The 57,671-nt window shown below is 53.9% G+C and carries 51 protein-coding genes and 7 tRNA genes (1 of these 58 running past the window's edge); 16 read left to right on the forward strand and 42 right to left on the reverse strand.

The window, feature by feature from the left end; genetic code table 11:
• Nucleotides 1–58: 58 nt before the first annotated feature.
• The 3 genes from rnk to dcuC all read right to left on the reverse strand — a co-directional run bounded on the left by rnk (nt 59) and on the right by dcuC (nt 2,898).
• Nucleotides 59–469: a nucleoside diphosphate kinase regulator gene (gene rnk / locus C0557_RS06590; RefSeq protein WP_208657924.1), complete on the reverse strand. Its 411-nt coding sequence runs from the start codon at nt 467–469 to the stop codon at nt 59–61.
• A 151-nt stretch (nt 470–620) separates the two neighbouring features.
• Entirely contained in the window at nt 621–1,424 is an 804-nt protein-coding gene (gene rna / locus C0557_RS06595; RefSeq protein ID WP_208657925.1) for a ribonuclease I, read from the reverse strand.
• A 100-nt stretch (nt 1,425–1,524) separates the two neighbouring features.
• Nucleotides 1,525–2,898: an anaerobic C4-dicarboxylate transporter DcuC gene (gene dcuC / locus C0557_RS06600; protein WP_208662823.1), complete on the reverse strand. Its 1,374-nt coding sequence runs from the start codon at nt 2,896–2,898 to the stop codon at nt 1,525–1,527.
• A gap of 347 nt (nt 2,899–3,245) precedes the next feature.
• Between dcuC and C0557_RS06605 the strand changes: the two genes are divergently transcribed.
• The 7 genes from C0557_RS06605 to cspE all read left to right on the forward strand — a co-directional run bounded on the left by C0557_RS06605 (nt 3,246) and on the right by cspE (nt 11,034).
• The gene (locus C0557_RS06605) at nt 3,246–3,653 is read left to right on the forward strand and encodes a DUF2946 domain-containing protein (RefSeq protein WP_208657926.1); all 408 of its coding nucleotides are present in this window, start codon (nt 3,246–3,248) and stop codon (nt 3,651–3,653) included.
• A 54-nt stretch (nt 3,654–3,707) separates the two neighbouring features.
• A complete protein-coding gene (locus C0557_RS06610; protein ID WP_253073791.1) occupies nt 3,708–4,061 on the forward strand; it encodes a copper-binding protein in 354 nt (117 codons plus the stop codon).
• Nucleotides 4,062–4,073: 12 nt separating this feature from the next.
• A complete protein-coding gene (locus C0557_RS06615; RefSeq protein ID WP_208657927.1) occupies nt 4,074–5,327 on the forward strand; it encodes a TolC family protein in 1,254 nt (417 codons plus the stop codon).
• Nucleotides 5,327–6,784, forward strand: a complete 1,458-nt coding sequence (locus C0557_RS06620; protein WP_208657928.1) for an efflux RND transporter periplasmic adaptor subunit — start codon at nt 5,327–5,329, stop codon at nt 6,782–6,784. The genes C0557_RS06615 and C0557_RS06620 overlap by 1 nt, the downstream gene beginning before the upstream one ends.
• On the forward strand, nt 6,781–9,900 hold the full coding sequence (locus tag C0557_RS06625; protein ID WP_208657929.1) for an efflux RND transporter permease subunit: 3,120 nt from the start codon (nt 6,781–6,783) through the stop codon (nt 9,898–9,900). Before C0557_RS06620 ends, C0557_RS06625 begins: the two co-directional genes overlap by 4 nt.
• Before the next feature lie 208 nt (nt 9,901–10,108).
• Nucleotides 10,109–10,633, forward strand: coding sequence for a lipid IV(A) palmitoyltransferase PagP (gene pagP / locus C0557_RS06630; protein ID WP_253073827.1), 525 nt, complete (start codon nt 10,109–10,111; stop codon nt 10,631–10,633).
• A gap of 191 nt (nt 10,634–10,824) precedes the next feature.
• A complete protein-coding gene (cspE, locus tag C0557_RS06635) occupies nt 10,825–11,034 on the forward strand; it encodes a transcription antiterminator/RNA stability regulator CspE (protein WP_007373839.1) in 210 nt (69 codons plus the stop codon).
• A 57-nt stretch (nt 11,035–11,091) separates the two neighbouring features.
• Here cspE and crcB read toward each other — a convergent pair whose 3' ends face one another.
• Entirely contained in the window at nt 11,092–11,475 is a 384-nt protein-coding gene (gene crcB / locus C0557_RS06640; protein WP_208657931.1) for a fluoride efflux transporter CrcB, read from the reverse strand.
• 88 nt (nt 11,476–11,563) lie between these two features.
• On the opposite strand from crcB, the gene C0557_RS06645 reads away from it, so the two are divergent.
• Entirely contained in the window at nt 11,564–12,352 is a 789-nt protein-coding gene (locus C0557_RS06645) for a deaminated glutathione amidase (protein WP_208657932.1), read from the forward strand.
• A 127-nt stretch (nt 12,353–12,479) separates the two neighbouring features.
• Complete coding sequence (gene tatE / locus C0557_RS06650) at nt 12,480–12,677, forward strand: twin-arginine translocase subunit TatE (protein ID WP_043954308.1); 198 nt, start codon at nt 12,480–12,482, stop codon at nt 12,675–12,677.
• Nucleotides 12,678–12,744: 67 nt separating this feature from the next.
• Here the strand turns inward: tatE and lipA are convergent, their stop codons facing one another.
• The 11 genes from lipA to C0557_RS06705 form a co-directional block, all read right to left on the reverse strand.
• Nucleotides 12,745–13,710 (reverse strand): lipoyl synthase, encoded by a 966-nt coding sequence (lipA, locus tag C0557_RS06655; RefSeq protein ID WP_035885995.1) that lies wholly within the window; start codon nt 13,708–13,710, stop codon nt 12,745–12,747.
• Between the two features lie 210 nt (nt 13,711–13,920).
• On the reverse strand, nt 13,921–14,874 hold the full coding sequence (locus tag C0557_RS06660; RefSeq protein ID WP_208657933.1) for a YbeF family transcriptional regulator: 954 nt from the start codon (nt 14,872–14,874) through the stop codon (nt 13,921–13,923).
• A 302-nt stretch (nt 14,875–15,176) separates the two neighbouring features.
• Nucleotides 15,177–15,818 carry a lipoyl(octanoyl) transferase LipB gene (gene lipB / locus C0557_RS06665; protein ID WP_208657934.1) on the reverse strand — a complete coding sequence of 214 codons (642 nt, stop codon included), beginning with the start codon at nt 15,816–15,818 and terminating at the stop codon, nt 15,177–15,179.
• An 85-nt stretch (nt 15,819–15,903) separates the two neighbouring features.
• Nucleotides 15,904–16,167, reverse strand: coding sequence for a DUF493 family protein YbeD (gene ybeD / locus C0557_RS06670; protein WP_007373847.1), 264 nt, complete (start codon nt 16,165–16,167; stop codon nt 15,904–15,906).
• 104 nt (nt 16,168–16,271) lie between these two features.
• A complete protein-coding gene (gene dacA / locus C0557_RS06675) occupies nt 16,272–17,483 on the reverse strand; it encodes a D-alanyl-D-alanine carboxypeptidase DacA (RefSeq protein WP_074775217.1) in 1,212 nt (403 codons plus the stop codon).
• 138 nt (nt 17,484–17,621) lie between these two features.
• A complete protein-coding gene (gene rlpA, locus C0557_RS06680; RefSeq protein ID WP_208657935.1) occupies nt 17,622–18,794 on the reverse strand; it encodes an endolytic peptidoglycan transglycosylase RlpA in 1,173 nt (390 codons plus the stop codon).
• Nucleotides 18,795–18,804: 10 nt separating this feature from the next.
• Nucleotides 18,805–19,917 (reverse strand): peptidoglycan glycosyltransferase MrdB, encoded by a 1,113-nt coding sequence (gene mrdB, locus C0557_RS06685; RefSeq protein ID WP_043954299.1) that lies wholly within the window; start codon nt 19,915–19,917, stop codon nt 18,805–18,807.
• A 2-nt stretch (nt 19,918–19,919) separates the two neighbouring features.
• Nucleotides 19,920–21,821 carry a peptidoglycan DD-transpeptidase MrdA gene (gene mrdA / locus C0557_RS06690; protein ID WP_074775220.1) on the reverse strand — a complete coding sequence of 634 codons (1,902 nt, stop codon included), beginning with the start codon at nt 21,819–21,821 and terminating at the stop codon, nt 19,920–19,922.
• A gap of 29 nt (nt 21,822–21,850) precedes the next feature.
• Complete coding sequence (gene rlmH, locus C0557_RS06695; RefSeq protein WP_000776107.1) at nt 21,851–22,318, reverse strand: 23S rRNA (pseudouridine(1915)-N(3))-methyltransferase RlmH; 468 nt, start codon at nt 22,316–22,318, stop codon at nt 21,851–21,853.
• Nucleotides 22,319–22,321: 3 nt separating this feature from the next.
• Nucleotides 22,322–22,639: a ribosome silencing factor gene (gene rsfS / locus C0557_RS06700; RefSeq protein ID WP_007373852.1), complete on the reverse strand. Its 318-nt coding sequence runs from the start codon at nt 22,637–22,639 to the stop codon at nt 22,322–22,324.
• Between the two features lie 246 nt (nt 22,640–22,885).
• Entirely contained in the window at nt 22,886–23,497 is a 612-nt protein-coding gene (locus C0557_RS06705) for an adenosylcobalamin/alpha-ribazole phosphatase (protein ID WP_208657936.1), read from the reverse strand.
• Between the two features lie 102 nt (nt 23,498–23,599).
• Between C0557_RS06705 and cobD the strand changes: the two genes are divergently transcribed.
• The gene (gene cobD / locus C0557_RS06710) at nt 23,600–24,688 is read left to right on the forward strand and encodes a threonine-phosphate decarboxylase CobD (RefSeq protein ID WP_208657937.1); all 1,089 of its coding nucleotides are present in this window, start codon (nt 23,600–23,602) and stop codon (nt 24,686–24,688) included.
• Here cobD and nadD read toward each other — a convergent pair.
• From nadD to leuS, 4 genes are read right to left on the reverse strand one after another with little or no spacing between them, the layout of a single operon-like run.
• A complete protein-coding gene (gene nadD / locus C0557_RS06715; protein ID WP_208657938.1) occupies nt 24,663–25,313 on the reverse strand; it encodes a nicotinate-nucleotide adenylyltransferase in 651 nt (216 codons plus the stop codon). The genes cobD and nadD overlap by 26 nt on opposite strands.
• Nucleotides 25,306–26,337 carry a DNA polymerase III subunit delta gene (gene holA, locus C0557_RS06720; RefSeq protein WP_074775224.1) on the reverse strand — a complete coding sequence of 344 codons (1,032 nt, stop codon included), beginning with the start codon at nt 26,335–26,337 and terminating at the stop codon, nt 25,306–25,308. Before holA ends, nadD begins: the two co-directional genes overlap by 8 nt.
• The gene (gene lptE / locus C0557_RS06725; protein WP_208657939.1) at nt 26,337–26,900 is read right to left on the reverse strand and encodes an LPS assembly lipoprotein LptE; all 564 of its coding nucleotides are present in this window, start codon (nt 26,898–26,900) and stop codon (nt 26,337–26,339) included. Before lptE ends, holA begins: the two co-directional genes overlap by 1 nt.
• Nucleotides 26,901–26,914: 14 nt before the next feature.
• A complete protein-coding gene (gene leuS / locus C0557_RS06730) occupies nt 26,915–29,497 on the reverse strand; it encodes a leucine--tRNA ligase (protein WP_208657940.1) in 2,583 nt (860 codons plus the stop codon).
• Between the two features lie 236 nt (nt 29,498–29,733).
• Between leuS and C0557_RS06735 the strand changes: the two genes are divergently transcribed.
• Nucleotides 29,734–30,216, forward strand: a complete 483-nt coding sequence (locus C0557_RS06735) for a zinc ribbon-containing protein (RefSeq protein WP_074775226.1) — start codon at nt 29,734–29,736, stop codon at nt 30,214–30,216.
• 38 nt (nt 30,217–30,254) lie between these two features.
• Here C0557_RS06735 and C0557_RS06740 read toward each other — a convergent pair whose 3' ends face one another.
• The 9 genes from C0557_RS06740 to miaB all read right to left on the reverse strand — a co-directional run bounded on the left by C0557_RS06740 (nt 30,255) and on the right by miaB (nt 39,493).
• Nucleotides 30,255–30,980 carry an amino acid ABC transporter ATP-binding protein gene (locus C0557_RS06740; protein ID WP_043954290.1) on the reverse strand — a complete coding sequence of 242 codons (726 nt, stop codon included), beginning with the start codon at nt 30,978–30,980 and terminating at the stop codon, nt 30,255–30,257.
• A complete protein-coding gene (gene gltK, locus C0557_RS06745) occupies nt 30,980–31,654 on the reverse strand; it encodes a glutamate/aspartate ABC transporter permease GltK (protein ID WP_074775227.1) in 675 nt (224 codons plus the stop codon). The genes C0557_RS06740 and gltK overlap by 1 nt, the downstream gene beginning before the upstream one ends.
• A 2-nt stretch (nt 31,655–31,656) precedes the next feature.
• Nucleotides 31,657–32,397: an amino acid ABC transporter permease gene (locus C0557_RS06750; RefSeq protein ID WP_074775229.1), complete on the reverse strand. Its 741-nt coding sequence runs from the start codon at nt 32,395–32,397 to the stop codon at nt 31,657–31,659.
• Nucleotides 32,398–32,555: 158 nt separating this feature from the next.
• Nucleotides 32,556–33,479, reverse strand: a complete 924-nt coding sequence (locus tag C0557_RS06755) for an amino acid ABC transporter substrate-binding protein (RefSeq protein ID WP_208657941.1) — start codon at nt 33,477–33,479, stop codon at nt 32,556–32,558.
• Between the two features lie 418 nt (nt 33,480–33,897).
• Entirely contained in the window at nt 33,898–35,436 is a 1,539-nt protein-coding gene (gene lnt / locus C0557_RS06760; protein ID WP_208657942.1) for an apolipoprotein N-acyltransferase, read from the reverse strand.
• A 5-nt stretch (nt 35,437–35,441) separates the two neighbouring features.
• Nucleotides 35,442–36,320, reverse strand: coding sequence for a CNNM family magnesium/cobalt transport protein CorC (gene corC, locus C0557_RS06765; protein ID WP_007373865.1), 879 nt, complete (start codon nt 36,318–36,320; stop codon nt 35,442–35,444).
• A gap of 96 nt (nt 36,321–36,416) precedes the next feature.
• Nucleotides 36,417–36,884 carry an rRNA maturation RNase YbeY gene (gene ybeY, locus C0557_RS06770; RefSeq protein ID WP_090118909.1) on the reverse strand — a complete coding sequence of 156 codons (468 nt, stop codon included), beginning with the start codon at nt 36,882–36,884 and terminating at the stop codon, nt 36,417–36,419.
• Nucleotides 36,881–37,927 (reverse strand): PhoH family protein, encoded by a 1,047-nt coding sequence (locus C0557_RS06775; RefSeq protein ID WP_208657943.1) that lies wholly within the window; start codon nt 37,925–37,927, stop codon nt 36,881–36,883. Before C0557_RS06775 ends, ybeY begins: the two co-directional genes overlap by 4 nt.
• Nucleotides 37,928–38,068: 141 nt before the next feature.
• The gene (gene miaB / locus C0557_RS06780; RefSeq protein WP_208657944.1) at nt 38,069–39,493 is read right to left on the reverse strand and encodes a tRNA (N6-isopentenyl adenosine(37)-C2)-methylthiotransferase MiaB; all 1,425 of its coding nucleotides are present in this window, start codon (nt 39,491–39,493) and stop codon (nt 38,069–38,071) included.
• A 171-nt stretch (nt 39,494–39,664) separates the two neighbouring features.
• Between miaB and ubiF the strand changes: the two genes are divergently transcribed.
• Entirely contained in the window at nt 39,665–40,837 is a 1,173-nt protein-coding gene (ubiF, locus tag C0557_RS06785) for a 3-demethoxyubiquinol 3-hydroxylase (RefSeq protein ID WP_208657945.1), read from the forward strand.
• 49 nt (nt 40,838–40,886) lie between these two features.
• Here ubiF and C0557_RS06790 read toward each other — a convergent pair whose 3' ends face one another.
• From C0557_RS06790 to nagB, 13 genes are all read right to left on the reverse strand, one after another.
• Nucleotides 40,887–41,471: a hypothetical protein gene (locus C0557_RS06790; protein ID WP_208657946.1), complete on the reverse strand. Its 585-nt coding sequence runs from the start codon at nt 41,469–41,471 to the stop codon at nt 40,887–40,889.
• A gap of 117 nt (nt 41,472–41,588) precedes the next feature.
• Nucleotides 41,589–41,663: transfer RNA gene (locus C0557_RS06795), tRNA-Gln, on the reverse strand.
• Between the two features lie 33 nt (nt 41,664–41,696).
• A tRNA-Gln gene (locus C0557_RS06800) sits at nt 41,697–41,771 on the reverse strand.
• Nucleotides 41,772–41,816: 45 nt separating this feature from the next.
• A tRNA-Met gene (locus tag C0557_RS06805) sits at nt 41,817–41,893 on the reverse strand.
• A gap of 28 nt (nt 41,894–41,921) precedes the next feature.
• A tRNA-Gln gene (locus C0557_RS06810) sits at nt 41,922–41,996 on the reverse strand.
• Between the two features lie 38 nt (nt 41,997–42,034).
• Nucleotides 42,035–42,109, reverse strand: a tRNA-Gln gene (locus tag C0557_RS06815).
• A gap of 22 nt (nt 42,110–42,131) precedes the next feature.
• Nucleotides 42,132–42,216, reverse strand: a tRNA-Leu gene (locus tag C0557_RS06820).
• A 10-nt stretch (nt 42,217–42,226) separates the two neighbouring features.
• A tRNA-Met gene (locus C0557_RS06825) sits at nt 42,227–42,303 on the reverse strand.
• A 222-nt stretch (nt 42,304–42,525) separates the two neighbouring features.
• Nucleotides 42,526–44,190, reverse strand: a complete 1,665-nt coding sequence (asnB, locus tag C0557_RS06830; RefSeq protein ID WP_208657947.1) for an asparagine synthase B — start codon at nt 44,188–44,190, stop codon at nt 42,526–42,528.
• A gap of 256 nt (nt 44,191–44,446) precedes the next feature.
• Nucleotides 44,447–45,199: an HAD-IIA family hydrolase gene (locus tag C0557_RS06835; protein WP_007373873.1), complete on the reverse strand. Its 753-nt coding sequence runs from the start codon at nt 45,197–45,199 to the stop codon at nt 44,447–44,449.
• Between the two features lie 41 nt (nt 45,200–45,240).
• Entirely contained in the window at nt 45,241–46,461 is a 1,221-nt protein-coding gene (locus C0557_RS06840) for an N-acetylglucosamine repressor (protein ID WP_208657948.1), read from the reverse strand.
• 9 nt (nt 46,462–46,470) lie between these two features.
• A complete protein-coding gene (gene nagA, locus C0557_RS06845; RefSeq protein WP_208657949.1) occupies nt 46,471–47,619 on the reverse strand; it encodes an N-acetylglucosamine-6-phosphate deacetylase in 1,149 nt (382 codons plus the stop codon).
• Nucleotides 47,620–47,681: 62 nt separating this feature from the next.
• Complete coding sequence (gene nagB, locus C0557_RS06850) at nt 47,682–48,482, reverse strand: glucosamine-6-phosphate deaminase (protein WP_043954270.1); 801 nt, start codon at nt 48,480–48,482, stop codon at nt 47,682–47,684.
• Nucleotides 48,483–48,832: 350 nt separating this feature from the next.
• Between nagB and nagE the strand changes: the two genes are divergently transcribed.
• The 4 genes from nagE (at nt 48,833) to C0557_RS06870 (ending at nt 57,355) form a co-directional block, all read left to right on the forward strand.
• The gene (gene nagE / locus C0557_RS06855; RefSeq protein ID WP_208657950.1) at nt 48,833–50,854 is read left to right on the forward strand and encodes an N-acetylglucosamine-specific PTS transporter subunit IIBC; all 2,022 of its coding nucleotides are present in this window, start codon (nt 48,833–48,835) and stop codon (nt 50,852–50,854) included.
• 294 nt (nt 50,855–51,148) lie between these two features.
• Nucleotides 51,149–52,816: a glutamine--tRNA ligase gene (gene glnS / locus C0557_RS06860; RefSeq protein ID WP_208657951.1), complete on the forward strand. Its 1,668-nt coding sequence runs from the start codon at nt 51,149–51,151 to the stop codon at nt 52,814–52,816.
• A 445-nt stretch (nt 52,817–53,261) separates the two neighbouring features.
• Complete coding sequence (gene chiP, locus C0557_RS06865; RefSeq protein WP_074775252.1) at nt 53,262–54,659, forward strand: chitoporin; 1,398 nt, start codon at nt 53,262–53,264, stop codon at nt 54,657–54,659.
• 44 nt (nt 54,660–54,703) lie between these two features.
• Entirely contained in the window at nt 54,704–57,355 is a 2,652-nt protein-coding gene (locus C0557_RS06870) for a beta-N-acetylhexosaminidase (RefSeq protein WP_208657952.1), read from the forward strand.
• Nucleotides 57,356–57,461: 106 nt separating this feature from the next.
• Here C0557_RS06870 and fur read toward each other — a convergent pair whose 3' ends face one another.
• Nucleotides 57,462–57,671, reverse strand: the final stretch of a protein-coding gene (gene fur / locus C0557_RS06875) for a ferric iron uptake transcriptional regulator (RefSeq protein ID WP_007373881.1). 237 nt of this gene lie beyond the right edge of the window; 210 of the gene's 447 nt are visible here — the last part of the coding sequence; its start codon lies off the right edge, out of view — the gene reads right to left on this strand; its stop codon occupies nt 57,462–57,464.

Genomic DNA, 57,671 nt, shown 5'->3' on the forward strand with positions numbered 1-57,671 from the left:
GGATGGCGGGAACGGAAAGAGGATGCGGGCGCATCCTCTGCGGAAAAAGCAGCGGGAATTAAAGCCGGAAATCGCCTGCCGCTTCGGGCTGATAAAGCAGCTCAAGCACTTCAAGATCGGTGGTGGTGCCGCCCGGCAACTGCCAGTGAATGCTGTCACCCACCCGTAAACCGAGCAGCGCAGCGCCAACCGGGGCCAGCACGGAAAGCTGCGTGGCGCTGTCGGTCATCTGCGCCGGATACACGAGTGTGCGCACCCGCACTTCACCGCTTTTCAGCTCGCGGAATTTCACCGTGCTGTTCATTGTTACCACGTTGTTCGGCATCGCTTCTGGCGCGCACATCTGAGCGCGATCCAGCTCATCATTCAACGCATCCGCGACCGGCAGGCTGGCATAATCAGGTTGCTCCAGCAACCGGTCAAGACGCTCGGCGTCTCGCTCATTAATCATAATGGCAGGTCTGGACATCAGTTACTCCATGTCGTTTGATTGATCCAAAGAAAAACCCTCGCCGACGGGCAGCGAGGGTTTGTCTACAACGGATAATACTGAGAGCGCGGCCTGGTGTGAAGTGATGCGGCGCACATTTGCCGGAATTATGAATGTTCCGATCGCTGGCTCAGTAACCCGCTTTATCAATCACAAAACTGTTCCCGCAATTACCGGGATGCGGTTGCGGCAAAAGGGAACCGCTAACCAGCGGGGCATTGATGGCATCGGCTTTGATGGCAATTTGCATCTCCGTCAGCCACGCCGGGTTGCCGCTACAGGTCAGCTTCACCGCTTTCACGCTTTGTTCGCCGTAGGCTTTGGCGACGGCCGCGTTGAATGCATCGCGGGTCACGGTTTTTCCGTAATTTTCTGCGAGGAAAACGCCGAGCGGACTGGCTTTGATTTCGGTATTCAGGCGCACCATCGCACCGAAATAGTCATCCGGATCGAATCCGAAACAGACGCCGTGTTTGGCATATTCATAGCGCTCAAGGCAGGTATTACTGCCAGCGCCGGGCATGACGGCATTCAGTTTATTTGCCACTTCCAGCGATAAACCGGTTTCCGCTGCGGCGCATTTCTGGCTGGATCTGGCTTCCGGCATATTGGGAACCGGGCGGGTGGCGCAGCCGTAACGCATCCAGCGACGATCGTCTACGCCGCGCACGGCGATGGATTTCGGCAAACCTGGCCACAGACCATGTACCGTCAGGTAATCTGCTTTATTGGCGGGCTCTTTTTGCAGACGGCATTCATCGGGTTCGCTACGCCCGCTGTCATGCAGGCTCTGGCAAAATCCGGTCTGCCACGATAGTGCCAGCACATAGCGATCGAAATCACCATATTGTTTGGGCTGTAGCGGTGCGGCGTGCGCAGAAGAGAGCTGAATGGCGGCAACGCACAGGCCGATGGAGAGTCCCTTTTTAATCATTTCATTTCCTGATGGGTGAGTCCGGGTAATTACTATGAGTTATTAAAGCATAAAAAAAGCGCCGGGCAGGCGCTTTTTCATAAGCGGTGTTTATTGTTGATTAATGAACCGCAACCCCCGGAACCAGAAATTCAGTAGCAATAATCACCACAATCAGGCCAACCATCACCGGAACTGACGTGCGTTTTACCACTTCAAACGGCGAAATATTCGCCATCCCGGCCACCGCAACTACCACGCCGGAAACCGGAGAGATGGTGCGACCGAGGTTGGATGCCTGCAACATTGGGATCGACAGATACGCCGGGTTGATGCCGGATTCATGGGCCAGTTTCGGGATCATCTCGACAAAGGCGTAAAACGGCGCATTACCGGAACCGGTGGTCATTGCTGCCAGCATGGTGAGGATCACCAGTACCAGCATCAGAATAATGCTTGCCGAACCGAAAGAGGTGGCGATGGAGATTAGACTCTGGATAAAGCCGATGGTGCTCAAGCCCTGGGCGAAAACCCCGGCGGCGACCAGCAGCATCACCACGCCCGCGAAGGCGTCGGCCATACCGCGATACGCGACTTCCAGCCCGGAAAAGACTTTTTGTGTATTAAAGCTGCGTAAAAATTCCAGCGCTGCCGCCAGCAACATGCAGATCACCAGAATGGTGATGATGTGCAGCTCCGGGCCCCATTTGCCGTCGAAAATCAGCACGCCAATAATTGGCGTAAACGGCAGAATGGCGTAAAACGTCGGCGCCGTGGTGGTGATGTCTTTCACATCCAGCATTTCGCTGACAATGTGCTCTTTTTTATCGAGGAAGCGCTGCCAGAAGTAGTGCGCGATTGCCATGGCGATAATCGCCGCAATTGAGATTGGCAGCGTGGTTTTGAAGGCGAAATCGATAAGCGGCATGTCGGCGGCTTTCGCGGCCAGCACCACATCGCCGGAGGTGGGCGAGAGAATAATTGCCGCTGGAGAGGCGCAAATCGCCGCTGCCGCGCCGCGACTGATACCAACGTTGACCATCACCGGGAACAGCGTTGCCATCAGCAGCACGCCGAGGCCCGTGGCGGACGACACCGCCAATGACATCAGGCAGGCAACGAAGTACGCGGCAATCATCAGCAAATAAGGCGAGTTGATAAAACGCAGCGGGCGCGAAGCCAGCTTGACCACCATATCGTTCGCGCCAATGTGCGTCATATAGGCGGCAAAGCCGCACAGCATCATGATCATCATGCCGAGATCGCCGCCGCGGCTCATCAGCAGGATTTTTATGTATTCGACAATATCCGTGGCGCTGTAGCCAGTACTGGTGGCGCTACCAGGCAATATTTTGTGCCCCATCAGCGCACTGACAATTAATAACGCCAGACCGCCGACAAACAGCACGCCGGTGGCGGAATAGCCTTTGATGATATAGCGCGCAACGCCGACAATCACCACCACGCCGATCAGCAGTTCGATCAATGTTAAAATCATGTTATTGGTCCCGGAGGTTGACCTGAAAGATAAGTAAGTAAAAAAATCAGCAACGCAATGTGCCGAATAACGTGCGGTTCTTAGATGATTAAAATCAATGAAGCATAATGTTGAGGGAAATATCGCGGGGATTTGCTATCAATCTACAAAATAAATAACGACTGGTTGATAAATTGAGCGAATGCATTACGGTAATTTTGTATTTCAAATGATAAAAACTGGTTAATTATTTTGGTTATTTAGGTTTCAATGCAGCACCAGACGTAAATTTGCTAAAAATATCTTTAAAAATAAAAATAGTGCTGCTTATACTCGCCGTTACTTTCCCACGGACCTGGTGTTTTATGCACGCTGAATGGCTATACCGAATTCGCTTTATAAAGCGGCATCTGTTGATGCTGCTGATGGCGTTCGGCTGGCTATTAATCCAGAGTCAGGTGGCGATTGCTTCTCATCACTGCGACTTGCAGGTTGACGAGTCGCGAGCAGTAACCCAGCACATAAGCCATATGATGATGCCGGATACGACACCGCGTATGGACATGATGAAATCCCCGCTGTGCGAAAAGCACTGCGTGCCGGATGCCGCGCAGAAGGATAGCGGTCACCCGCCTCTGGTGGCGCTGCCGGTTTCACTGGCGCTGGCTGAAGTGACGCCGGTTTGTTCCCCCGTCGTTGATGAGGGATGGTCATTAACTCCGCCCGCCGCAGGCCCGCCGGCAACGATCCGTTTTTGCCGGTTCAGGGAGTAGATAACTGTTAATTCATTGAATTTTATTTAATTTATGATTAACAGGAGTCTTATTATGCGTTCTTATGCACTGTGCATGCTGTCTGGCGTGCTGTTGTTCTCCGTTTCCGCTGTTCAGGCGGAAGATATGCATGCGATGCACGGCATGCACGATATGTCGCAACATGCGGCAATGCAGGCTCAGGCTCAGGAATACCAGAGCCAGGGCACCATCAAAAAACTCACCGCCGATTCTGTTTCCATCGCTCACGCTGCTATTCCAGCGCTGAACTGGCCGCCAATGACCATGCAATTTGCACTGGCGCAGGGCAGCGCGTTGCCTGCGGTAAAAGTGGGCGACAAGGTGAGTTTCACCTTTGTTCAGAGTGAAAGCGGTTACCAGCTCGTTTCATTGACGCCACAAAAATAACCGGGAGCGACAATGAAACGATACTCACTGAGCCTGCGGCTCGGTGGGGTATTGCTCGGACTGATGTGCTCCGCCGTGCAGGCGGAGCCATTGACGCTGACGCAATCCCTGGCCGCCGCGGAACGCTACTCCGCCGAACTTTCCGCCAACCGTAATGAAGCGCAGGCACTGGATGCGATGGCGGATTCCGCCCGCCAGTTGCCGGATCCAAAACTGAAATTTGGTACCGAAAACGTGCCGGTGCAGGGCAACAATGACCGCCGCTTAACCCGTGAGGGAATGACTATGCAGCGGATCGGCATCATGCAGCAGTACGTCAGCGCAGAAAAACGCGACCGCAAAGCCGAAACCCTGCTGGCCGAAGCGCAGAGCGTCAGTGCCAAATCCGCCGTGGTGCGCGCTAATTTACAGCGTGATACCGCGCAGGCGTGGCTCGATTTGGCGTTGTCAGAACAGGCGCTGCAAACCGCGCGCAAGCTGTTGGCAGAAACTGAACGTCAGCAGGGCGCACAGCGCGCCAGCGTCGGCGCAGGGAATGCCGCGCCGGACAGCGTGCTGGCATTTCGCGTGGGCTTAAGCGCGATGCGCGACAAAGTCACCCTTGCCGAACGTGATGTGCAACTGGCGCAAACCCGCCTGATGCAGCTTACCGGCGAGACGGTGACTGCCGTTTCTGGCGATCTTCCGCGTTATCAACGCTTGCCTGCCGATGAAAAAACGCTGGAGCAGGGCATTGCTCAGCATCCTGACATTGTCGCTGCCGCCAGCTCCGCCAACAGTGCGAAAGCGCGCTCGGCGGAGTCAGCAATTGCCGCCATTCCGGATGTGGAAGTTGAAGTGTGGTACGGACGTCGCGCCGAAGGTTACGAGGATATGGCCGGAGTGATGTTCACCGTCGATCTGCCGCTGTTCCAGTCCCATCGTCAGGATAAAGATCACGCCGCAGACGTTTCGCGCACCATGCAGGCCAACGATCAACTGGCGCTGGCCGAACGGGATCATATGGCGCAACTGCATTCCCTGATTGCCGAGTATAACGCCGCGCAAACGCTGTGGATGCGCCAGCGCGATGAGGTGCTGCCGATGGTGCGTCAGCGCGCCACCTTGCTGGCAGCCCAGTATCGTTCCGGGCAGTCGGATTTGTCGGCGCTGCTGGAAGCGCGCCGTAACGTCCTCGACAGCGAGCTGGCCGTTAATCAGGCCGAGAAAGAAATGGCGCAGAAATGGGCCGCGATCCGTTGGTTGATTCCGCAGGAGTTGATGTGATGAAGAAGACCCTCTTGGCTGTCGCGATCGCCGCATGTGTCGCAGCGGGCGCAGGCTATTTTATCGGGCGGCAACATACCGCGCCTGCCTCATCCGGCGAGCAAACGCAGGAACGCAAAGTGCTCTACTGGTACGACCCAATGGTACCGGATCAGCGTTTTGACAAACCCGGAAAATCACCGTTTATGGATATGCCGCTCAAACCGCGTTATGCCGATGAAGCCCCGGCCGGTGGCGGTGTGAGCGTCAGCGCGCAGCAGCAGCAGAATCTTGGCATGACCACGGCAAAAGTGGAAAAACGCGTTCTCGGCAGTGCCTTCTCTGCGTTCGCCACCGTAACCACCGATGAGCGCAGCATCCAGAGCGTGCCTTCTCCGGCGGCGGGCGTGGTGGAAAAACTGTTTGTCCGTGCCCCGCAACAGTGGGTGAAAAAGGGCGAAGCGCTGGCGCAGTTGTGGATCCCGCAGTGGACGACTTCGCAGCAGGAGTATCTGGCGGTACGCCAACTGGGCGATGGCGAACTGACGCGCGCTGCCCGCGAACGTCTGGCGTTGCAGTTTATGCCGGAAGCGATTATTCGCGCTGTCGAGCGCAGTGGGAAACCGCAAACCCGGCTGACTCTGCGTGCCGATCGTGACGGTTACGTGGTCAAGCTGGATTCCCGTGAAGGTGCACAAGTGGCCGCCACGCAAACTCTGTTTGAGCTCGCCAGTCTCGATCCGGTGTGGCTGGTGGTCGATTATCCGCAAAGCCAGGCGCAGGCGCTCAATGCTGGTAGCGAAGTGATAGCCACTTCCGCAAGCTGGCCGGGCGAGCAGTTTCATGGACGCGTCAGTGAATTGCTGCCGCAACTGGAGGCTGCCACCCGTACGCTGAAAGCGCGCATTGTGCTCGATAATCCGCAGCAAAAACTCAAACCCGGTATGTTTCTCACCGTAACGCAGCCGGAATCTGCACGGCAACCCGCAGTGCTGGCGATCCCGGAAGAGGCGCTGATTGCAACGGGGGCTGCCAGCCGTGTGCTGCTGGCCACGGGTGATGGTCACTTCCAGGCGGCAAACGTGACGACCGGGAGTACGGCGCAAGGCTGGACTGAAGTGCTGTCCGGGGTCAAGGAAGGTGACCGCGTGGTCACTTCCGGCCAGTTCCTGATTGATTCGGAAGCCAGTTTGCGCAGTGCATTGCCGGAACAGCAGGCACAGCAACAGCCAGCGGCGAAAAAAGTCGAGACCTACGAGGGAACCGGCGTGGTGAAAGCCATCGAAGCGGGCAGTATTACCCTGTCGCATCAACCCATTCCGGCACTGAACTGGGGAGCGATGACGATGGATTTCGTGCTCAAACAACCTGATCCGAATATTAAGCCGGGCGATACGGTGATGTTCAGCTTTGTGCTGGATGATGAAGAGGGCGCAGTCATTACTCACCTGATGCCGATGCAGGAGGAGATGAAATGATTGCCGCCGTTATTCGTGCCTCGCTGCGCAATCGCTTATTGATCCTGCTGGCAGCGCTGGTGCTGACCGGCTGGGGGATCTGGGCGGTTCAGCGCGCACCGCTCGATGCGCTACCGGATTTGTCAGATGTGCAGGTGATTATTCGCGCCAGCTATCCGGGCAAAGCGCCGCAAATTATTGAAGACCAGGTTACCTATCCGCTCACCACGGCCATGCTTTCCGTGCCGGGTGCGAAAACGGTGCGCGGCTATTCGATGTTTGGTGATTCCTATGTGTATGTTTTATTTGAAGACGATACCGATCTTTACTGGGCGCGATCGCGGGTGCTGGAGAATCTAAGCCAGATCCAATCCTCGCTGCCTGCCGGGGTTACCGTTGGGCTGGGGCCGGATGCTACCGGCGTTGGCTGGATTTATGAGTACGCGCTGGTCGATCGCAGCGGTAAGCACAATCTGGCGGATCTGCGCGCGTTACAGGACTGGACGCTGAAGTTCGAGCTGAAAACGGTGCCGAACGTGGCGGAAGTTGCCAGCGTTGGCGGGATGGTACGTCAGTATCAGATAGTGCCGGATCCGGCGCGGATGCGGGCGCTGAATATTACCCATGAACAGATTGTCAATGCGGTGCAGTCGGCGAACCAGGAGAGCGGCGGCGCGCTGCTGGAGATGGGCGAAGCCGAGTTTATGGTGCGTACAACCGGCTACTTGCGGCAGTTGTCGGATTTTCGTCAGATAGTGATCGCCAGCCGTGAGGGCGTGCCGGTGATGCTTTCAGATGTTGCGACGGTGCGGCTGGGGCCGGAACTGCGGCGCGGCGTGGCGGAGTACAACGGCGAAGGGGAAGTGGCTGGCGGTATTATCGTCATGCGTTACGGCAAAAATGCGCTGGATACTATCCACGCCGTTAAAGCCAAATTGGGTGAAATACAGAAAACGCTGCCCGCTGGCGTGGAGATCGTGCCGGTTTATGACCGTTCAACGCTGATTGAGCATGCGGTTGAGACGCTCACCCATAAGCTGATTGAAGAATTTATCGTTGTTGCACTGGTTTGCACGCTGTTCTTGTTCCATTTCCGCTCTGCGCTGGTGGCCATCGTCTCGTTGCCGCTGGGGATTCTTGGCGCGTTTATTGTCATGCACTACCAGGGCATCAACGCCAACATTATGTCGCTTGGCGGGATTGCCATCGCCATTGGCGCCATGGTGGATGCCGCGATTGTGATGATCGAGAACATGCATAAGGTGATGGAGCAGTGGCGACATGATAACCCCGATCGCCAACCGACGAGTGCTGATTACTGGCGCTGTTCAGAGCGGGCGGCGGTAGAAGTTGGGCCTGCGCTGTTTTGCAGCCTGTTGATCATCACACTGTCATTTATTCCGGTGTTTTCGCTTGAAGCGCAGGAAGGGCGCATGTTTTCCCCGCTGGCATTTACCAAAAGCTGGGCGATGGCAGTCTCGGCAGGGCTCGGGATCACGCTTGTCCCGGTGCTGATGGGGTGGTTTATTCGCGGCAAAATTCCCGATGAAAAAGCAAACCCGATTAACCGCTTTCTGATCCGTCTGTACGAACCGCTGCTGGATAAAGTGCTGGCATGGCCGAAAGCGACGCTGGGAATTGCGCTGCTGTTGCTGGTGGCGACGCTGTGGCCGTTAAGTCGTCTGGGCAGCGAGTTTATGCCGCCGCTCGATGAAGGCGATTTATTGTATATGCCCTCGACGCTGCCGGGGATTTCCGCCCGTGAAGCCAGCCGTTTGTTGCAGCAAACCGATCGCCTGATCAAAAGTGTGCCGGAAGTGGAAAGCGTGTTTGGCAAAGCGGGAAGGGCTGAAACAGCAACGGACCCTGCGCCGCTCACCATGGTGGAAACGACCATCCGCTTTAAACCGCGCGACCAGTGGCGACCTGGAATGACGCCGGAGAAACTGGTTGATGAGCTGGATAAAACCGTGAGTGTTCCGGGGATTGCGAATGTCTGGGTACCGCCGATCCGTAACCGCCTGGATATGCTGGCGACCGGTATTAAAAGCCCGGTTGGTATAAAGGTGAACGGTAATAATATCGCCGATATTGAGCGCGTGGCACAGCAAATCGAACAGGTGGTGAAAACCGTGCCGGGTGTGACTTCAGCACTGGCGGAACGGCTGGCGGGCGGGCGCTATGTCGATATCAATATCAACCGGGCACAGGCCGCACGTTATGGCGTGTCGGTGAAAGAGCTGCAATCACTGGTTTCCACGCTGGTGGGTGGGGAAAACATCGGCGAAGTGTTGCAAGGTCGTGAGCGCTTCCCGATTAATGTGCGTTATCCGCGCGAAATACGCGATAACGTCGATGATCTACGCACATTACCCGTAATAACCGAAAATGGCAGCCAGATTGCACTTGGTGAGCTGGCCGATATCGTGGTGACGGAAGGGCCACCGATGCTGAAAAGCGAAAATGCGCGTCTCTCCAACTGGATCTACGTCGATCTACGCGGACGGGATTTAAAATCTGCCGTTGAAGAGATGCAGCAGCGAGTGGCGCAACAGGTCAAGTTGCCGCAAGGGGTGACGCTGTCGTGGTCCGGACAGTTTGAATATCTGGAGCGTGCGACGGCGAAGCTGAAGATCGTCTTGCCGGTAACGTTAATGATTATCTTTGTCTTGCTGTTTATTACCTTTAAACGCGTCACTGATGCCCTGTTAATAATGGGGACATTACCCTTCTCATTGATTGGCGGCGTCTGGTTATTGTGGCTGCTGGGATATAACTTATCCGTTGCCGGGGCCGTTGGATTTATTGCGCTGGCCGGTGTTGCAGCGGAGTTCGGCGTTATTATGGTGCTCTATCTTAACCACGCGCTGGATAAATATCGTCAATGCGATCCACAGGGAGGAAATAAGATGCTGCTGCGGGCAATCCATGAGGGGGCCGTGTTGCGCGTGCGGCCGAAGGTGATGACTGTCGCGACCATTATGGCGGGATTGTTGCCCATCATGTGGGGCAGTGGCAGCGGATCCGAGGTCATGAGCCGCATCGCTGCGCCGATGATCGGCGGCATGGTCACTGCGCCATTACTGTCGATGCTGGTCATTCCGGCAGTTTATTACTTGTTACACCGTCAACGCTGAGAACATGTACGCCGCAATATTGTTGCGGCGTAACATATTGTATTTAACCTGGAAATCATTAGCGTAATAAGGAGTTTTCGTTATATTTTCAGAATTAATCTGATTTCGTTAAGAGTTTATTCAGATATTCTGTTACAGACTATACGTCAATACGTAAAATGGAATACATACGGTGTCTGTAAAAAATAAATTTTTCATACTTTTCGCTATATTTTGTCAGTTTTCGGTGGTTTCCCTGACGCACGCAGCTCAGCAGTCCTGGTTCTCCGATTTTACCGACAACGTAAAGCAAACCTGGCAAGCGCCAGAGCATTACGATCTCTATGTTCCGGCTATTACCTGGCATGCGCGTTTTGCCTATGACAAGGTGAAAACCGACCGTTATAACGAACGTCCGTGGGGCGCTGGATTTGGTCAGGATCGCTGGGATGAGAAAGGCAACTGGCACGGCTTGTACCTGATGGCCTTTAAAGATTCGTTTAACAAATGGGAACCGATTGGCGGCTATGGCTGGGAGAGAACCTGGCGACCCCTGGCGGATGATAATTTCCGTCTCGGACTCGGTTACACTGCTGGCGTGACGGCACGCGATAACTGGCATTACATTCCGATTCCGGTGTTGTTACCGCTGGCTTCAATTGGCTATGGTCCGGCAACGTTCCAGATGACCTACATCCCAGGGACTTACAATAACGGAAACGTTTACTTCGCGTGGATGCGCTTTCAGTTCTGATTTTTGCCAGCGGATGATGCTCTGTGCAGTTCTTAAGCAGTACAAAAAATGCGGAATAAAGCGTCAAAGAACAAAACTTAGCGACATTTATCACTTTTTAGCGAATAACGACTGGACAAAGGTCGCCACAATTGATGTACTGATACCCGACACAGCTATTTGTGTCGTTTTTTCATGTAAAGGTAATTTTGATGTCTAAGATTAAAGGTAACGTTAAGTGGTTTAATGAATCCAAAGGATTCGGTTTCATTACTCCGGAAGATGGCAGCAAAGACGTGTTCGTGCACTTCTCTGCAATCCAGAGCAATGGTTTCAAAACCCTGGCTGAAGGTCAGCGCGTTGAGTTTGAAATCACTAACGGTGCCAAAGGCCCTTCTGCTGCAAACGTAATGCCTGTTTAATTCAGCTACGTAAGCAAGAGTTCCAAAACCCGCTGATAAAGCGGGTTTTTTTTGCCTTCAGTTTGCGTTAACGGCTGAAAAGAACCAGAAAGCCAGCGCAGTCATCGCAAACGATCCCAGCAGGTTAACTACTACGTTCACCAACGCCCAACTGACACGACCTTCCTGCAACAAAAACACGACTTCAGCCGAAAAGGTGGAAAATGTCGTCAGCCCGCCACAGAATCCGGTGGTAAGCAGCACTTTCCACACCGGATCGATATGTGTCATTCGGTTGAACCACGCCAGCCCCATGCCAATAATAAATGCGCCGACCAGGTTGGCGGTTAATGTGCCAAGGGGAATGATCTGATGCGCTGGGTTTAGCTTCATGCTGAGCATCCAGCGCGCAACGCTACCTGTACCGCCACCGATAAATACCGCTAAAAGAAGTTGTAACACCGTGAAATCCTGCTATTTGATTTGTTAGAGTGTTGAGTTTAGCGCCACGGCCACTTTCTGGCTATGACGGCACAGCGGAGGGGAAACGATGATTGTTGCAGCCGGGCAGTTTGCCGTTACACCGGACTGGAAAACTAATGCATTAACTTGTGTCGAGCTGATGGCGCAAGCAGCACAGCAGCAGGCGTCGCTGCTGGTGCTGCCAGAGGCGTTACTGGCCCGGGATGATGCCGACCCCCATCTTTCGGTAAAATCGGCGCAGAGGCTGGATGGCGGCTTTCTACGCCTGCTTCTTGAAGAGAGCCGCCGGAACAGCATGACCACCGTGCTGACGGTGCATGTGCCCTCCACGGAAGGGCGGGCGGTCAATACGCTGGTGGTGTTATGCCGGGGGGAGATCGTTGCACAGTACGCAAAGCTCCATCTCTATGATGCATTTAATATGCAGGAGTCGGCACGGGTGGATGCAGGCAGTACTCTGCCACCGCTGATTGAGGTTGGCGGAATGCTGGTCGGGTTGATGACTTGTTATGATTTGCGGTTTCCGGAACTGGCGCTGGCACTGGCGCTTGTAGGCGCACAACTGCTGGTTCTGCCTGCCGCATGGGTACGAGGGCCACTAAAAGAGCAGCACTGGGCGACATTACTGTCTGCTCGTGCGCTGGATACCACCTGTTATATGGTGGCTGCGGGTGAGTGTGGCAACAAGAATATCGGACAGAGCCGGGTTATCGATCCGCAAGGCGTAACCATTGCTGCGGCAGCTGAAGCACCACAACTGATTTATGCTGAGGTCACGGCAGATCGCGTGACGCAAACACGAGAGAAACTTCCCGTGTTGCAGAACCGACGCTTTGCACCGCCGCAGCTCCTGTGATGTTTTTTTAAACAATGCTTGATTCATCTCGTTACAGATTGCTATTGTGTGCGCGCGTCAGATGACCGTTAATGAAGTCAGGTTATAATGGCGTTTTATACAGCCTGTTTTACGAAAGAAGGTATCTATGGGTGAAATTAGTATTACCAAACTGCTGGTCGTGGCCGCGCTGGTTGTTCTGCTGTTTGGAACCAAGAAGTTGCGTACGCTGGGCGGCGATCTGGGCGCAGCCATCAAAGGCTTCAAAAAAGCCATGAATGATGACGACGCTACTAAGAAAGACGCTGACGAAGTGACAGCAGAAAAACTCACTCACAAAGAGTGAACCGCCCCGACAGGCGAAAAAAAACCGGCGTAGAAGCCGGTTTTTTTGTCTGGAGTGTAAGCAGGTATTACTTCACTTCAATGCCTTTTGCCTGCAGGTCCGCGTGATAGGAAGAGCGAACGAACGGGCCGCATGCCGCATGGGTAAAGCCCATTGCCAGCGCTTCTTCTTTCATTTCGTCAAACTCATCCGGGCTGACATAGCGCTGAACCGGCAGGTGATGGCGGCTAGGCTGTAAATACTGCCCCAGCGTCAGCATCGTCACTCCGTGGCGGCGCAGATCGCGCATTACGTCGATAATTTCAGCATTCGTTTCACCAAGCCCTACCATCAAACCGGATTTGGTGGGGATCTCCGGATGCGCTTCTTTAAAACGCTCCAGCAGCTTCAGTGACCAGTTGTAATCCGCGCCTGGACGTACCTGGCGATAGATACGCGGCACGTTCTCCAGGTTGTGGTTAAAGACGTCTGGCGGCGTTGCGGTGAGGATATCCAGCGCGCGATCCATACGACCGCGGAAGTCCGGAACCAGCGTCTCAATTTTGATGGATGGACTTTTTTCACGGATTGCGGTGATGCAGTCTGCGAAATGCTGTGCACCGCCGTCACGCAGATCGTCACGGTCAACGGAGGTGATGACCACATAACGCAGTGCCATATCGGCAATTGTCTGCGCCAGTTTTTGTGGTTCGTTAGCGTCAGGTGCCACCGGACGGCCGTGCGCCACATCGCAGAACGGGCAGCGGCGTGTACAGATGGCGCCGAGGATCATAAAGGTGGCCGTTCCGTGGTTGAAACACTCAGCAAGGTTCGGGCAGGATGCCTCTTCGCACACAGAGTGCAGCCCATTTTTACGCATGGCTGCTTTGATCCCCTGGATACGGGAAGAGTCTGCCGGGAGTTTGATTTTCATCCATTCCGGTTTTCTCAACAGAGCTTCGCGCTCGGTTGCCACGTTTTTAACCGGGATAAGAGCCATTTTATCGGCATCGCGGTACTTAACACCGCGTTCCATCACAATGGGTTTACTCATAGCGTGCGTGTTCCAGTTGCGGATAACGAAGTAAGTATTTCAATTCAAGGGAATGTTGTATTTATCAACTATTTTTGAATTAACGTGCGCGCAGTATACCATTATCGGCGAGTAGAAAGCAGCCTGACAGCGGGGCAATTTGTAAAATAGTTGTTGTTTTGTGCCAAACGCCCAGCAAGCGTTAGCACTTTCACCAGGGGAGAACGGGCGTTAAAAAGCCCGTCGGATAACATTGATGACATTCTCCAGCACCGGATCGCGCAAACTCAATTTATTGTAATACAGGGAGATATCAAGCTGTTCGCTGCTAAGCGGCGGAAAATCGATTTCGACCAGCGGCCAGCAACCACTGAAGAGTTTGAACAAACGTGTCGGCATCAGGCCGAGCAGATCGCTGTTGCCAATCAGTGCTGCAATAGTAAACATATTGTAACTGCTAAAACTCACCTGACGTTCCGGAAAGAGATCCTGTACTCGCTGACGTAGCCCGCTCAGGTTTTGCCCTTCCAGCATCAGCAACGTGTGCTCATACTTTTGCAAAACCTCTTGGTTGATCGGCTCATTCAGACAAGGATGCCCTTTACGACACACCAGCATCATCCGGTCGCTATACAACACGTGATGATTGAGCGTGCGCGAGCTGGCAATATGCGTATCAATAATCAAATCCGTCTGGAACTGGCTAAGCTGGCTTTCCGCGTCGTTTACCGGAATATTACGCATCATCAGATGCGGCGCGCTCTCTTTAATAGCCTGAAAGATAGTCGGAATAACTAATGCGCCGATCGACGGTGGCGTGCCAATCGTAATGGTACGTTGTTTGTCGTAGCTACCGGTAAGATCTAGCGCGCCAAGGATCGACTCCAGCCCCTGGCTGATATATTCATGTAAATGCGATGCATAGGCGGTCGGCGTAACGCCCTGGCCTTTACGAATAAAAAGCGGATCTGGAAATATTAAGCGCAGTTTCTGAATCGACTGGCTAATAGCTGAAGGCGTGAGGTTAAGCACTTTTGCCGCGTTAACGATCCCTTTATGAACATATACTGCCTCAAAAATCGTCAGTAAGTTGAGATCAATATTGCGCAGCGTCCGGAAGATTTGCGGCTTATCATCTTCAGGGCGCACGGTTATTCGCTTTTCCGGTTGGTTATTATTATCCACGCTTGTGCTCCATAATCATTCGCAATATGAATGATAGTTGAATTTGTTTTTTTAGTTGATTATTAATTTGAGTTAACATCCTGTCACGCATCATCATTACGTAGTTTTTCATCGTGATGCGAACATTGCGCTCAAAATTGCTGGCCTGAAGCACGCATACGAAGCCCGGAATAGCACCGTAATGCATATTTGCCAGACAAGGCAGGTAGGTTGAAAATAGAGAATAAGGCATCTGTTGTAAAGCGCTAACATGCCAATAAAATAACGACCCGCACGAAATGCGGGTCAAAATACATGATATATTAAGCATCCATATATTGATGGGGTGGATTGTTTAGTAACGCTAAAAATTGCTGAACAAGGATTGGCCTTATTTTCTCCACCCCAGTATTTTCCGTCAGTTGGCTGACCTGCGTCATTTCCATCCCGGCATAGCCACACGGATTGATGCGCATAAACGGTGCCAGATCCATGTCGATATTTAATGCCAGCCCATGAAATGAGCAACCTTTACGGATACGTAAACCCAGCGAACAGATCTTCTTGCCCTGAACATAAACGCCTGGTGCGTCAGCACGCGCTTGCGCCTTGATACCCTGCGTTGCCAGCGTGTTGATCACCGTATTTTCCAGTAACGTAACAAGTTCACGCACGCCAATTTTGCGGCGTTTCAGGTTGATAAGCACGTACATCACTTGCTGGCCTGGTCCGTGATAGGTCACCTGGCCGCCGCGGTCGCTCTGGATCACCGGAATATCGCCGGGTGCCAGAACGTGTTCAGCTTTACCGGCCTGGCCCTGAGTAAACACAGGGTGGTGCTCTACCAGCCAGATTTCATCGGGCGTTGTATCGTCGCGGGTATCGGTGAAGTCATGCATTTGTTGGGACACTGGCTCGTAAGATTGCAGGCCCAGATTGCGGATAAGAATGGTGTCCTGAGACAAAACGGCATCTCCGGCGGAGAAAAGAGTGGGGGGAGTATATCACAGCGAAGACGTTACCCGAATGTTTCCGGGTAACGCCAAACGATTACAGAACCATACGCACAATTTCAATGTTGCCGAGTTCTTCGTACAACGTTTCAACCTGCTCAATATGGGTGGCAGTGATGGTGATGGATACCGAGTGGTAATTGCCTTTGCTGCTCGGTTTTACCTGCGGGGAGTAATCACCTGGCGCGTGGCGCTGTACCACTTCAACCACCAGATCAACCAGCTCTGGCTTCGCCAGACCCATCACTTTGTAAGTAAAGGGTGTCGGGAATTCAAGCAGTTCTTTGAGATTGGTTTTCATGTCAGCTCCGGCGTAAAAAATAATAACTCCTGCCGGTTGGGCAGGAGTTTTTCTGAGATGCTAAGTATATGGGGGCGGAAATCACACTTTCAAGTGTTCAATTTTTAACCGAACCAGTGATGGAACATCAATTTAATGTAATCAATGATTTTGCCGAAGAAATTGCCTTCCGGGATCTCCTGCAATACCACCAGCGGGCGTTGCTCAATGGTTTTGCCATCTAACTGGAAGTTAATGGAACCAACCACCTGGTTTTTCTGCAGCGGTGCGTGCAGTTCGCTGGTGTTCAGCACATAGCTGGCTTTCAGGTCTTTCATGCGGCCGCGTGGAATGGTCAGATAAACGTCTTTATCGACGCCTAACGATGCGCGATCGCTGTCGCCAAACCAGGCTGGCTCAGAAGCGAACTCTTTACCGGCTTTCAGCGGACTGACGGTTTCAAAGAAGCGGAAGCCCCAGGTCAGCAGTTTTTTGCTTTCGGTTTCGCGGCCTTTAAAGGTACGACCACCCATGACGGCAGAGATCAGGCGCATCTGGCCTTCCGTTGCCGAAGCCACCAGATTATAACCTGCTTTGTCGGTATGGCCGGTTTTGATACCGTCCACGTTCAGGCTGTTATCCCACAGCAGACCATTACGGTTGGTCTGGCGAATGCCGTTAAAGGTAAACTCTTTTTCTTTATAGATGGCGTATTCGTTCGGTACGTCGCGAATGAGTGCCTGGCCAATCAGCGCCATATCGCGTGCGGAGCTGTACTGACCATCAGCGTCCAGACCGTGAACCGTCTGGAAGTGGCTGTTCTGCAAACCGAGCGCATTCACATAGCTGTTCATCAGACCGACGAACGCATCCTGGCTGCCCGCAACATAATCGGCCATCGCCACACAGGCGTCATTACCGGATTGCAGGTTGATACCGCGAATCAACTGAGAAACCGGCACCTGCATGCCTGGTTTCAGGAACATCAGCGAAGAACCACGGAATACCGGGTTGCCGGTCGCCCATGCATCGTTACCGATAGTCACCAAATCGCTGTCTTTAAACTTGCCCGCTTTCATCGCCTGGCCGATGACATAGCTGGTCATCATTTTGGTCAGGCTCGCCGGATCGCGGCGCGCATCGGCGTTCTGTTCCGCCAGCACTTTACCGGAGTTGTAATCGATCAGGATGTAAGATTCCGCATCAATCTGCGGAACGCCTGGGATCATGGTTTTGATATTCAGGTCATCGGCATGGGCAGCGGTAAGAGATGCTGCAGCCAGCGCGGTGGTGAGCGCCAGGCGCTGCACAAAACGAACGGAAAAAGTGGTCTTCATGGTCGAACAACGACATCCGTGATGGAGTTAAAAAAAGTGCCTTACTATAGCAAAAGCTATATCGGCAGGCATCTGACTTTAAGCATGACTTTGTTAATGCTGCTTACACAAGCTGACAAAGTCAGACACCTTACCCAATTACTGCGCGCCAGTGATAAAAGATTGTAACTGCGCTTCATTTTGTAACCGCTGCTGTAACGCGCTGGCGTCCGCTTTGGTGCTGAATGGCCCAAGCTGAACGCGCCATACCGCACCGTTCTGCGTTACACGGCCCGGTACAGAGAACTGCTGCGCCAGGCGCTGCTGGTACTGCTGCGCGCGAGCCTGATCGCTGACGGCGCCGACCTGCACCATATAGCCGCTGCTGGCGGCGGCTGTTGCGCTGCTGGCGGCGACAGAACTTTGCACATGCCCCTGAACAGAACCCGGCGCAGTAATCGGCGCAGTGCGGGTGGCTGGCATTGCGGTTTGCGTCACCTGAGTGGTGGTTTGCGCGACCGGCGTCGTGGCAGCCGTGGCGGCCGGTTGTGCTGTTTCACTGCCTTCCAGCACGCCGCTGGCGAGCGGTGTCGGTGCGCCGAGGAAGCCGCCGCTGCTTACCGGCGAGCCAGTGGCATCGTCGCTTTTTAGTGAATCGTTACTGATGGCCTGAACGTTGCCCTGCGGCTGTACAGGCTGTGGCACGGGGGAGGCGCTGCCCAGACCGCCGCCGAGATCGGGACGCGCGGGCAGCACATAGGTTTGCTGCGCGACTTTAGTACAGACAGTGCCCGGCCCGGAAAGTGAACCATCCTGGGCGACGATAATTGGGTCGATACGTACTTTGGTGTTATTCGACGTGTTCAGGCGATCCGCTGCCGCGCGCGACAACGAGATCACCCGGTCGTTACCATACGGTCCACGATCGTTAATGCGGACCACAATCATGCGGCCGTTCGCCAGGTTGGTGATACGCGCGTAACTTGGGATCGGCAGCGTCGGATGGGCTGCCGTCAGTTGCATAGGATCGAACGCTTCGCCGGAAGCGGTCAGATTGCTGCCCGGCTCAGCATCATAAATGGCGGCTAAACCGGCCTGGCTGAAACGGGAGGGATCCTGAACGATTTTGTAGCTCTTGCCGTCGCGCTCATAATCCTGATTTGCCGTGGCGTTCGGTGCTTCGTAATGAGGCTCCGCGCCGCTGATTTCAACGACAGGACCAGTACACACCGCAGGTTGAGGCGCTACGGTCGTCTGCTGCTGACCACCATCATTTGAACATGCCGCCAGTAACCCCGCAGCTATGCAGATCCCCAGCCATTGCTTACGCATTGCGCACCTCTTAAACGTTCTTAGACAACATTTTCCTGTGAGTATGGATCGACATAACGATACCAAACCCGGCCATGAGTACGATCAGGGCTGATCCCCCGTAACTGATCAGTGGCAACGGTACGCCGACCACCGGCAGTATGCCACTCACCATACCAATATTTACGAACACATAAACGAATAAAATCAACATCAAACCGCCGGCCATGACGCGGCCAAAGGTGGTTTGCGCCCGCGCGGCGATCCACAAGCCGCGCATAATCAGCAGCACATACAGCGCCAGCAAAATCAGAATTCCGATCAGCCCCAGCTCTTCCGCCAGCACGGCGAAGATAAAGTCGGTATGGCGTTCGGGAAGGAACTCCAGCTGCGACTGCGTACCGTGCAGCCAGCCTTTACCGCTCAGGCCGCCGGAACCGATAGCAATTTTCGACTGAATAATATGGTAGCCTGCGCCGAGCGGATCGGTTTCTGGATCGAGCAACATCATCACGCGCTGGCGCTGATAATCATGCATCAGGAAGAACCACAGCACCGGAATAAACGCCGCGACCAGTACCGCTGCAATAGCGATCAGCCGCCAGCTCAGGCCGGAAAGGAACAGGACAAACAGCCCCGAGAGCACCACCAGAATCGAGGTACCCAGATCCGGCTGCGCCGCCACCAGCAGCGTTGGCAGAAAGATCAGCGCCAGCGCGATAGCGGTATTTTTCAGCGAAGGCGGGCAAACGTCGCGGTTAATAAAGCGCGCCACCATCAGCGGCACGGCGATTTTCGCGATCTCGGAAGGCTGGAAACGGACAACGCCGAGATCGAGCCAGCGCTGCGCGCCTTTGGAAATCGCGCCGAAAGCATCCACCGCTACCAGCAGGATGATGCAGAAAATATACAGATAGGGTGCCCAGCCTTCATAGACGCGTGGCGGCACCTGCGCCAGCACCACCATGATAATCAGCCCCATGGCGATCTGGCCGATTTTACGTTCGGTCATGCCAATGTCCTGGCCGCTGGCGCTCCAGATCACGATCGCGCTGTAAAACAGCAGCGCGAGGATGATAAGCAACATCGTGGGATCGATATGTATTTTGTCCCAGAACGATTTTTTGTTCGGATTATCCGTCATGATTATTGGTCCTCCGCCGCTGCCGTTGAGGGGTTTTCCGCTGGCAAATCCGTGTTGTTATCGCCAAGCATAATGTGGTCGAGGATCTGGCGCATAATGGTCCCGACAGCCGGTCCTGCGCCGCCGTTTTCCAGAATCACCGCGACGGCGACCTGAGGATTATCATACGGCGCAAACGCAGTCATCAGTTTATGGTCACGCAGGCGCTCAGCGATCCGGTGCGCGTTATAGGTTTCATTCGCTTTCAGGCCGAAGACCTGCGCAGTACCGGACTTGGCTGCAACCTTATACGGCGCATCGGCAAAGTATTTGTGGCCGGTCCCATTCGGGCGGTTCGCCACGCCGTACATGCCGTCTTTGGCGATCTCCCAGTAGCCGGAGTGAATATCGCCGACCGGCGGTTCGGCAGGCTGTTTCCACGGCACCTGTTGGCCGTTTTCCACCGTGCTCATCAGCAGGTGCGGCACTTTGACGATACCGTCGTTAATCAGGATCATCATTGCTTTATTCATCTGCAATGGCGTTGCCGTCCAGTAGCCCTGGCCAATCCCTACCGGGATGGTGTCGCCCTGATACCACGGCTTCTTAAAGCGTTTCAGTTTCCACTCGCGCGTCGGCATGTTACCGGAGCGCTCTTCCGACAGATCGACGCCGGTATAGTGGCCGTAACCAAATTTACCCATCCACTCCGACAGGCGATCGATGCCCATGTCATAAGCGACCTGGTAGAAGAAGGTATCAGCGGATTCTTCCAGCGCTTTGGTGACGTTCAGATGGCCGTGGCCCCATTTTTTCCAGTCGCGGTAGCGTTTATCAGAACCCGGCAACTGCCACCAGCCGGGATCGAACAGGCTGGTATTGCGGGTGATCGCGCCGGCGCTGAGCGCGGAAACCGCCACATACGGTTTCACCGTTGACGCCGGAGGGTAAACCCCCTGCGTGGCGCGGTTGATCAGCGGCGTGTTCGGGTCATTAAGCAGCGACGAATAATCTTTGCTGGAGATACCATCGACAAACAGATTGGGGTCGTAGCTCGGCATCGACACCAGCGCGAGAATGCTGCCGTTGCGCGGATCGGTGACTACCACTGCGGCTCGGCTGCCAGCAAGCAGTGTTTCGATGTACTGCTGCAATTTCAAATCTAACGTCAGGTAGATATCGTGCCCGGCCTGCGGCGGCACTTCTTTAAGCTGGCGGATAACGCGGCCGCGGTTGTTAACTTCAACCTCTTCATAACCGGTCTGGCCGTGCAGAACATCTTCGTAATAGCGCTCAATGCCCAGCTTACCAATATCGTGCGTGGCGGCATAGTTGGCCAGCTTGCCCTCTTTATCCAGCCGCTCAACGTCTTTATCGTTAATTTTCGAGACGTAGCCGATAACATGAGTCAGCGCTGAGCCGTAAGGATAGAAGCGGCGTTTGTAGCCTTTCACTTCCACGCCGGGAAAGCGGTACTGATTAACGGCAAAGCGCGCCACCTGAACTTCGGTCAGGTTGGTTTTTACCGGAATTGACGTGAAGCGGTGCGAACGCGAGCGCTCTTTTTTGAAGTTGGCAATATCGTCATCGGTCAGATCTACCACGTCGCGCAGGGCATCCAGCGTTTGCTGCACGTTATCGACCTTCTCCGGCATCATTTCGATCTGGTAAATGGTGCGATTAAGCGCCAGCGGCGTGCCGTTGCGATCGTAAATAATGCCGCGGCTTGGCGCGATGGGAACCAGTTTGATGCGGTTTTCGTTAGAACGGGTCTGGTAGTCCGCAAAACGGACGATTTGCAGGTTATAAAGGTTAGCGATCAGCACGCCGGTAAGCAGCAAAATCCCCGTAAAGGCGACCACCGCCCGGCGTATAAACAGCGCGGACTCAGCCGTATAGTCGCGAAAAGAATTCTGTAATTTCATCCGCTGCTTAATCTACCTAAGACTCGTCATTACTCACGGTGGTAAGGATGGTTGGTGGTAATACTCCATGCGCGATACAGGCTTTCAGCCACCAGCACGCGCACCAGCGGGTGCGGGAGCGTCAGCGCAGAGAGAGACCAACTTTGTTCTGCTGCCGCTTTGCAGGCGGGGGATAACCCTTCCGGACCGCCGATAAGCAGACTGACGTCGCGTCCATCCTGCTTCCAGCGTTCCAGTTCATTTGCAAGCTGCGGCGTATCCCAGGGTTTGCCGGGGATATCGAGGGTGACGATGCGATTCTTGCCAGCAGCCGCCAGCATCTGCTCACCCTCTTTGTCGAGAATACGTTTGATATCTGCGTTTTTACCGCGCTTTCCTGCCGGGATCTCAATCAGTTCAAATGGCATATCTTTGGGAAAACGGCGCAGATATTCAGTAAAACCTGTCTGTACCCAGTCCGGCATTTTTGTGCCGACGGCGACCAGTTGCAGTTTCACGCATTAACTCCAGAGTTTTTCCAGCTCATACAGGCGACGGCTCTCTTCCTGCATTACGTGGACAATGACATCGCCCAGATCGACCACAACCCAGTCGGCGGCGCTTTCGCCTTCGACGCCCAGCGGCATCAGACCGGCGGCGCGGGATTCCTGAACCACATGATCCGCAATGGAAATCACATGACGAGTGGAAGTGCCGGTGCAGATAATCATGCAATCGGTGATGCTTGATTTGCCCTGCACGTCAATTGCAACGATGTCCTGACCTTTCAGGTCATCAATTTTGTCGATAACAAAATCCTGGAGTGCTTTACCCTGCAAGTGTTCCCCCTGGGTGAGTGAAAAATATACTGTTAATGAACGGCCTGACATTATACCTGAACTGCATCGATTGTCGGGACAAATGTCTGACCCGGCAATTTCAAAAGCGGGCTATCATCCCATCATGACCGTGTGATTGCATCGCCATTTTTGTAAAACAATTTCTGCGCGCGGAGGATAACAGCCTTGCATGGCGTGTCAATGACCGAATCACCACGTTGAATGGGATGGTTGAAAAACACGCTATTACTCATCAGCCCGCCAGACGGCGCGGCTATTAAGCACTCGCAGCGTGGCGAAATTGTCATGTATATCGATCATGCTCCAGCACCCTTGATCGACACGAAAATGCCATAGCGAGGCGGCGGGCATCTTTAACAGGCGGGCGATTAACAGGCTCAATACGCCCTGATGGCTCACCAGCAGGATATTCTGCTGGTCCTTAATATCGGCCAGATGTGCGATAACTTGCTCAATACGCGCGGAAAATGCCTGAAAGCCTTCGCCATTGGTCGGGGTGGCATTCTGCCAGTCATTGCACCAGGCGGCATAGTTCTGCGGATCTTCGCGCGCCAAATCGCGGTGATGACGCATTTCCCAGTCGCCGAAGAACATTTCATTCAGTAACGGCGTGGTTTCAATGGTCATTTCCCGCCGCGCAAGAACGCGTCCCGCCGTCTGTTGCGCCCGCTCCAGTGCGCTGCACAGCACGCGATCAAAGGGGACCTCGCTGAGCAATTCACCCAGGGTTTGCGCCTGCGCCAGGCCCTTTGGCGTCAGCGGAGTGGGGGTGTGGCCGCTGTAAAGCCCGGCAACGTTTGCTTCAGTTTCACCGTGACGTATCAGCCAGAGTCGCATCGTTATCTCCCATCTGGATTACTGCGCAAAAGTTTACCACGCTCCCTCAATCCACATCCCTTTTTCGTTTAAGATAGCGGCTTTAAGCAAGCGGAGAGATCGATGTTTCATAGCGCACATGGCGGCAATACACGCGAGGCGGCCGCACTGCTGGGCATCGCCCCGGAGCAGTTACTGGATTTTAGCGCCAATATTAATCCGGCGGGTATGCCAGACTCTTTGCGGCATGCATTGCTGGAGAACATGGCGCTGGCCGAGCGCTATCCGGACGTGGAGTATCAGCGCCTGCATCAGGTGCTGGCGGAACATCATCAGGTTCCCACGTCCTGGTTGCTGGCCGGAAATGGTGAGACGGAAGTGATTTTCGCACTGGTCAATGCGCTGGCGCCGCGTCGGGCGATGCTTATCACGCCAGGGTTTGCTGAGTATCGCCGTGCGCTGCGGCAGGCAGGTTGTGACATCGTCGATTTTCCGTTACGCGAAGACGAGGGCTGGCAACTGACTGAACGCCTGCTGGAAGCGCTGACGCCGGATCTGGACTGCCTGTTTCTCTGCACGCCGAATAATCCGACCGGACTGCTGCCGGATGATGCGCTGTTACAGGCCGTTTCGGCACGCTGCAAGTCGCTGGGCATTCAGCTTATTCTCGATGAAGCGTTTATGGATTTTATCCCGCAACGCAGCGGCTTTATCCGGCATCTGGCGGGCAATCCGCATCTGTGGGTGCTACGCTCGCTGACCAAGTTTTATGCCATTCCGGGTTTGCGGCTCGGCTATCTGTTGGGCAGCAATGAACAGAAAGTGACGCAGATGCGCGCTGCGCAGATGCCGTGGTCAATCAATGCGTTTGCGGCGCTGGCGGGGGAGGTGATCCTGCACGACCATACTTATCAACAGGCAAGCTGGCAGTGGCTGGAGCGCGAACGCCCGCGTTTATTCGCCGCACTGAACGATCTTCCGGCCCTCACTGTCTGGCCTGGTATGGCGAATTACCTGTTTCTGCGCTGTGATGCGCTTGGGGTGGAATTACAGCGTGCGCTGCTGGAACAGCATATTTTAATTCGTCGCTGTGCGAACTATCCGGGGCTGGATGATCGCTATTACCGCGTTGCGGTGCGCAGTAAAGAGGAAAATGATCGGCTGATTACGGCGATGCGCCGGGTGCTTAGCGGTACAACCCCTGCGCGTTGATATATTCCAGCACGGCGGCAGGCAGTAGATCATCACAGTTTTCTCCGTGTTCCAGCCGCTCACGGATAAGTGTTGCGGAGATATTGAACCACGGCGTTTCAGCCAGATAGATTTTTCCCGCAGGCTGCGTGTGCAACGCTTCGACATGCTGGGTGAGATGTTCATCAAGCCATTGCTGATGTTCTTCCTGCGCCATCTCCAGCGGGTAGCCGGGGCGGCGGCAGACAATCAAATGGCAGTTATCCAGGATGGTTTCGTAGTGGTGCCAGCTCGGGAAGGTAAGCAGTGAATCCTGACCGATGATAAACGCCAGCGGACACTGTGGCCCTTGCTCCTCTCGCCACTCTTGCAGCGTTAGCGCGCTATAAGAGGGCGCGTCGCGGCGCAGTTCCCGCTCATCGAGGGTAAACAGCGGTTTGTCGGCGATGGCCAGTTCGAGCATGGTTTTGCGTTGCTGGCTGGTGGCTTCCGGCTGCGGACGGTGCGGCGGCACGTTATTGGGCATAATGATCACCCGTGACAGCCCAATCTGATTCGCCAGCGCTTCAACCGGCTTCAGATGCCCATAATGGACGGGATCAAACGTACCACCAAACAGTGCCTGCAACTGATTCATATCAACCATCAATAAAAACGTCTGCTAATGCCTTATGACAGAGTAGCAGAGAAAGCCCTTCCAGCTCGGCCCACACCGACTGACCAAAGTCCTGCTTCACAATCAGCTCAATGTGGCTGAGCAGATGCACCGCCTGGCGTAGCTGATCGGCACTCAGACGGTTCAGCGCATCGCCCATCATGCCACGGCGATTTTGCCAGACCCGATGTTTATCAAACAGCGTACGCAGCGGCGTATGCGCGGCGTGACGCTTGAGCGTGACCAGCAGCAGCAATTCGCGCTGCACCGTGCGCAGCAGGATCACCGGCTCGCATGCTTCCAGCCGTAACTGGTTCAGAATATGCAGCGCACGTTTGCTCTTGCCCGCGAGCAGCGCATCAACCCAGTGATACGGGGTAAAATGTGCTGCGTCGTTCACTGCCTGCTCCACGCGCGGCAGCGTTAATTTGCCATCCGGCCACAGCAGCGACAGCCGTTCAAGCGCCTGCGCCAGCGCCAGCAGATTGCCTTCGTAGCAATAGCAAAGCAGCTGATTTGCGGCGTCATCCAGCTCCAGCTTGTTTTGTTTCGCCCGCGCGGCGACCCAGCGGGGAAGATTCGCCTGTTCTGGCGTCTGGCAGCTAATCTGCACGGCGTGGTTATTCAGTTGCGTCAGCCATGCTGCGTTTTCCTGCGCTTTCGTCAACTTGTTGCCGCGTACGATCAGGATCAGATCCTCATGCAGCAACGAAACCAGCTTTGCCAGTTGTTCATTCATGGCGGCGTTTGGGCCGTTCTCCGGCAGCAGCAACAGTAGGGTTTGACGGCTGGCAAACAGGCTGAGTGCCTGGCAGATGGAAAAAATAGCGTCCCAGTCGGTGCTGGCATCCAGTGTAAACGTGTGATGTTCGCTGAAGCCTTGCGTGGCGGCAACCTGGCGCACGGCGTCCTGACTCTCCTGCAACAGCAGTGGATCGTTACCGAGGAGCAGATACGCCGCGCGCAGCCCTTCATTGAGCTGCGCGCGGAGTTGTTCCGGATACAACCTGAGCATTAGCTACCCGGCGTGACGGAAACAGAGGGAGAGGACGGTGCCTGGGTGTTATGCGTCTCAGCGGCATCAGCCGTGTGGACGCTCGGCAGTTTGCGAATCAGTTGCTCTGCCGCTTTGTCGTACATTTCCTGAATAATAATGTCCTGCTCGGCGGCTTTCGCCAATGCCGTTTGCGGGTTATCAAAGAATGAACGGTACACTTTTGTACTGATCGGGTAGATATCATGCCCCGGGATCAGCACGCTGGCGTTTGCGGTCAGCACCATTTGATACTCTGCGGTACGGCCGTTCTGGAAGATCGACGCCGTGTCACGTGCAAACGTCACCGCGCCCAGACGCAACGAAGGCACATCCTGACGCAGTGTGCTTTTATCCAGCAGTTCGACACCGTTCAGGCGCAGCTGGTTACGAATGGCACGGCTCAGCGGACCGTTCGGATCGCCGGAATCGAAAATCATCGTTTTCATTTCACCCGGAACCTGCGTGGTGTTACGCAAATGCCAGCCACATCCGGCGGTGACCAGCACCGCCAGTGACAATAACAATGTTGCCAGATATCGCACGCTTCCTCCCGCGCTTAGCCAACGACCAGATTCAGCAGTTTACCCGGTACGTAAATCACTTTACGTACGGTAACGCCATCAAGATACTTCGCCACCAGATGTTCCTGGCCAGCACGTTCACGCACCTGTTCTTCGGTGGCGTCCACGGCAACGGTAATTTTACCACGCACTTTGCCGTTTACCTGGACGACAACCAGCGTGGTGTCTTCCACCATTGCTTTTTCGTCCGCTACCGGCCACGGTGCATTATCGATATCGCCTTCGCCGCCCAGCTCCTGCCACAGCGTAAAGCTGGCGTGCGGTGTGAACGGGTTCAGCATACGAACCACGGCCAGCAGGGCTTCCTGCAGCAGCGCGCGATCCTGCTCGTTTTCCTGCGGCGCTTTCGCCAGTTTGTTCATCAACTCCATGATCGCTGCGATCGCGGTGTTGAAGGTCTGACGACGGCCGATATCATCGGAAACTTTAGCAATGGTTTTATGAACATCGCGGCGCAGCGCCTGCTGCTCGTCGTTCAGCGCAGCCAGATCCAGTGCGGCAACCGCGCCTTTGCTGGTGTGCTCGTAAACCAGTTTCCATACGCGTTTCAGGAAGCGGTTCGCCCCTTCCACGCCGGATTCCTGCCACTCCAGCGTCATATCAGCCGGGGAAGCGAACATCATGAACAGACGAACGGTATCCGCGCCGTAACGTTCAACCATTTCCTGCGGGTCGATACCGTTATTTTTCGACTTGGACATTTTGCTCATGCCGGTGTAAACCAGCTCATGACCCGCCGAATCTTTCGCTTTCACGATACGGCCTTTGTCGTCGCGCTCAACGATCGCGTCTTTCGGGGAGACCCAGTTACGCTCGCCGTTTACGCCAACGTAATAAAATGCATCCGCCAGCACCATACCCTGACACAGCAGCTGTTTAGCCGGTTCGTCAGAGTTCACCATGCCCGCATCGCGCATCAGTTTATGGAAGAAGCGGAAGTAGAGCAGGTGCATGATGGCGTGTTCGATACCGCCAATGTAAATATCAACCGGCAGCCAGTAGTTCGCCGCGTTCGGGTCGAGCATGCCTTCGCTGTACTGCGGACAGGTATAACGCGCGTAGTACCAGGACGACTCCATAAAGGTATCGAAAGTATCAGTTTCACGCAGTGCTGGCTGACCGTTAACGGTCGTTTTCGCCCATTCCGGGTCGGCCTTGATCGGGCTGGTGATGCCGTCCATGACCACATCTTCTGGCAGGATCACCGGCAGTTGATCTTCCGGCGTCGGAATCACTGTACCGTCTTCGAGAGTGACCATTGGAATCGGCGCACCCCAGTAACGCTGACGGGAAACACCCCAGTCGCGCAGACGGAAGTTCACTTTACGTTCGCCCACGCCTTTCGCTGCCAGCTTGTCGGCAATCGCGTTGAAGCCTTCTTCAAAGCTCAGACCGCTGAACTCGCCAGAGTTGAACAGCGTACCTTTTTCAGTCAGCGCCTGCTCAGACAGATCCGGCTCTGAACCGTCCGCCGCCAGGATAACCGCCTTGATCGGCAGGCTGTATTTGGTGGCAAATTCGTAGTCGCGCTGATCGTGACCCGGAACGGCCATGACCGCGCCAGTGCCGTACTCCATCAGTACGAAGTTTGCCGCCCAGACCGGGATGGCTTCGCCGGTCAGCGGATGAATTGCTTTAAAGCCGGTAGCAACGCCTTTTTTCTCCATCGTCGCCATATCGGCTTCCGCCACTTTGGTATTGCGGCATTCATCGATGAAAGCGGCCAGCTCTGCGTTATTGGCGGCGGCTTTTTGCGCCAGCGGGTGACCTGCGGCAACAGCCAGATAGGTCGCGCCCATAAAGGTATCCGGACGGGTCGTATAGACCGTCAGTTTCTGGTCGCTGCCCTGAACATCAAAGGTGATTTCCACGCCTTCGGAACGGCCAATCCAGTTGCGCTGCATGGTTTTCACGGTATCCGGCCAGTGATCCAGATTATCCAGGTCGTTCAGCAGTTCGTCGGCGTAGGCGGTGATTTTGATAAACCACTGCGGGATCTCTTTACGCTCAACTTTGGTATCGCAGCGCCAGCAGCAGCCGTCGATAACCTGTTCGTTCGCCAGTACGGTCTGGTCGTTCGGGCACCAGTTCACCGCAGAAGTTTTCTTGTAAACGAGACCTTTTTTGTACAGTTCGGTGAAGAACTTCTGTTCCCAGCGGTAGTATTCCGGGGTGCAGGTCGCCAGCTCGCGGCTCCAGTCGTAGCCAAAGCCCAGCATTTTGAGCTGGTTCTTCATGTAGGCGATGTTGTCGTAAGTCCACGGCGCTGGCGCCGTGTTGTTTTTCACCGCCGCGCCTTCCGCAGGAAGACCGAACGCATCCCAGCCAATCGGCTGCAATACGTTTTTACCCAGCATGCGCTGGTAGCGAGAAACCACATCGCCGATGGTGTAGTTACGGACGTGGCCCATGTGTAGTCGGCCAGAAGGATAGGGAAGCATCGACAGGCAATAGTATTTCTCTTTGCTCTCGTCTTCAGTGACTTCGAATGTGCGTTTCTCTTCCCAGTGACGCTGTACTTTGGATTCTATCTCTTCCGGGCGGTATTGCTCTTGCATGGCAGCCAGTAGTCCTGTTTTTGCTACAGCTACAGATGTAGCGTTGTTACGTGGTTTTTCAGATCGGCATAGCATAGCCCAAACGTCAGCCTCAAAACAGCCTTTCCGCGAGCCGGGAATGAAATAGCGCGGCGCTTTTGCGGTTAACTTTTTGCCAACAGTGCGGCGCAGTCGGCACTGCGTACGGCAAATAACGTCTACCATTAGAGAGAGTTACTGAACCGGGAGGCGAAACGATGAACAAGGTTGCTCATTTTTACCGTGAACTGGTAGCGACGTTAACCGAACGTTTGCGCAATGGAGAGCGCGATATTGACGCATTAGTTGATCAGGCGCGCCAGCGCGTCGCACAGACCGGTGAGTTAACTCGCACCGAGATTGACGAATTGATGCGGGCTATCCGCCGCGATCTCGAAGAGTTTGCCCGCAGCTATAACGAAAGTCAGGAAGAGGTGACGGACAGCGTCTTCATGCGGGTAATTAAAGAGAGTATCTGGCAGGAACTGGCGGATATCACCGATAAAACGCAGCTTGAATGGCGCGAAGTATTCCAGGATCTCAATCATCACGGCGTCTACCACAGCGGTGAAGTGGTGGGGCTGGGGAATCTGGTATGCGAGAAGTGCCACTTCCACTTGGCGGTATATACCCCGGATGTGTTACCGCTGTGTCCGAAATGCGGGCACGATCAGTTCCAGCGACGCCCCTTTGAACCGTAAGGAAAAAACGCCTGCCGGTACTGGCAGGCGTTAATTTGTTAATGCAGGATTTTGGCGAGGAAATCTTTTGCCCGTTCGGATTTTGGATTACTGAAGAAAGCGTCTTTCTCTGAATCCTCAATGATTTTCCCTTCATCCATAAAGATCACGCGGTTTGCCACTTTGCGGGCAAAGCCCATTTCGTGGGTCACCACCATCATTGTCATCCCTTCGTTTGCCAGTTCGACCATCACGTCCAGCACTTCGTTGATCATCTCCGGATCGAGCGCTGACGTCGGTTCATCAAACAGCATCGCCACCGGATCCATACACAGAGCGCGGGCGATTGCCACACGCTGCTGCTGACCGCCGGAGAGCTGTGCCGGGAATTTGTTGGCGTGCGCCGACAGCCCAACACGCTCAAGCAGCTTTAAGCCTTTTTCCCGTGATGCGGCTTTGTCACGCTTCAGCACTTTGACCTGCGCCAGCGTCAGGTTGTCGATAATCGACAGATGCGGGAAGAGTTCAAAATGCTGGAATACCATGCCGACATGCGAGCGCAGTTTTGCCAGATCGGTTTTCTTATCGTTCACCTGAGTGCCGTTGACGATGATTTCGCCTTTCTGCACCGGCTCAAGGCCGTTAACGGTTTTAATCAGCGTGGATTTACCGGAACCCGACGGGCCGCACACTACCACCACTTCGCCTTTTTTCACTTCGGTGGAGCAGTCGGTCAACACCTGAAAGTGGCCATACCATTTAGAAACATTTTTCAGGGAAATCATTAGACGGTCCTTTTCTTCAGCCAGCTGACCAACAGCGAAGCACTGAGACTGATAACAAAATACACGGCGCCGGCAAACAGGATCATTTCGACCTGCGTGCCATCACGCTCGCCAATGGTGGATGCCGTACGGAAGAAGTCCGCGAGGCTCAGGACATACACCAAAGAGGTGTCCTGGAACAGTACGATCCCTTGCGTTAACAGCAGCGGAACCATGGCGCGAAACGCCTGCGGCAGGATGATTAACTGCATTGACTGCCAGTGCGTCATACCCAACGCCAGCGCGGCGCTGGATTGCCCGCGCGAGATACTTTGGATACCCGCGCGGATAATTTCCGAATAGTAAGCCGCTTCGAACATGGAGAACGCCACCATTGCCGAAATCAAACGGATATCGGTTTGCGGCGACAGGCCCAGCACGTTTTGCAGGAAACCCGGCACAATCAGGTAGAACCACAGCAGTACCATCACCAGCGGAATGGAGCGGAAGACGTTCACGTAGCTTTTGGCGAACCAGCGCAGCGGCGCAAACGTCGACAAGCGCATTACTGCCAGCAGGGTGCCCCACACAATCCCGAACACGATGGCGGTCACGGTGATTTTCAGCGTGATCACCAACCCGTTGAGCAGATAGGGCAGAGAAGGAACAATTGAACTCCAGTCAAAATCGTACATGTTTATTTGCCTCCCATATTGCCCGGCAGGCGAATTTTACGTTCTACCAGCGTCATCACCAGCATAATGACCGCGTTAATCAGGACATAGGCTACGGTGATGGCAGTAAAGGATTCCCACGCGTGCGCAGAGTAATCCAGCAGTTTCCCTGCCTGCGCCGCCATATCGACCAGGCCGATGGTAGAGGCGATAGCGGAGTTTTTCACCAGGTTCATCATTTCGGAGGTCATTGGCGGCACGATCACGCGATACGCATTCGGCAGCAGCACATAACGGTAGGTTTGCGGCAGCGTCAGCCCCATTGCCAGCCCGGCGTTCTTTTGACCGCGCGGCAGCGACTGGATCGCCGCCCGCACCTGTTCGCATACGCGAGCGGCGGTGAACAGCCCCAGACAAACCATTGAAGAGATGAAAAATTGGATGTTCGGATCAAGCTCCTGTTTGAACCACATACCGATATTTTCCGGCAGCAGTTCCGGTACCACCAGATACCATGCAAAGAACTGCACGATCAGTGGAACGTTACGGAACAGTTCGACATAGACGGTGCCAATGCCGGACAGGAAACGGTTAGGGACAGTTCGCAGGATGCCAAACAGTGAACCGACAAGAAAAGCGATAATCCAGGCCGCGATGGAAAGCGCGATAGTGACCTGAAAACCACTCCATAGCCAGCCAAGATAGGTGGTGTTGCCGAACGGGGCTTGTTGCAGGAATATTCCCCAGTTCCAGTCTATGGACATAAATCTACTCCGGAAAAAAAAGGGTAGCAGCGCTACCCTCGAAGATTGTATGAAGAGCGAGTTTTCGCGCTGAGTGGGGAACGACCATTCAACGTATAGTCTGTCCGTGCTACTTCGACAATCGAGAGGGCAGGTAAACCCGCCCCTAATGGTTTTAATTAGTTAAGAGCTTTGTCATTCGGTGCTTTGAACAGCGCTTTCATGTCGTCAGACAGCGTAAAGTTCATGTTCATATTTTTTGGCGGAATTGGGCTTTTAAACCATTTCTCGTAGGACTTCTCTGCCGCGCCGGAGGTTTGCAACTGAGCAATGGTGTCATCCATCAGCTTTTTAAACTCCGGATCGTTTTTACGCAGCATGCAGCCGTACGCTTCGTGGGACTGCGGCGTACCGACGATTTCCCAGTTGTCGGGTTTCTTCGCTTTCGCACGTTCACCCGCCAGCAGAGCATCATCCATCATAAAGGCCACTGCACGGCCGCTTTCCAGCGTACGGAAGGAGTCGCCGTGGTCTTTCGCGCTGATGATGCGCATGTCCATTTTCTTCTCATCATTCAGTTTGTTGAGCAGAATTTCGGACGTGGTACCCGAGGTCACAACGACCGCTTTGCCTTTCAGGTCTGCGAAATCTTTGATCGGGCCGCCTTTTTTGGTCAGCAGACGCGTACCGACCACGAAAATGGTGTCGGAGAAAGCCGCTTGTTTTTGACGTTCAAGGTTGTTGGTGGTGGAACCGCACTCAAAATCGAAAGTGCCGTTTTGCAGCAGCGGAATGCGGTTCTGCGAAGTAATAGGGATCAGCTTAACGGCCAGATCCGGCTTATTCAGTTTTTTCTTCACCGCTTCAACGATCGCGTTGGAGTAATCCTGCGAGTAGCCGACCACTTTCTGTTCGTTGTCGTAATAGGAGAACGGTACGGAAGATTCACGGTGACCCACGACGATAACGCCGTTTTTGGCAATTTTATCCAGCGTCGTTTGCTGCTGAGCAGCCGCATCGGCAGGTTTTGCATCTTCAGCATGAACCAGACCGGCGGACATTCCCATCACCAGAATCGCGGCGGCCAGTTTACGTAATTGCATATCCAGACTCCTTTATCGTCAGCGCCAGAGACGCATTGATACCCGTTGTGTATGTTGTGTTTTTTATAGACTGCGACATTTTCGTGCAGTGTCGTGTGTGTTTGTTACATTTAGTCTGGCTTAATGTAAAGATTTTGCTGCGGTATTGTTTATTTTTGCGAGGCGCGCCGCACCGTTTAAAGGCAAAAATCTTCCATTGCACCAAACTGGTGCTGCTAATGTTCCCTGCCGGTGCGACTTTGTTGCACATAAGCGGATTTCATAGCTGCATGATATGTATAAGCAAATGGCATGCCAAAACGGGTTTACGTCGGATGGTAGTTGTAGGCCGGATAAGGCAAAGCCGCCATCCGGCAATCATGACCGGAGGCGCTTTATCGCCGGATGGCGCTGCGCTTATCCGGCTGGGGGAAGGCGATTAACGGCGGCGCTGGCGCAGGCTCATCACCACGGCGGCAAAGCCGAAGAGGGCGGAGAGGATCCACACCGGCCAGTTACCTGCGCGTGCGTACGGTGTCAAACCGGATGTCGGCGTGACGCTGGTGGTGAGCACCTCGCGGGTAAACTGCGGGATCATCGCCTGAATCTCGCCCTGCGGGCCAATCACGGCGGTGATGCCATTGTTGGTGCTACGCAGCAGAGGACGCGCCAACTCCAGCGCGCGCATACGCGCCATCTGGAAGTGCTGCCACGGGCCGATAGACTTGCCGAACCACGCATCGTTAGAGATGGTCAGCAGGAAATCGGTATCCGGGCGGAAGTTATCACGCACCTGCTCGCCAAGGATGATTTCGTAGCAGATGGCCGCCGTCAGCTTCAGACCGTGCGCCGTCAGTGGCGGCTGCACATACGATCCGCGGCTGAATGAGGACATCGGCAGATCGAAGAACGGCGCCAGCGGGCGCAGAATCGACTCCAGCGGTACGAATTCGCCAAACGGCACCAGATGGTTTTTGTTGTAGCGATCGGTTGAGCTGTAGCTGTAAGCGCTGTCTTTACCCAGCGTGATGATGGTGTTGTAGGTATCGTAACGGTTTTGCTGATTCAGCCGCGCATCGACAATGCCGGTGATAAGCGTACTGTCATGCGCCCGCAGCAGATCATCCATGGCGGTTAAAAAGCGCTGCTGATTAATCTCCAGATCCGGAATAGCGGACTCCGGCCAGATGATAAGTTGCGATTTACCCATCACCTGCGCGGTGGCGTCGCTGTAGATTTTCAGCGTGTTGAACAGCTGTTTTTCGTCCCACTTCATCGCCTGGGGAATATTCCCCTGTACCAGAGAAACCTGCGTGGTGCGCTGTGGTAGCAACTGATACCACTGGATATAGCGCAGCGGGAACGGCAGGGCGAAGAGCAGCACCGCAATCACTAACGGGCGCCAGCTTTTGTTCACCAGCGCAAGCACCAGCAGACCGCTAACGACCATCAGCAGGAAGTTGATGGCTTCGACACCCATCAGCGGTGCCAGCCCTTTCAGCGGGCCGTCAATCTGGCTGTAGCCAAACTGCAACCACGGGAAACCGGTGAGCACCCAGCCGCGCAAAAATTCGGTAATTTGCCATACCACGGGTGCGGCGACAGCCACGCGCAGCCAGCTGGTTTGCGGCCAAAGGCGTGACAAAATCCCGGCGAACAGACCGGTATACAGCGATAAATAGGCGGCCAGCAGTACCACAAGGAAAACATTGACCGGGCCAGGCATACCGCCAAACTGCGCGATACTGACGTAAACCCAGTGCACGCCGCTACCAAACAGCCCCAGCCCCCAGAAATAACCAATCCAGGCGGACTGAAGCGGCCGACGATTGAGGGTTAATCCTTGCAGACCCATCAGAGAGATAAGAGCTGCAGGCCAGAAGTCATAAGGAGAAAAAGCCAGCGTTCCGCTGGCTCCGAATAACAGCGCCAGCAGCAGACGCACGCGCTGGCGCTCAAACAGTGAGGCAAATACCATTTACATTACTCATCCAGTTTCGGTTGCGGCGAATCATCCGGCATTCTGACATGGACCTGAATAATACGTCGGCTGTCGGCCATAGCGACTTTGAATTGGTAACCATCAATGTCAATCGCTTCTCCACGCGCCGGGAGATGGCCAAAGGCCTGCATTACCAGCCCGCCGATGGTGTCGACTTCTTCATCGCTGAAGTGGGTGCCGAAGGTTTCGTTGAAGTCTTCAATCGGCGCCAGCGCGCGCACCGTCCAGGTATGACGGCTGAGCTGGCGGAAGTCGATATCCTCTTCTTCGTCGTACTCATCTTCAATTTCACCGACGATCAGCTCCAGAATGTCTTCAATCGTCACCAGACCGGAAACACCACCAAACTCATCAATCACGATAGCCATATGGTAGCGCTGGGAACGGAACTCTTTCAGCATGCGATCCACACGCTTACTTTCCGGTACCACCACTGCCGGGCGTAACACCTTTTCCATGCTGAAGGCTTCGGCATCGCTGCGCATAAAGGGCAGCAAATCTTTGGCCATCAGAATCCCTTCGATATGATCTTTGTCTTCGCTGATCACCGGGAAGCGCGAGTGGGCAGACTCGATAATGACATCGAGGCATTCGTCCAGCGTCTGGTTGCGTTTCAGGGTGATCATTTGTGAACGGGGGATCATGATGTCGCGCACGCGCTGGTCCGCGATATCCATCACCCCTTCAAGCATGTCGCGCGTATCGTTGTCGATAAGCTCGTTTTGCCCGGAGTCTCGGATCAGAGCCAGTAATTCGTCACGGTTTTTCGGTTCGCCGTGGAAAAGCTGGCTTAGTAAAAGGGAGAAGAATCCCTTCTTGCTGTTGGTTGTGTCGCTACTGTGTGAGTTATCGTCGCTCATGGCGTCGTGTGGGTTCTCATGTTGGTTAATTTGTCGCTCGTCACGCGTAAACTCAGCGCCGGACGGCAGTTAAGAGTGGATACGCAGACTTTCCGGTTACTCTTTCTCGGAAATGTACGGATCCTCATAGCCCAGAGCAAGCATTATCTCTGTCTCGATCCCTTCCATTTCTTCCGCTTCATCGTCTGCAATATGGTCGTAACCGAGCAGGTGTAGACTACCGTGCACAACCATGTGCGCCCAGTGCGCATCCAGCGGTTTACCTTGCTCCTGCGCTTCTTGTTCCACCACCTGGCGGCAGATAATCAGATCGCCGAGCAGCGGCATTTCGATGCCCGGCGGCGCTTCAAAAGGGAACGAAAGCACATTGGTCGGCTTATCTTTCCCGCGATAAGTCAGATTCAGCTCGTGGCTTTCCGCGTTATCGACCAGACGAATGGTGACTTCCGCTTCTTCCTGAAACTGCGGGATAACCGCGTCCAGCCATTTCTGAAACTGCGCTTCTTCCGGCAGGCCGCTGTTATCTTCACACGCCAACTGTAAATCGAGGATCACCTGACTCATTTCTGTTCCTGCTCCTGCGCTTCGCGCTTACGTTCGGCAGCCAGTTCTGCTTTACGTTTCTGTTCGGCTTCTTCCCATGCCTCATAGGCGATAACGATGCGGGCAACGACCGGATGGCGGACCACGTCTTCGCTGTGGAAGAAGTTAAAGCTAATTTCATCGACATTCGCCAGCACTTCAATCGCATGGCGCAGGCCGGATTTGGTATTGCGCGGCAGGTCGATTTGCGTAATGTCGCCGGTAATCACCGCTTTCGAGTTAAAGCCGATACGCGTCAGGAACATCTTCATCTGTTCGATGGTGGTGTTCTGGCTTTCATCAAGAATAATGAAGGCGTCGTTGAGTGTCCGCCCGCGCATGTAGGCCAGCGGCGCGACTTCAATGACGTTGCGCTCAATCAGTTTCTCCACGCGTTCGAAACCGATCATTTCAAACAGCGCGTCATACAGCGGGCGCAGGTACGGGTCCACTTTCTGGCTGAGATCGCCAGGCAGGAAGCCCAGTTTTTCCCCCGCCTCAACCGCCGGACGCGTCAGCAGAATACGGCGCACTTCCTGGCGCTCCAGCGCATCTACTGCCGCCGCAACCGCAAGGTAGGTTTTCCCTGTACCCGCCGGGCCTACGCCGAAGGTGATGTCGTGATCGAGGATATTGGCGACGTATTGCGCCTGGTTTGGCGTCCGCGGTTTAATCACGCCACGCTTGGTTTTGATATGGATAGCTTTGCCGTAGTCCGGTACGCTCTCGGCGCTCTGTTCCAGCACGCGGGCTTCTTTGATCGCCAGATGAATTTGTTCTGGTTCGATATCCTGCGTCTGACCGCGCATTGGCGCAGTATCGACATACAGCGTGCGCAGAATGTCGGCCGCAGCGGTGACGCAGATTTCGCGTCCGGTGAGTTTGAAGTGATTATCGCGACGGTTGATTTCGATGCCCAGTCGCCGCTCCAGTTGTTTGATGTTGTCGTCAAACGGGCCGCACAGACTTAGCAGACGTGCGTTGTCCGCTGGCTCAAGGGTAATTTCACGCGTATCTATGTTCAAACTGTTCCTCTTTTCAGTGTGTCGCGGGCTCTGCCCATCAGGGAATTATTCACGGCATATTAAGAAGTCGCAAGCATAGCGCATGATGTTGGGGCAGGCAGGGGAAAAGCAAGGCCTGCCAGAAATGGCAGGCCAGTGGCATTACGGCTGGTACATGCCAACGCCGAGGTCGTTCTCTTTACGCGTACGGGCGATTACCGATTCCGGGGATTCCACGACGCGCAGACCCATTTCATCTTCGGTGCGGACCAGTACGCCGCGCAGGGAGTTTGGATAGACATCAACGATTTCCACATCGACGAATTTGCCGATCATCTCCGGCGAGCCTTCAAAGTTCACCACGCGGTTATTTTCGGTACGACCGGACAGCTCCATAATGTTCTTGCGTGAAGTGCCCTCTACCAGAATGCGCTGGGTCGTGCCGAGCATACACCGGCTCCAGGCCATCGCCTGCTGGTTAATGCGCTCCTGCAGAATATAGAGGCGCTGTTTTTTCTCCTCTTCCGGCACATCGTCCACCATATCGGCGGCCGGCGTCCCCGGACGTGCAGAGAAGATAAAGCTGTAGCTCATGTCGAAATTGACATCGGCGATCAGCTTCATGGTCTTTTCGAAATCGTCAGTGGTTTCGCCAGGGAAGCCAACGATAAAGTCAGAGCTTATCTGGATATCCGGGCGCGCCTCGCGCAGCTTGCGAATAATTGCTTTATATTCCAGTGTAGTGTGCGTACGACCCATCATGTTCAGCACACGATCGGAGCCGCTCTGCACCGGCAGATGCAGGAAGCTCACCAGTTCCGGCGTATCACGGTAGACATCAACGATATCGTCAGTGAATTCAATCGGGTGGCTGGTGGTGAAACGGATACGGTCGATGCCGTCGATCGCGGCGACCAGACGCAGCAGTTCTGCAAAGGTACCGGCGCTGCCGTCGAAGTTCTCACCGCGCCAGGCGTTAACGTTCTGGCCGAGCAGGTTCACTTCACGCACGCCTTGCGCCGCCAGTTGAGCGATTTCAAACAGGATGTCGTCAGACGGGCGGCTAACTTCTTCGCCACGGGTGTAAGGCACCACGCAGTAAGTACAGTATTTGTTGCAGCCTTCCATGATAGAGACAAAGGCGGTCGGGCCTTCGGCGCGAGGCTCCGGCAGACGATCGAATTTTTCAATTTCCGGGAAACTGATATCGACTACCGGGCTACGGTTGCCACGCACGGAGTTGATCATCTCCGGCAGGCGATGCAGCGTTTGTGGCCCGAAAATAATATCAACGTAGTGGGCGCGCTGGCGAATGTGATCGCCCTCCTGGGAAGCTACGCAGCCGCCGACGCCGATGATCAGATCGGGGTTTTTCTCTTTCAGCAGTTTCCAGCGACCCAGTTGATGGAAAACTTTTTCCTGAGCCTTTTCGCGGATCGAGCAGGTATTGAGCAGCAGCACGTCCGCCTCTTCCGCCACTTCGGTTAGTTGATAGCCGTGTGTGGCATCCAGCAGATCGGCCATCTTCGATGAATCGTATTCATTCATCTGACAGCCCCAGGTTTTAATGTGGAGTTTTTTGGTCATCGACTTGCTCTTGCTTAAGTTCATATACCCCGAGTATGACGGGTATAAGCCAGGATTGCAGGCCGCGTATTGTAATGCTTTGGTCGCGTGCTGACCAGTATGACGGATGTCAGACGCAAGCGAGAAAAAATCCGGTAAACTTAAGGGATTCTCGTTTAAGGAAAATTAGCCATGACACATCACACTGAAGTCGCCGTCGTTGGCGGTGGCATGGTCGGCGGAGCGCTGGCGCTGGGGCTGGCGCAACATGGATTTACCGTTACGGTGATTGAACAGCATGCGCCGCCCGCGTTTGATGCGGCGGCGCAGCCGGATGTGCGTATTTCGGCGATTAGCGCCGCCTCGGTGGCGTTGCTGCGCGGGTTGGGTGTCTGGGAACGTGTGCAGGCGATGCGCTGCCATCCGTATCGCCAACTGGAAACATGGGAGTGGGAAAACGCCCATGTGCTATTTGACGCCCGCGAACTGAAATTGCCGCTGCTTGGCTATATGGTTGAAAACAATGTCCTGCAACGCGCGCTGTGGGACGCACTGGAATCGCATCCGCAGGTGACGTTACGTGTGCCTGCGGCACTCAGCGGACTGCATGCGGACGGCGATCATCACCAGTTGACCTTCGAAGAGGGCGAACCGCTAACGGCGAAGCTGGTGGTCGGTGCAGATGGCGCGAACTCCCGCGTTCGGCAGGCGGCCGGAATAGGCATTCACGCCTGGCAGTATCAGCAATCCTGTATGTTGATCACCGTTGAGTGTGAAGCTGAGGCTGGCGAGAGCACCTGGCAACATTTTACCCCCGACGGGCCGCACGCCTTTTTACCGCTGTTTGGCAACTGGGCCTCGTTGGTGTGGTATGACACGCCTGCGCGTATTCGCCAGTTACAAACGCTGACTATGGCGCAACTGGAGCAGGAGATCGCCCGCAACTTTCCTCCGCGACTGGGGCGTGTGAAGCCGGTCGCGGCGGCGGCGTTCCCGCTGGCGCGCCGTCATGCGTTGCAATATGTTCGCCCCGGCCTTGCGCTGGTGGGCGACGCGGCACATACCATTCATCCGCTGGCCGGGCAGGGCGTCAATCTGGGCTATCGCGATGTTGATGCTTTGCTGGAAGTGCTTGCCGGGGCGCGTACGCACGGCGAAGCCTGGGCCAGCCACGCGATTTTAAAACGCTATCAGACGCGTCGAATGGCGGATAACTTTATTATGCAAAGCGGTATGGATCTGTTCTATGCCGGGTTCAGTAATAACCTTGGCCCGGTCAGGTTGCTGCGTAATATTGGTCTGATGGCGGCGGAACGCGCCGGCGTGTTGAAACGTCAGGCGCTGAAATATGCTTTAGGGCTATAGACGTTACTTTGTGCCGCGAGTATTCAGTGCTCGCGGCCTTTGATTTGCATTAGCGTAACGAAAGCAGTACATCCAGCGCGGTACGTACGCGCATTTTCTGTTGGAAAAAGGCTTGGTAGCCGTCAGCGGCTTCAACACGCTGCAATACCCATGCGCCGGCGCGCATATCCCGCATTGTTGTTAACGTATGGTAGATGGGCAGCAGCAGAAGTAAAAATGCCGCCACTGCTGCGATCCCGGCATAGCTCGTCCACACAATTTCCCGCGTCTGCTGTATCAACAGTCCTAAGGTCATTAACTGCAAAATGATCCGGGCAATAAAGCCCCGCCAGTAGAACTGCTGAAGACGTTCTGGCGTACGAAAACAGGGGTTTTTAAGCGAAGCGCGTTGTTCTTCCAGTGGAATGCCTTGCATGTAAACTTTCCAGTTGGATATTTCGCTGAGCAGCGTGGCCTGGCCATGCTGGCTGAGCGTGTGCAGTCGCATCGAAACCAGCACCGGAAACACGAGACCCATAAGCAGACCATACAAAAAAGGGGCTGAGAGACCGAAAAAAGCCAGCGCCAGGCAAAATACACCTAACAGAATGTAGAGCGGGGAGTAGAGTGGGAAGGCTGTTGTCTGGTAATTCATGATGTCATCCCTGCTGAGTAAGGGTTTAAATTACCACTGATTTTTGCGGGATACTCGCTACCAATTCCGGGGATGCAAAACAAAAAAGCCCGCCGAAGCGAGCTTTTTTGCATTAAGTGGCTGGGGTACGAGGATTCGAACCTCGGAATGGTGGAATCAGAATCCACTGCCTTACCGCTTGGCGATACCCCAAATGCGCGCCCACAAAAGCAGACGTCTTTGAGATGGCTGGGGTACGAGGATTCGAACCTCGGGATGGTGGAATCAGAATCCACTGCCTTACCGCTTGGCGATACCCCAACAAATCTTTCAGGTTTAATACGCTAAAGTACTACACCTTAAATATGGTGGCTACGACGGGAATCGAACCTGTGACCCCAGCATTATGAGTGCTGTGCTCTAACCAGCTGAGCTACGTAGCCAAATTTTACTGCTTACCCAGTCATCGACTGGCTGGGGTACCTGGATTCGAACCAGGGAATGCCGGTATCAAAAACCGGTGCCTTACCGCTTGGCGATACCCCAACGACTGACGCGCTTACACGCAGGAGTCGAAGAAGATATGGCTGGGGTACCTGGATTCGAACCAGGGAATGCCGGTATCAAAAACCGGTGCCTTACCGCTTGGCGATACCCCATCCGTGCAACGCCTGTTGGGAATGGTGCGGGAGGCGAGACTTGAACTCGCACACCTTGCGGCGCCAGAACCTAAATCTGGTGCGTCTACCAATTTCGCCACTCCCGCAAAAAAAAGATGGTGGCTACGACGGGAATCGAACCTGTGACCCCAGCATTATGAGTGCTGTGCTCTAACCAGCTGAGCTACGTAGCCATCTTTTTTTTCGCGTTACCTTATCGGCGTTGCGGGGCGCATTATGCGTATTGGGCCTTACAGCGTCAATACCTTTTTCATCGAAAATTGCCGTAATGTGACTGTTTGGTTAGGTTGCGAACAGCATGGATGCTTTATTCAACAAAATTCGAATTTATTCATGAAATCAGTGATACAAAAAAATACGGGCCCCTCAGGACCCGTAAGGATAACCGCCACTTATTAATAAGCGGACTGGTGAATACCCACTGCGCGACCTGACGGATCGTTCATGGTTTTGAATGCTTCATCCCACTCAAATGCTTTAGCCGAAGAGCAGGCGACGGACGGACCACCAGGCACGCATTCTGCTGCGCTTGGCAGGGGGAACAGCTCTTCAAAGATTTCGCGGTACAAATACGCTTCTTTTGACGCTGGCGTGTTGTACGGGAAGCGATAGCTGGCGGTCGCCAGTTGCTGATCCGTCACCTGCTGCGCCGCCACTTCTTTCAGCGTATCGATCCAACTGTAACCTACACCGTCGGAGAACTGCTCTTTCTGGCGCCACGCTACGCTTGCCGGCAGATAGGATTCAAAACATTCGCGCAGAATGTGTTTTTCCATTTTGCCGTTGCTGCCGCACATTTTGTCCTGCGGGTTGATGCGCATTGCCACGTCGAGGAACTTCTTATCGAGGAACGGAACGCGTGCTTCAACGCCCCAGGCCGACATCGCTTTGTTCGCACGCGCGCAGTCAAACATATGCAGCGCTTGTAGTTTGCGGACGGTCTCTTCATGCAGTTCTTTGGCATCTGGCGCTTTATGGAAGTAGAGATAGCCGCCGAATACTTCATCAGAACCTTCGCCGGAGAGCACCATTTTGATGCCCATCGCTTTGATTTTACGCGACATCAGGTACATCGGGGTTGAAGCGCGAATAGTCGTCACGTCATAAGTTTCGATGTGATAGATAACGTCGCGGATCGCATCCAGACCTTCCTGCACGGTGAAGTGAATTTCGTGGTGCACGGTGCCGAGATGGTTAGCCACTTCCTGCGCGGCTTTCAGATCCGGCGCGCCTTTCAGGCCAACGGCAAAGGAGTGCAATTGCGGCCACCAGGCTTCAGAACGCTCCTGATCCTCAACGCGACGCGCCGCGAATTTCTTGGTGATGGCTGAAATGACAGAAGAATCCAGACCGCCGGAGAGCAGCACGCCATACGGCACGTCTGACATCAGATGGCTTTTCACCGCGTCTTCCAGCGCCTGGCGCAGCTCGGCTTTATCCGTCACATTGTCTTTTACGGCGTCATAGTCAAACCAGTCGCGCTGATAGTAAGAATGGATTTCACCGTCTTTGCTCCACAGGTAGCTGCCAGCCGGAAACTCTTTAATCGTGCGGCAAACCGGTACCAGCGCTTTCATTTCTGAGGCAACATAAAAGTTGCCGTGCTCATCGTGACCCATATACAGCGGAATAATACCGATATGGTCGCGGCCAATCAGGTAAGCATCTTTTTCACTGTCATACAGCGCGAAAGCAAACATCCCCTGCAAATCGTCGAGGAATTCCGGGCCTTTCTCCTGATACAGCGCGAGGATCACTTCACAGTCGGAACCGGTCTGGAATGCATAGCGATCGCCGTATTCTGCGCGCAGCGCCTGATGGTTGTAGATTTCACCGTTAACCGCCAGCGCATGCGTTTTTTTCTCGTTATATAGCGGCTGCGCGCCAGCATTGACGTCAACAATAGAAAGACGCTCATGGGCCAGAATGGCTTTGTCACTTGCATACACGCCGGACCAATCCGGGCCGCGGTGGCGCATCAGGCGGGATAATTCCAGCGCTTTTTTACGTAATTCTGCTGCGTCGGTTTTAATATCCAGTACGCCAAAAATTGAACACATAGACTTCTCCGTTAATCTTGAGGGCATTGCTGTAATGTTGTGTGCTTGCGTTCAAAATGCCGCAAAAACGCAGGCGCGCGCAAGCCTTTTGCACGCACAAACTTAAAAAGTGCAATAGTGATTATCGAATGCTGAAAAAAGAGTACAGATTGAACTCTGTTATTGATGAATCAGCAAAATAAAGCGCTTTTTGTTGAATGACGTTGTTTTTTGTCATGCGCAAAATGAAAAACCACGTCCGAAGACGTGGTTTCTGTCAGATAACATCAATTTCCGCGACGGAGGGATAAATCCACGAAGGGCGAAACGGCATGGCATCAATATCATCGATTTGCGAAACGCCCGAGAGCACCAGGATGGTCTCCAGACCGGCCTGAAAACCGGCCAGAATGTCGGTACGCAGGTTGTCGCCGACAATCACCGTCTGCTCCGAGTGTGCCTGCATCGTATTCAGCGCGGCGCGGATGATCCACGGGCTGGGTTTGCCGACGTAAAATGGTTTACGGCCAGAAATCTTTTCGATACCTGCACACAGCGCGCCGCACGCAGGGTAAAAACCGCGTCCGTGGGTGTCCGGGTTGGTGGCGATAAAGCGTGCGCCATTGGCGACAAAGAAGGCCGCTTTGTGCATCATTTCCCAGTTATAGGAGCGGGTCTCGCCGACGATGACAAAATCCGGGTTGATGTCGGTAATGGTAAAGCCTGCTTTATAAAGCTCATGGATCAGCGCGCCTTCACCAACAACATAGGCTTTTTTCCCTTCCTGGCGCTTGAGGAAATCCGCGGTGGCCATGGCCGAGGTATAAAAGACGCTGGCGGGCACATCAATACCGGCGGAGATAAAGCGGTTCGCCAGATCCTGGCCGGTCTGAGAAGGATAATTCGTCAACAGCACCAGCGGCATGCCTTTCTCAAGGATGCGCGTGATGAACTCTGCCGCGCCAGGCACCGCTACGTTATCGTGCATCAGCACGCCGTCGATATCACAGATTACATTCTGAATGGTCATGGACTGTCCGGATAAAAATGAAGTAATAACTATAAACCCTGTCAGTTTTCCAGCAAACGTTGCAGCAGCAGACCGTTCAACATGGCGCGTTTCACCAGCGCGAATGCGCCGATAGCCGAGCGATGATCCAGCGTGGAAGGCACCACCGGCAGGTTTTTGCGAAACGCTTTCAGCGCCTGGGTATTGATACAGGCTTCAATGGCGGGGAGCAGGACTTTGCTGGCTTCAACAATCTCGCCTGCGATCACGACTTTTTGCGGATTAAACAGGTTGATGGCAATCGCAATGGTTTTACCAAGATGGCGGCCGACATATTCGATTACCTCACAGGCCAACGCGTCGCCTTTATTTGCGGCTTTACAGATTGCTTTAATCGAACAATCATCCAGCGTGATGCGGCTTTGATAACCCTGCTCAAGCAGATGGCGTACGCGCTGTTCAATGGCAGCATTGGCGGCAATAGTCTCCAGACAGCCGAAGTTACCGCAGTGGCAACGCTCGCCCAGCGGCTCGACCTGCACGTGACCGATCTCGCCTACGTTACCGTTACGACCAATAAAAATACGGCCGTTGGAGATGATCCCGGCACCGGTGCCGCGATGCACGCGCACCAAAATAGAGTCTTCGCAATCCTGACTTGCTCCAAAATAGTGCTCGGCAAGCGCCAGACTGCGAATGTCATGGCCCACAAAACAGGTCAATTTAAAGCGTTTTTCCAGCGCTTCCACTAGCCCCCAGTTTTCGACCTGGATATGCGGCATGTAACGGATGACGCCGCTTTCCGGATCGACCAGCCCCGGCAGGATGATCGAAATGGCGATCAGTTCGCGGATCTTACGCTGGCTGGTTTCAATAAACAGGCTGATGGTATTAAGCAGCGCATGCTCGAGTGTTTCCTGGGTGCGTTCTGGTAAAGGGTAGTGCTCTTCGGCCAGCACTTTGCTGCTCAGATCGTACAGCGTCAGCGTGGTGTCATAGCGACCAAGACGCACGCCGATAGCCTGAAAACTGCGGGTTTCGGTGACGATGGAGATGGCGCGGCGGCCTCCGGTGGAGGCCTGTTGATCGACTTCTTTGATCAATCCGCGTTCAATGAGTTGACGCGTGATTTTGGTCACGCTGGCAGGAGCAAGCTGGCTTTGTTCGGCAATCTGAATGCGCGAAATGGGGCCATGTTGATCAATCAGGCGGTAAACCGCCGCGCTGTTAAGCTGTTTTACGAGGTCAACGTTACCAATTTGAGCCTGTCCGCCTGATGTCATACTTTCTCTTTATGCAGTGACGACCTCGTTGCCATTAACGATGGTCTTGATGATTTTATAATCGCGTGTGAACGCAGTCAGGTTCGCCACTTTGCCGATGGCGAGGCTGCCTAAACGGTTGTCAACGCCAATGGCGCGAGCGGGGTAGAGTGTTGCCATACGCAGCGCTTCGTCCAGTGCGATGCCGACGTGCTCTACCAGATTGCGTACCCCTTCAATCATTGTCAGGGAGGAACCGCTCAGCGTTCCGTTTTCGTCCACACACAACCCATTCCGGTAGTATATTGTTTTGCCAGCAAAAATAAATTGATCAATGTTTGCACCCGCTGGTGCGGTCGCGTCGGTCACCAGGCAAAGTTTGTCACCTTTCAGACGTTTAGCGTTACGGATATTAACGTAATCGACGTGCAACCCGTCGGCAATAACGCCACAGTAAACATCCGCATCATCAAGCACCGCGCCAGCCAGACCCGGCTCGCGACCGGTAATGTATGGCATGGCATTATAAAGATGCGTCGCAAAAGTGATCCCGGCGCGGAATCCGGCTTTCGCCTCTTTCAGCGTGGCGTTAGAGTGCCCGGCGGAGACCACAATGCCTGCATCCGACAGTTGACGAATGACTTCGTCGCCTGCCATTTCCGGTGCCAGCGTTACCTTGGTGATAACATCTGCGTTCTGGCACAGGAAATCGACCAGCGTAGGTTCCGGTTTACGCACAAACGCCGGGTTATGGGTGCCTTTTTTAACGATATTCAGCCACGGCCCTTCCAGATGAAGACCGAGCGCCTGATTCGGGTATTTCGCCAGGTAATCGCGCATCACCTGCACGCCCTGTTTCATTAATTCGTCACTGGAGGTGATCAGTGTCGGCAGGTAGCTGGTGCAGCCGGATCTTTCGTTCGCCTGCTGCATGATCTCCAGCGTTTTCACGCTTACCGCTTCTGCGGTGTCATTAAACTGCACGCCGCCACAGCCGTTAAGCTGCACGTCGATAAAGCCGGGGGCCAGAATGGCGCCATTCAACGAGCGTTGTTCGATTCCCGTCGGCAACTCGTCCTGTGGGCAAAGACGTTCAATCAGGCCATTGGCAATCACAACCGCGTGATTATCCAGAATTTCATGGCCGGTGTAGATTCGGCAATGGGTTAAAGCATACATAACGACCCCCGGTTACAAATATGTACCGCTCCGCAGTCATCCCTTGCGGAGCGGAAACTGAATTACAGACCTTTGATGTTTTCCGCTTCTAACTCGTTGAAGTATTTCAGCGTTTTAACTTTCAGCTCCATCGTGGACGGTTCATCGCAGACGATGACTGCTTTCGGATGCAACTGCAGGCAACTAATGGTCCACATATGGTTTACGTTGCCTTCTACTGCCGCCTGCAGAGCCTGCGCTTTCACGCCGCCAAGTACCAGGATCATCACTTCTTCCGCGTCAAGCAGCGTGCCTACGCCGACAGTCAGCGCGTATTTCGGCACCAGGTCCACGTCGCCGTCAAAAAAGCGAGAGTTCGCCACGCGGGTGTCATGAGTCAGGGTTTTAATGCGCGTGCGTGAAGCCAGAGAAGAGGCCGGTTCGTTAAACGCAATGTGCCCGTCGTTACCTACGCCGCCCATAAACAGGTGAATTTTGCCGTAGGAACGGATTTTTTCTTCATAGCGGCGGCATTCTGCGTCAATATCAGGCGCATTGCCATCCAGCAGGTTAATATTTTCTGCCGGAATATCAACGTGATCAAAGAAGTTGCGGTGCATAAAGCTATGGTAGCTTTCCGGATGCTCTTTCGGCAGACCAACATATTCATCCATGTTGAAGGTGACAACGTGCTGGAAACTAACCTGGCCTGCTTTGTGCATCTCAACCAGTGCTTTGTAAGCGGTGAGCGGCGTACCACCGGTTGGCAGACCAAGGATAAACGGACGATCTGCCGTCGGTTTGAATGCGTTGATACGATTTACGATATGGCGGGCTGCCCATTTTCCGACTTGTTCAGCTGTCGCCAGGGGAATCAGTCTCATTGTTCACCTCAAAGTTAAATGAATAAAGTTGGCGGAATGCTTGCTGGCTCGGTGTTAAGCGTAACCTGAATGCGTTACAGAGCGGGAGCAGTCCGTCTTGATATTTTTGATCATAAAATAAGTTTTGCTTGTTTGCTAGCAGTTGGGAGGCTTATTGACGATAGTTAGTGACTTTTATCACAAAAAAAATGCTTTTAATTTGCGAGGCGAATTAATTTTTCACACACTCTGCAAGGTAGTGAAAAAATAGCCTGTAGGGTAGTGAATAAATAGCCGTGATTTCAGGTTAGTTACACAATAAAAAACGACTGTTTCAGTGAGCTCACGATGGGTTCATAGGGGGAATAAAAGTGAGTATTCTAGGTTATTTACAAAAGATTGGCCGCGCGCTGATGGTGCCTGTCGCCACTCTGCCCGCGGCGGCGATACTGATGGGTGTCGGCTACTGGATTGACCCGGTAGGCTGGGGGGGACAAAACGCGCTGGCGGCGTTTTTCATCCAATCCGGTTCTGCCATTATCGATAACATGGGTGTGCTGTTCGCGGTGGGTGTCGCTTACGGTATGTCCAAAGATAAAGATGGCGCTGCTGCGCTTGCCGGCTTTGTCGGCTTCCTGGTATTGACCACGCTGTGTTCACCTGCTGCGGTCGCCATGATCCAAAAAATTCCTGCGGATCAGGTACCTGCTGCATTCGGCAAAATCAAAAACCAGTTTATTGGTATTCTGGTCGGGATTATTGCCGCCGAACTTTACAACCGCTTCAGCAATGTCGAATTGCCGAAAGCGCTCTCCTTCTTCAGCGGCCGCCGTCTGGTGCCGATCCTCACATCGTTTGTGATGATCGTGGTCGCATTCATCATGATGTTTATCTGGCCGGTCGTGTTTAGCGGTCTGGTAGGTTTTGGTGAACATATCCAGAAAATGGGTTCAATCGGTGCGGGTGTCTACGCCTTCTTTAACCGTCTGCTGATCCCGGTTGGTCTGCATCACGCGCTGAACTCCGTGTTCTGGTTCGATGTTGCTGGCATCAATGACATTCCTAACTTCCTCGGCGGCGCACAGTCTATCGAAGCCGGTAAAGCGGTTGTCGGCATCACTGGTCGTTACCAGGCGGGCTTCTTCCCGATCATGATGTTCGGTCTGCCGGGTGCGGCGCTGGCGATTTATCACTGCGCACGTCCGGAAAACAAAGCCAAAGTACTGGGCATCATGATGGCCGGTGCGTTTGCCGCGTTCTTCACTGGTATTACTGAACCGCTGGAATTCTCCTTCATGTTCGTGGCGCCGGTATTGTATGTCATCCACTCAATTCTGACCGGTATCTCTGTTTTCATCGCCGCGAGCATGCACTGGATTGCCGGTTTCGGCTTTAGTGCGGGTCTGGTGGATTTGGTGCTCTCTTCGCGTAACCCGCTGGCAACCCAGTGGTGGATGCTGATCCCGCAGGGGCTGGTATTCTTCGTTATCTACTACGTGATCTTCCGCTTCACGATCACCAAATTCAACCTGCTGACGCCGGGTCGTGAGTTGGCTGTTGCCGGTGATGAAACTGATGGTCAGGATGTAAACGTAAGCGCGGATACAGAGCAGGATGTGAGTGGGCTGGCGCGTCAGTATATTGCCGCAGTTGGCGGTACTGATAACCTGACCGGCATTGATGCTTGTATCACCCGTTTGCGTCTGAACGTGAAAGATTCTGCACTGGTGAACGATGCGCTGGCTAAACGCCTGGGCGCAACCGGCGTTATCCGTCTGAACAAAACCAGCGTGCAGATCATCGTTGGTTTTGTGGCGGAAAAAATCGCCAATGCGATGAAGACCACCGGCCATGTTCCGGCTGCAGGTAATGCAGCGCCAGCCGCTGCGCCAGTGGCGAGTGCCAAGCCTCAGGCTGTACCGAACGCAACAGTGATTGCTGAACTGGTATCGCCGGTAACGGGTGAACTGGTTGCGCTGGATCAAGTCCCTGATGAAGCTTTCGCCAGCAAAGCTGTTGGCGACGGTGTAGCGGTGAAACCAACCGAAAGCATTGTGGTTTCTCCGGCAGCGGGCACCATCGTTAAAATCTTCAATACCAACCACGCATTCTGCCTGGAAACCGAAAAAGGCGCTGAAATCGTTGTGCATATGGGCATCGATACCGTGGCGTTGGGCGGACAGGGCTTTACGCGACTGGTGGAAGAAGGTGCCGAAGTTGTGGCGGGCCAGCCGATACTGGAAATGGATCTGGCGTACCTCAATGCCAATGCCCGCTCAATGATTAGTCCGGTAGTCGTCAGCAATATCGATGACTTTAGCGGTCTGGTTATCAAGGCGCAGGGCCAGCTTGTTGCCGGTCAGACGCCGCTGTATGAGATTAAAGGCAAGTAGTCGCTCCTGAGTAAGCATTAAGCCTTAAGCGGCGGGGGAGAACCTCCGCCGCTTTTTTTTGCTCCGTATTTAATCAATGCCATACTGTTGCCGCTTTATTACAGGGGATACGATGAAACGGATGCGCTTTTCACACTGTTTGCCACGGTTGCAGAGAGGCTGCCCACGAGCACAAGCCGTAGCCGATTACCTTTCCAGCGGGCAACGCTGATTTGTATAAGTAAAGGTTGTTTCCTGCGCCCTGTTATTAGATCATATGCCGTTATACGTTGTTTACGCCTTGAGGAACCCCTGATGAGTGAGGCTGAAGCCCGCCCGACTAACTTTATTCGCCAGATCATTGATGAAGATCTGGCCAGTGGTAAGCACACTACCATCCACACCCGTTTTCCGCCGGAGCCGAATGGCTACCTGCACATCGGTCATGCGAAATCTATCTGCCTGAACTTCGGCATTGCGCAAGATTACCAGGGCCAGTGCAATCTGCGTTTTGATGATACCAACCCGGCTAAAGAAGACATCGAATACGTTGAATCGATCAAGAACGACGTGCAATGGTTGGGCTTTCACTGGTCTGGCGACATCTGCTACTCCTCGGATTACTTCGACAAGCTGTATCAGTATGCGATCGAGCTGATCAACAAAGGCCTGGCCTATGTTGACGAGCTTTCTGCTGATGAAATCCGTGAATATCGCGGTACGCTGACTCAGCCGGGTAAAAACAGCCCGTTCCGCGATCGCAGCGTAGAAGAGAACCTGGCGCTGTTTGAGAAAATGCGTTCCGGCGGCTTTGAGGAAGGTAAAGCATGCCTGCGCGCGAAGATCGATATGGCATCGCCGTTTATCGTGATGCGCGATCCGGTGCTGTATCGCATTAAATTTGCAGAACACCACCAGACCGGTAACAAGTGGTGCATCTACCCGATGTACGACTTTACCCACTGCATCAGCGATGCGCTGGAAGGCATTACGCACTCCCTGTGTACGCTGGAGTTCCAGGACAACCGTCGTCTTTACGACTGGGTGCTGGATAACATCACTATTCCGGTTCATCCGCGCCAGTACGAGTTTTCGCGTCTGAATCTGGAATACACCGTGATGTCGAAGCGCAAACTGAACCAGTTGGTGACCGAGAAGCATGTGGAAGGCTGGGATGACCCACGTATGCCGACCATTTCAGGTCTGCGCCGCCGTGGTTATACTGCCGCTTCCATCCGTGAATTCTGTAAACGCATAGGCGTGACCAAGCAGGACAACACCATCGAGATGGCTTCGCTGGAATCTTGCATCCGTGAAGATCTTAACGAGAATGCGCCACGCGCAATGGCGGTTATCGATCCGGTGAAACTGGTTATCGAAAACTATCCGCAGGGCGGCAGCGAAATCGTCACCATGCCGAACCATCCGAATAAACCGGAGATGGGCACGCGTGAAGTGCCGTTTAGCGGCGAGATCTGGATCGATCGCGCAGATTTCCGTGAAGAAGCGAATAAGCAATACAAACGTCTGGTGCTGGGCAAAGAAGTGCGCCTGCGCAACGCGTATGTGATTAAAGCTGAACGCGTGGAGAAAGATGGCGAAGGCAATATCACTACCATTTTCTGCTCTTATGATGCGGATACTCTGAGCAAAGATCCGGCTGATGGCCGTAAAGTGAAAGGTGTGATCCACTGGGTAAGCGCGCAGCATGCGTTGCCGGTAGAAATCCGTCTCTACGATCGCCTGTTCAGTGTACCGAACCCGGGCGCGGCGGATGATTTCCTTGCCACCATCAATCCTGAATCACTGGTGATCAAGCAGGGCTATGCTGAACCCTCTCTGAAAGAGGCGCAGGCGGGTAAAGCGTATCAGTTCGAGCGCGAAGGTTATTTCTGCCTCGACAGCCGTTATGCAAGCGCTACCAAACCTGTCTTCAACCGCACCGTTGGGCTGCGCGATACCTGGGCAAAAATGGGTGACTGATTAAGTCAATCACAGACAATCAGCTTAAAACGCCGCGAACTGCGGCGTTTTTTTTGCTTATTCATTAGGTGATTACCGCATAATATATTCTCGACGCGAATTAATGTCGTCTCTTATTGATATTAACTTAACCCACCTGAAAAGATCGGAAAGCGATAATTTTAGCTATATATAAGATGTAATCGCTACCAGTAAGCATTATATGCTGATTAATTGCGTTTAAATTAATCATTTAACCAACTTATGTAGTTTGTTTCAAAACACTACCAATTATGTGCACTTCATCATAATCCTGCATTTTGCTCACTAAAAAGCATTGATAATTCGCGTCGCGAAAAATAGTCTTAAGCCGGTAGTTACTTCGGGGGTATTTCATAACTACCTAAACTTTTTGCTTTTTTTCTCGCCATCACGGCGGTTTATATGCGTCCAGAAGGAATCACTCATGCGTATGTTTAGTGGCAAACGTAGTGCACTGGCGCTGGCTATTGCCAGTGTCACAGCAATGTCGGGCTGGGTTGTATCTCCACAGGCTCATGCAGCAGGTTTTATCGATGATTCCACGCTCACGGGCGGTATTTATTACTGGCAGCGTGAACGTGACCGTAAAGATGTTCTGGAAAATAAATACAAAACTAACCTTTCGCACTCGACCTGGAACGCCAATCTGGATTTCCAGTCGGGTTATGTCGCTGACATGTTCGGTCTGGATATTGCGGCTTTTACCGCGATTGAAATGGCAGAAAACGGCGATAGCGCGCATCCGAACGAAATTGCTTTCTCCTCCAGTAACAAAGCCTACAAAGAAGACTGGTCAGGAGATAAAAGCGGGATCAGCCTGTATAAAGCCGCCGCGAAATTTAAATATGGCCCGGTCTGGGCGCGCGCGGGTTACATTCAGCCAACTGGGCAAACGCTGTTAGCGCCGCACTGGAGCTTTATGCCGGGCACCTACCAGGGGGCGGAAGCCGGGGCGAATTTTGATTATGGCGATGCAGGTGCGCTGAGCTTCTCGTATATGTGGACCAATGAATACAAGGCGCCCTGGCATATCGAGATGGATAAGTTTTATCAGAACGACAGAAAAACCAAAGTCGACTATCTGCACTCGCTCGGCGCAAAATATGACTTCAAAAACGACCTTGTGCTGGAGGCCGCATTTGGCCAGGCGGAAGGCTACGTCGATCAATACTTTGCTAAAGCCAGCTACAAATTTGACGTGGCAGGCAGCCCACTCAGCACCAGCTACCAGTTCTACGGTACCCGCGACAAAGTCAGCAATGGCGGCGTGAACGATATTTATGACGGCACCGCATGGCTGCAAGCGTTGACCTTCGGCTACAAAATTGGTCAGGTCGATTTGCGTCTTGAAGGCACCTGGGTCAAAGCTGACGGCCAGCAAGGATACTTCCTGCAACGTATGACGCCAACCTATGCGTCATCCAACGGGCGCCTCGATATCTGGTGGGATAACCGCTCTGACTTTAATGCCAACGGTGAAAAGGCTCTCTTCTTCGGTGCGATGTATGACCTGAAGAACTGGAACCTGCCAGGCTTTACGGTCGGCGCATCTTACGCCTATGCGTGGGACGCGAAGCCGGCTGATATGGCAACACCGGATGCGTATTACGATCCAAACTACCGCCTGAAAGAGTCCGCTTACAGCCTGGATGCCATTTATACCGTTCAGGATGGTCGCGCCAAAGGCACGATGTTCAAGCTGCACTTTACCCAATATGACAACCATTCTGACATCCCGAGCTACGGCGGCGGCTACGGCAACATCTTCCAGGATGAGCGCGACGTGAAATTCATGGTTATCGCACCGTTCACCATCTTCTGATGCGTTTGCCGGGTTATGCCCGGCTGAAATACAAGGAATAAGTAATGAAAACAGTACGTTTAAGCATCTTGGCCAGCGCAATTTTCGGCGTGTTAAGCAGCCCCGCGCTGGCAAACCAGAGCACCGTCGACGCCATCAGCCAGTTTCATCTTAACTACGCGGTGAAGGATAACTTTGCCGCACAGAACGGCATTGATTGTGCGAAGCTTGGTGCCGACTGGGCTTCCTGCAATAAAGCGGTGATCACGCTGACCAACAATGGTGAGGCTGTAACCGACAAGGATTGGACGATTTACTTCCACAGCATCCGTCCGATACTGGAGGTGGCAAATGACCAGTTCAAGGTCACCCATATCATGGGCGATCTGCACAAGCTGGAGCCAACGGACAAATTTACCGGCTTCCCGGCAAAGCAGGCGGTGGAAATTCCGGTTGTTAACGAGTACTGGCAGTTGTTTGTTACCGATGTGCTGCCTCGTTGGTACGTGACGGCCGAAGGTGCGACGGCAAAAGTGATTGCCAATACCGATACCGAAGATCTGTTCCAGTTTGTTACGCCGCTCGACGGCCAGTGGAAACGTACGCCGGATGATAAAAACATCCTGATGACCGCTGAAGCGCGCTTTGAGAAAAATAGCGACGTCAAAGCGCTAAACCTCTCCACGTTGCGCGGCCAGATTGTCCCCACGCCGCAGAAGGTAAAAATCTCCGGTCAGGATGTGGATCTGAGCAAAGGCGTGACGCTCGATCTCTCTGTGCTAGGCGCAGATGCGCAGGAAGCGGTGAAGTCGCGCTTCGCGCTGCTGGGCGTTAAGGAGGGCAGTTATCCCATCCGCACAGAGATCGCAGTGAAGGCTTTTGCGGGTGATGAAGCCATATCTGGTGCCTATAAGTTGCACATTGGGGCAAATGAAGCGGTAATCACTGGCTTTGATCAGGCTGGCGTGTTCTACGGCCTGCAATCTTTGCTGTCGCTGATCCCTGCCAGTGGCGAGCCGAAAATCGCACAGCTTGAAGCGAAAGACGCACCGCGCTTTGATTATCGCGGGATTCAGCTTGATGTGGGACGTAATTTCCACAGCAAAGATGCCGTACTGCGCCTGCTGGATCAAATGTCAGCTTATAAGCTGAACAAATTCCACTTTCACCTTACCGATGACGAAGGCTGGCGCATTGAGATCCCCGGTCTGCCTGAGCTGACCGACATCGGCAGCAAACGTTGCCACGATCTGAGCGAGAAAACCTGCCTGCTGCCGCAGCTGGGTTCCGGCCCGGACAGTAACAACAATGGCAGCGGCCACTTCAGCCGTGCCGATTACATCGACATACTGAAGTACGCGAAAGCGCGACAGATTGAAGTGATCCCGGAAATTGATATGCCGGCACACGCCCGTGCCGCAGTGATCTCAATGGAAGCGCGCTATGAGCGCCTGATGAAAGAGGGTAAAGAGAAAGAGGCGAACCAGTACCGTTTACTGGATCCGACGGACACCTCCAATACCACCGGGGTACAGTTCTATAATCGCACTGGTTATCTGAACCCGTGCCTCGATTCGTCACGCAATTTCGTTGATAAGGTGATGGGTGAAATCCAGCAAATGCACAAAGAAGCGGGTGTGTCGCTGAATACCTGGCATTTTGGCGGTGACGAAGCGAAAAACATCTATCTGGGAACGGGTTATACCGACCAGAAAAAACCGGAAGCGGGCAAAGGCATCATCGATCAGAGCAAGCAGGACAAACCATGGGCTAAATCTCAGGTCTGCCAGTCTATGGTCAAAGAGGGTAAGGTTGCAGATGTTGAGCATCTTTCCAGCTACTTTGGTATTGAGGTCAGCAAGCTGGTGAAAGCGCACGGTATCGGCACCATGCAGGCGTGGCAGGATGGCCTGAAAGATGCTAAAAATGCCGCCGAGTTTGCCACCGATCACGTCAATGTTAACTTCTGGGATACGCTCTACTGGGGCGGTTTCGATTCGGTAAATGACTGGGCAAACAAAGGGTTCCGCGTCATTGTCTCGAACCCGGACTATGTTTACCTCGACTTCCCGAACGAAGTCCATCCGGCGGAAAGCGGCTACTACTGGGGCACGCGCTTTAGCGATGAGCGCAAGATCTTCAGCTTTGCGCCGGACAACATGCCGCAAAATGCTGAAACCTCACTGGATCGCGACGGCAATCCATTCAACGCGAAATCGGACAAACTATGGCCTGGAGCCTATGGTCTTTCTGCTCAGTTGTGGAGTGAAGTGGTACGTACCGACAACCAGATGGAGTACATGATTTATCCACGCATGATTGCGGTCGCAGAGCGTGCCTGGCACCGCGCCGGTTGGGAACAGGATTATCAGGCCGGTCGCGAGTACAAAGGCGGTGAAACTCATCTGGTCGATGTAAAAGCGCTGGATAAAGACTGGACCCGCTTTGCAAATCTGTTAGGCCATCGTGAACTGGCAAAACTGGACAAAGCAGGCATTAACTACCGCCTGCCTGTACCGGGCGCGCGCGTGGTCGGCGGCAAGCTGGAAGCCAATACCAGCTTCCCGGGAATGGTCGTGGAATATTCTACGGACGGCGGTAAAAACTGGCTGCGCTACGATGATAAAGCGCGTCCGCAGGTGAGCGGGGAAGTGCAGATCCGCACCGCCAGCCCGGACGGCAAACGTTTCAGCCGTGTGGATAGCGTGAAAGCGTAATTATTGCTGAAGTAACCTGCCCGGCAGCGCAAACCTGCCGGGCATTTTTGTTTTTGAAGGGCAAAAAAAAAGCCAACCTGAAGGCTGGCTTGAGTATGAAAAGGGATTATTTCGCATCGTGCGCGTGTTCATCTTCGCGGCAGTCACCCTCGGCGCAGTGGCCGTACAGGTAAAGACTGTGGTTCGTCAGGCGAATGCCGTGTTTGGCGGCGATTTCACGCTGACGCGCTTCGATGGAATCATCACTGAATTCGATCACTTTGCCGCAGTCGAGGCAAATCAGGTGATCGTGGTGATGCTGCTGAGTCAGTTCAAA

This window comes from Kosakonia sp. MUSA4 (assembly GCF_013085925.1).
Classification (GTDB): Bacteria; Pseudomonadota; Gammaproteobacteria; order Enterobacterales; family Enterobacteriaceae; genus Kosakonia; species Kosakonia sacchari_B.

Excerpts from the sequence above, each read along its gene's own strand:
- rnk (WP_208657924.1), bottom strand. The coding sequence starts at position 469 with ATGTCCAGACCTGCCATTATGATTAATGAGCGAGACGCCGAGCGTCTT.
- rna (WP_208657925.1), bottom strand. The coding sequence starts at position 1,424 with ATGATTAAAAAGGGACTCTCCATCGGCCTGTGCGTTGCCGCCATTCAG.
- C0557_RS06605 (WP_208657926.1), top strand. The coding sequence starts at position 3,246 with ATGCACGCTGAATGGCTATACCGAATTCGCTTTATAAAGCGGCATCTG.
- C0557_RS06610 (WP_253073791.1), top strand. The coding sequence starts at position 3,708 with ATGCGTTCTTATGCACTGTGCATGCTGTCTGGCGTGCTGTTGTTCTCC.
- C0557_RS06615 (WP_208657927.1), top strand. The coding sequence starts at position 4,074 with ATGAAACGATACTCACTGAGCCTGCGGCTCGGTGGGGTATTGCTCGGA.
- C0557_RS06620 (WP_208657928.1), top strand. The coding sequence starts at position 5,327 with ATGAAGAAGACCCTCTTGGCTGTCGCGATCGCCGCATGTGTCGCAGCG.
- C0557_RS06625 (WP_208657929.1), top strand. The coding sequence starts at position 6,781 with ATGATTGCCGCCGTTATTCGTGCCTCGCTGCGCAATCGCTTATTGATC.
- cspE (WP_007373839.1), top strand. The coding sequence starts at position 10,825 with ATGTCTAAGATTAAAGGTAACGTTAAGTGGTTTAATGAATCCAAAGGA.
- C0557_RS06645 (WP_208657932.1), top strand. The coding sequence starts at position 11,564 with ATGATTGTTGCAGCCGGGCAGTTTGCCGTTACACCGGACTGGAAAACT.
- tatE (WP_043954308.1), top strand. The coding sequence starts at position 12,480 with ATGGGTGAAATTAGTATTACCAAACTGCTGGTCGTGGCCGCGCTGGTT.
- lipA (WP_035885995.1), bottom strand. The coding sequence starts at position 13,710 with ATGAGTAAACCCATTGTGATGGAACGCGGTGTTAAGTACCGCGATGCC.
- ybeD (WP_007373847.1), bottom strand. The coding sequence starts at position 16,167 with ATGAAAACCAATCTCAAAGAACTGCTTGAATTCCCGACACCCTTTACT.
- dacA (WP_074775217.1), bottom strand. The coding sequence starts at position 17,483 with ATGAAGACCACTTTTTCCGTTCGTTTTGTGCAGCGCCTGGCGCTCACC.
- rlpA (WP_208657935.1), bottom strand. The coding sequence starts at position 18,794 with ATGCGTAAGCAATGGCTGGGGATCTGCATAGCTGCGGGGTTACTGGCG.
- mrdB (WP_043954299.1), bottom strand. The coding sequence starts at position 19,917 with ATGACGGATAATCCGAACAAAAAATCGTTCTGGGACAAAATACATATC.
- mrdA (WP_074775220.1), bottom strand. The coding sequence starts at position 21,821 with ATGAAATTACAGAATTCTTTTCGCGACTATACGGCTGAGTCCGCGCTG.
- C0557_RS06705 (WP_208657936.1), bottom strand. The coding sequence starts at position 23,497 with ATGCGACTCTGGCTGATACGTCACGGTGAAACTGAAGCAAACGTTGCC.
- cobD (WP_208657937.1), top strand. The coding sequence starts at position 23,600 with ATGTTTCATAGCGCACATGGCGGCAATACACGCGAGGCGGCCGCACTG.
- nadD (WP_208657938.1), bottom strand. The coding sequence starts at position 25,313 with ATGGTTGATATGAATCAGTTGCAGGCACTGTTTGGTGGTACGTTTGAT.
- holA (WP_074775224.1), bottom strand. The coding sequence starts at position 26,337 with ATGCTCAGGTTGTATCCGGAACAACTCCGCGCGCAGCTCAATGAAGGG.
- leuS (WP_208657940.1), bottom strand. The coding sequence starts at position 29,497 with ATGCAAGAGCAATACCGCCCGGAAGAGATAGAATCCAAAGTACAGCGT.
- C0557_RS06735 (WP_074775226.1), top strand. The coding sequence starts at position 29,734 with ATGAACAAGGTTGCTCATTTTTACCGTGAACTGGTAGCGACGTTAACC.
- C0557_RS06740 (WP_043954290.1), bottom strand. The coding sequence starts at position 30,980 with ATGATTTCCCTGAAAAATGTTTCTAAATGGTATGGCCACTTTCAGGTG.
- gltK (WP_074775227.1), bottom strand. The coding sequence starts at position 31,654 with ATGTACGATTTTGACTGGAGTTCAATTGTTCCTTCTCTGCCCTATCTG.
- C0557_RS06750 (WP_074775229.1), bottom strand. The coding sequence starts at position 32,397 with ATGTCCATAGACTGGAACTGGGGAATATTCCTGCAACAAGCCCCGTTC.
- C0557_RS06755 (WP_208657941.1), bottom strand. The coding sequence starts at position 33,479 with ATGCAATTACGTAAACTGGCCGCCGCGATTCTGGTGATGGGAATGTCC.
- lnt (WP_208657942.1), bottom strand. The coding sequence starts at position 35,436 with ATGGTATTTGCCTCACTGTTTGAGCGCCAGCGCGTGCGTCTGCTGCTG.
- corC (WP_007373865.1), bottom strand. The coding sequence starts at position 36,320 with ATGAGCGACGATAACTCACACAGTAGCGACACAACCAACAGCAAGAAG.
- ybeY (WP_090118909.1), bottom strand. The coding sequence starts at position 36,884 with ATGAGTCAGGTGATCCTCGATTTACAGTTGGCGTGTGAAGATAACAGC.
- miaB (WP_208657944.1), bottom strand. The coding sequence starts at position 39,493 with ATGACCAAAAAACTCCACATTAAAACCTGGGGCTGTCAGATGAATGAA.
- ubiF (WP_208657945.1), top strand. The coding sequence starts at position 39,665 with ATGACACATCACACTGAAGTCGCCGTCGTTGGCGGTGGCATGGTCGGC.
- C0557_RS06790 (WP_208657946.1), bottom strand. The coding sequence starts at position 41,471 with ATGAATTACCAGACAACAGCCTTCCCACTCTACTCCCCGCTCTACATT.
- asnB (WP_208657947.1), bottom strand. The coding sequence starts at position 44,190 with ATGTGTTCAATTTTTGGCGTACTGGATATTAAAACCGACGCAGCAGAA.
- C0557_RS06835 (WP_007373873.1), bottom strand. The coding sequence starts at position 45,199 with ATGACCATTCAGAATGTAATCTGTGATATCGACGGCGTGCTGATGCAC.
- C0557_RS06840 (WP_208657948.1), bottom strand. The coding sequence starts at position 46,461 with ATGACATCAGGCGGACAGGCTCAAATTGGTAACGTTGACCTCGTAAAA.
- nagA (WP_208657949.1), bottom strand. The coding sequence starts at position 47,619 with ATGTATGCTTTAACCCATTGCCGAATCTACACCGGCCATGAAATTCTG.
- nagB (WP_043954270.1), bottom strand. The coding sequence starts at position 48,482 with ATGAGACTGATTCCCCTGGCGACAGCTGAACAAGTCGGAAAATGGGCA.
- glnS (WP_208657951.1), top strand. The coding sequence starts at position 51,149 with ATGAGTGAGGCTGAAGCCCGCCCGACTAACTTTATTCGCCAGATCATT.
- chiP (WP_074775252.1), top strand. The coding sequence starts at position 53,262 with ATGCGTATGTTTAGTGGCAAACGTAGTGCACTGGCGCTGGCTATTGCC.
- C0557_RS06870 (WP_208657952.1), top strand. The coding sequence starts at position 54,704 with ATGAAAACAGTACGTTTAAGCATCTTGGCCAGCGCAATTTTCGGCGTG.